Raw genomic sequence first — 57,013 nt, forward strand, 5'->3', positions numbered from 1 at the left:
CCGCTCATGATGGCCGAGGGTGTGCAGCCCGCCGTCCCGCGGTGAGTCCAGCTCGGCCAGCAGCCGTTCCAGGACTCCGGAGGCCTCGACGAGGGAACGGTAGGAGCGGACGGCGGGGCGCTGGCCTGCGGTGTGTTGTTCCTCGGTCTCGGCGAGCAGCCTGATCAGCGACTCCTCCGGCAGCTGGAGGATCTCCTCCAGCGCCCGCACCGCGCGCAGCGACTCGGGGCGCTGGGGGCGGCGCGCACCCTGCTGCCAGTAACTCAGGCTGGTGACACCGACTTTGACCCCGTAGCGGGAGAGATGGTGCTGCACCCGCTGGAGCGGCAGACCACGGGCGGCTATCGCGGCGCGCAGGGCCACATGGAAGGGGCCGCCTCGCAGGGCCGTGTCCAGTTCCGCGGAGGCGACGGCGGCGACGTCCGCGTGCTGTGTGGCGTGCGGCATGCAGGGGCCTTTCTGTGTGTTCGCGACGGCTGGTCAGACCGTTCGCGCGGATTCGCACCGGGGCCGGGGCATCTTCACATCCGTACGCCGTTCTTCACGGTCCCGAGTTCCCCCGCATTGAAGCGTGTTGACCAAGTCCCGACAACACCTCATGCCCAACAGCCGCGCACTCCCGGCCGGGAGTGTGGCCGGGAATGTCAAGTCGGCGCGACGGTACCGTCGTTGCCGAGTATGTTTCTGATCGCCCGGGCGGACAGCGCGGACTTGGGCAGGAATCCGCGGGCCGGGCTGGCGGCCACGAGTTCCTCGAAGTCGTCCAGGGAGTGCGTGGAGATCAGGATGATCACGGACGAGACGCTGCCGGCCAGTCGTACCGCCAGGTCGAAGCCGCTCTCCCCACCCAGATCGAGATCCACCAGGACGATGTCCGGGGCCAGTTCGGCGGCCCGCGCGAGAGCCTCCGGACCTGACATGGCGACGCCGACGACGGATATTCCGTCCCGCTCCAGAAGCGTGCGCGCGGCCTCCAGGAAACGGATGCTGTCATCGACGAGAAGACAGCGCATGGACATGTCCCACAGCGTCCCAACAGGCAGGTGATTGCGCTTTCCAGCTACCCGGAAAGAGTCGACGCGCGTTGCTTCCGGGCACCTGGAAAGTGCTGAAGTCCCTTGCCGAATCGGGCAGTTCCCGCTCACTCAGCGCAGCGGCGCATCACCGGGGGTAGCATGTGGACTGCCCTGAAAAGGCCGAGGTCGTCCGGTCGAGCGGGGGTGCGCGATGAAGGCGAGGCTGATCCCGGTCTGCGTTCTGCGCGCCGTGCTGCCCGTCGCCGGCTGCAGTGGGGGCGACGACGAGGGCGGCAAGGGGCGTGTGAAGGCCGCCTCCGACACCCCCTGTGACGGCAGGCGCGACGGCACCGGACAGCTCGTTGTACCGCCCCTGGTGACCGCCGCCGCGGCCGGAGGCGATCTGCCGGACCTGCCGGACCTGCCGGACCTGCTCGACTTCGACGGCCCCAACGGCATCGGCACCTTCGACTCGGGACTGGGCCTCTATGCGCGGCCCTCGGTCCTGAAGAAGGCCGGGATCCGTATCCCGACGGGCATCCACTGCACCTGGACCTCGGACGAGTTCACCGGCGTCTTGCACACCCTCCGCAAGGCGGGCAACCGGACGCCCGTCCACATCGGGCTCGTCTACGGCGTCACTTCGGGCGCGGCCGACGGCGACGCCGTACGGCGCTTCCTCGCCTGTCTGCTGGAGCCGGACCGGGTTCACCGGATGAGCGAGGCCGACAACGGCGGGATCCCCGCCACCGGCAGCGCGGTGAAGCGCTCCACCCCGTACGGCAGCGACGGCGCCGGGCATCCGTTCATCGAGCAGCTGACGGCCGGGGTCGCCCGGCCCAGGCCGCGGACGCCCGCCTATCCGGCGATCACCGACGTCTTCTCCCGGGCCTTCGCGAGGATCATGTCCGACCGGGCCCCCGTGAAGGCCGCCCTCGACGAGGCGGCCCGGGCCGTCGACAAGGACCTCGCGGACCATCGGTACCACCCGCCCACCGGCCGCTGAGGACCGACCGTGCGCCGCCGCTCCCCGCCGCCCCGGACCGGACCTGCCAGAGGTACTGGCCGGCCGGGGGAGTCCGGACGACCGTCCGCGCGGCAGGGCCGGCCATCGCTCCTGTCCCGTCTGCGCGTCGGCCGCAAGCTGATGCTGCTCGTCCTGCTGCCGGTGACCGGGCTGCTGGTCTTCACCGCCTTCAGCGCGGTGGCCCAGTGGCACGAGGCCCGCGAGCTGCGCACCTTCCACACCGCGACCGGGCTGTCGTTCTCGATCACCGAGCTCTCCGACTCCGTCGCACGGGAGCGCATCGCCGCCGTGGAGGCCAGGCTGCGCCCCACGCGGACCTCCCTGGCGGAACGGTCCGCCGCCGAGCGGGTCGCCGGCCGCGCGCTGGACCGGGCCACCGGCCGCGCCGCCTCCTGGTCCGAGTCCGATGTCGCCGCTGTCCTCGACGGCGTCAGCCGCGGGCTGCACGCGGTGCGCGTCCAGACCGGCACCGCCTCCCTCGACGCCCTCGCGATGGGCGAGGAGTACGCGGGGATCGAGGACATCCTTCTCGACAACGCCGCCCTCCTCGAATCCGAGCGGCCCACCCGGGAGTCGGGCCGCGCCGCCGACGCCCACATCGCGCTGATCCGCGCCATCGAGGCCGCCGAACGCGAGCGCGTGGAGCTGGCCGTCCTGCTCGACGCCCCCGCCGGCCGGCGCCCCACCGTCGCCGGACGCTGGCCCGCCCTCGAAGCCGCCGAGCTCGACAACTTCGAGCAGAACACCTCGGGCCAGCTGAAGGGGCAGCTGCACACCGTGCAGTTCCAGGCCCCGGGCCGGGCCGTGCACACGGTCCGCGAGACGCTCGGCGCGTCCGACCCCGACACCGCCCACTGGCCCTCGTACGACCGTTGGCTGGCCGACTCCAAGGCCCGCATCGACGGCCTGCGCGACATCCAGGACCGGGCCGCGCGCGATCTCGCCGTCATCGCCGCCCGCGACCGTCACACCGCGGAGAGCCGCGTCGAGCGCGAACTCGCTGTCTCACTGACCGTCCTCGTCGCCGTCACCGTCCTCGCCCTGACCCTGCGCCGGTCCATCACCCGCCCCCTCAGCGAGGTCTCGGAGGGCGCGCGGGCCCTGTCGTCCGGGGATCTCTCGTACGACATCCGGTACGTGGGCCGCGACGAACTCGGCGATGTCGCCGACACCTTCCGCGAACTGCGGGTCACCACCGAGCGGTTGGCCGGGGAGATCCGGACCATGAACTCGGCGATCGACGCCAACCGGCTCGAACACCGGGCCGACGTCGCCTCCTTCGGCGGCACGTGGGCCCAGCTGCTCCGCGGGATGAACGGCACCATGGCGTCCTTCGCGGCGGCCCACGGGCGGCGGGAGAAGGCCGAGCAGGAGGTGGAGAGCATCTTCAACCTCTCCCTCGACCTGCTCTGCATCAGCGGGGTCGACGGCTACTTCAAGCGGGTCAACCCGGCCTTCGAACGGACGCTCGGATACTCGGCCGAGGAACTGCTGTCCAGGCCGTACATCGAGTTCGTGCACGAGGACGACCGGGACGGCACACGCGCCTCCCTCGACCGGCTCGCGAACGGTGTCGCGGTGGCCGAGTTCGAGAACCGCTACCGGCGCGCCGACGGCACCGAGTGCCGGCTCCAGTGGAGCGCCCGGCCGGTCCCCGAGGAGGGGCTCGTCTACGCCACCGCCCGCGATGTCACCGAGAGCCGCCGGGCCGCCCTGGAGCAGGCGGCGCTGCGCCGGGTCGCCACCCTGGTGGCCCGCGGCGCTGCGCCCTCCAAGGTGTTCACGAGAGTGGCGGAGGAGGTCGGGGCCCTGCTGAACACGAGCGCGGCCGTGCTCCGGCAGGAACCCGACGGCAGCCAGACCGTCCTCGGCACCGTGCTCGGATTCCCCGAAAGACTGGAGCGGACCACCAGGGCGACGCGTCGGCAGGCGGGCCGCAAGGCGATACGCGAGATCTCCCGGACCCGGCGCGCGGCCCACGTCGGCCACGCCGTGGGCGCGCCCATCGTCGTCGAGGACCGGCTGTGGGGGTACGTCCTCGCGGCCTCCCCGCTGGACGTGCTGCCCGGCGGCACCGAGGCGCGGCTGGCCGACTTCACCGAACTCGTGGCAGCCGCCATCGCCAACGCCGACAGCCGCGCCCAGTTGACCGCGTCACGCGCGCGCGTGGTGGCCGCCGCGGACGCCTCCCGGCGCCGGATCGAGCGCGATCTGCACGACGGGGTCCAGCAGCGGCTCGTCGCCCTCCAGCTGGATCTGCGGCTGGCCGAGTCGCTGCTGACGGACCCCTCCTCGGAACTCGCCGAGCAGCTCGCCCATGTCGGCAAGGGCCTCGACGACGCCTTCCAGGACCTGCTCCAGGTGGCCCGCGGCATCCACCCGGCCATCCTCTCCAAAGGCGGCCTGGGCCCCGCCCTGCGCTCCCTGGCCCGCCGCTCGGCGGTCCCCGTGGTACTCGACCTGGAACTGCCGACGACAAGGCTGCCGGAACCACTGGAGGTGGCCGCGTACTACGTCACCTCGGAGTGCCTGACCAACGCCGCGAAACACGCGCACGCGCGCGTGGTGAGCGTCGAGGCCGGGATCCGGGACGAGTGGCTGGAGCTCGTCATCCGCGACGACGGTGTCGGAGGCGCCGACCCGGGCCGCGGTTCCGGCCTGATCGGGCTCATCGACCGGGTCGAGGCGATCGGCGGGAAACTCGATGTCAGCAGCCCGCCGGGGGAGGGCACCACCATGGGGGTGCGGCTCCCGCTGAACCCGCCCCCGACGGACATGTGACCGCCCGGCGCGCACGCGGGGGGAGTTGTCCGGGCGGGGGACCTCGGACTGGTGACGTCGCGTACGCACCGGGCGGTCGTCTCGGACGGAGAGGCTGCCGTCCGGTCCTAGAGGCGGTCGCCGCCGCCGTGCCGTGCCGGCCGCACGCGCTTGGCGCGCACTATGTCGGGGTCCCTGGGATCGAGGAGGTCATCGAGGCCGTACGTGTCCTCGGTGCCGGGACGGACACGGGTGGACCGCCGTGGCCTCTCGATCCGTGTCCGCCGCATGTTCCGCAACCCTTCGGTCCCGCGACCCGCCGCTCCTCGCCCGGAGCGGCCGGTCCCTCTGCATCGCACTGGTACGAGAATCGCTCGCCCACGTCCGCATGTCGTCACGGCAAGCCCCCAATTCCGCTTCCGGCTAGCCGTAACCCCATGGGTGGGGCAGGCTGTTGGGCGCGCACCGAACGGTCGGGGCAAGGGGAGCCGGGGCCATGGACGACGCAGCGCGGCGGCAGGTGCGGGGACGGGTCGTCCTCGCCGACGACGACATCCTGCTCAGGGAGGGCCTGGCGAGCCTGTGCGAGCGGGTCGGGTACGAGGTGCTCGGCCAGGCGGGGGACGCCGAGCGGCTCCTGGAACTGGTCGACGAGGAGCGGCCCGACATCGCGATCGTCGACATAAGGATGCCGCCCGACCACTCCACGGAGGGCCTCAAGGCGGCCCGCACCATCCGCGAACGCCACCCGCACACCGGCATCCTCGTCCTGTCCGCGTTCGTCGAGGTCGAGGACGCCCTGGAGCTGCTGGCGGGCGGACGCGGGGTCGGCTATCTGCTCAAGAGCCGGGTCACGGTCGTCGACGAGTTCATCGACGCCCTGGACCGCATCGCCAAGGGCGGCTCGGTGGTGGACCCCTCACTGGTCCACGAACTGTTCACCGCCCAGCGCCGCGACGACCCCCTCTCCCACCTCAGCTCCCGTGAACAGGAGGTCCTCGCCCTCATGGCGGAGGGCCGCTCGAACGCCGGCATCGGACGCCGGCTGTGGGTCACCGAGGGCACCGTCGAGAAACACGTCCGCAGCATCCTCGGCAAGCTCCGCCTCACCGAGGACACCGACGACCACCGCCGGGTGCTGGCCGTGCTCACGTTCCTGGAGTCCAGATAGGAGCCGTCCGTCCAGGCCGGAGCCGTCCGCTCCGGATGGGAGCCGCCCGGCCGTTGTCCACAGCCCCGCCGGACTGTCAGCCCCCGCCAGTAGGGTGGGAGACATGGCCGATCCCTCCAGCTACCGCCCCAGGCCGGGGCAGATCCCGGACTCTCCCGGGGTCTACCGATTCCGCGACGAGCACCGCCGGGTGATCTACGTCGGAAAGGCCAAGAGCCTGCGTCAGCGCCTGGCGAACTACTTCCAGGACCTGGCGGGCCTCCACCCGCGCACCCGCACCATGGTGACCACCGCCGCGTCCGTGGAGTGGACGGTGGTGTCCACCGAGGTCGAGGCCCTGCAGCTGGAGTACTCCTGGATCAAGGAGTACGACCCCCGGTTCAACGTCAAGTACCGCGACGACAAGAGCTATCCGTATCTCGCGGTGACGATGAACGAGGAGTTCCCGCGCGTGCAGGTGATGCGCGGTCACAAGAAGAAGGGCGTCCGCTACTTCGGGCCGTACGGGCACGCGTGGGCGATCCGCGACACCGTCGACCTGCTGCTGCGTGTCTTCCCCGTCCGCACCTGCTCCGCCGGTGTCTTCAAGAACGCCGCCCGCACCGGCCGCCCCTGCCTCCTCGGCTACATCGGCAAGTGCTCGGCCCCCTGCGTCGGCCGGGTCTCCGCCGAGGAACACCGCGAGCTCGCCGAGGAGTTCAGCGACTTCATGGCCGGCCGGACCGGGACGTATCTGCGCCGCCTGGAGAAGCAGATGACGGAGGCGGCCGAGGAGATGGAGTACGAGCGGGCCGCTCGCCTGCGCGACGACATCCAGGCCCTGAAGAAGGCCATGGAGAAGAACGCGGTCGTGCTCGCCGACGCGACCGACGCCGACCTCATCGCGGTCGCCGAGGACGAGCTCGAAGCCGCCGTGCAGATCTTCCACGTCCGCGGCGGACGCGTGCGCGGCCAGCGCGGCTGGGTCACCGACAAGGTCGAGGAGATCACCACCGGCGCCCTCGTCGAGCACGCCCTCCAGCAGCTCTACGGCGAGGAGACCGGGGACTCCGTCCCCAAGGAGGTCCTCGTCCCGGCCCTGCCCGAACCCGTCGAGCCGGTCCAGGAGTGGCTCACCGGGCGCCGCGGGTCGAACGTCTCGCTGCGCATCCCGCAGCGCGGCGACAAGAAGGCGCTCATGGAGACCGTGGAGCGCAACGCCCTCCAGGCCCTCGCCCTGCACAAGACCAAGCGCGCCTCCGACCTGACCACGCGCTCGCGTGCCCTGGAGGAGATCGCCGAGGCCCTCGACCTGGACAGCGCCCCGCTGCGCATCGAGTGCTTCGACATCTCCCACCTCCAGGGCGACGACGTCGTGGCGTCCATGGTCGTCTTCGAGGACGGGCTGCAGCGCAAGAGCGAGTACCGGCGGTTCCAGATCACGGGTCGTGTCGGAGACACGCAAATCTGGCACGGCGAGGGGCAGGACGACGTCCGCTCCATGCACGAGGTGATCACGCGCCGCTTCAAGCGGTACCTCGCCGAGAAGGAGAAGACCGGCGAGTGGGTGGACAACCTGCCCGACGGTGAGCTCGGGGACGGCGGCCTCAAGAACGAGGACGGCCGCCCCAAGAAGTTCGCCTACCCGCCCCAGCTCCTCGTCGTCGACGGCGGCCAGCCGCAGGTCGCGGCCGCCAAGAAGGCCCTCGACGAGCTCGGCATCGACGACATCGCCGTCTGCGGCCTCGCCAAGCGCCTCGAAGAGGTCTGGCTGCCCGACGAGGACGACCCGGTGGTCCTGCCCCGCACCAGCGAGGGCCTCTACCTCCTCCAGCGCGTCCGCGACGAGGCCCACCGCTTCGCGATCACCTACCAGCGCACCAAACGGGCCAAGCGCTTCCGGTCGAGCCCCCTGGACGACGTCCCCGGCCTCGGGGACACCCGTAAGCAGGCACTTCTGAAACATTTCGGCTCGTTGAAGAAACTTCGCTCTGCCACCATCGACCAGATCTGCGAGGTCCCCGGCATAGGCCGTAAAACGGCCGAGACCATTGCCGTGGCCCTCAGCGAGGCGGCACAGCCCGCTCCTGCGGTGAACACGGCCACCGGAGAGATCATGGAAGAGGAACCCGGCACCATGGGTTTTAGTGGGGAGCCCCTTCGGACGGGCGCCCCGGACGAACGACGGGGGCAGGAGACATGAATGTGAACGAGAACGAAGGCCGAGAGAGCCAAGGCGGAGACGGAGCACAGGTGAGTACGGGCACGAGCACGGGCACGACCGGCGAAGCCGCCGGGATCCCCGACGCGGCCATCCCCGAGCTGGTGATCATCTCCGGCATGTCCGGGGCCGGCCGGTCGACCGCCGCCAAGTGTCTGGAGGACCTCGGCTGGTTCGTCGTCGACAACCTGCCGCCCGCGCTGATCCCCACCATGGTGGAGCTCGGCGCCCGCTCCCAGGGCAATGTCGCCCGGATCGCGGTCGTCGTCGACGTCCGCGGCCGCCGCTTCTTCGACAACCTGCGCGAGTCCCTCGCCGACCTGGAGGCCAAGCACGTCACCCGGCGGATCGTCTTCCTGGAGTCCTCCGACGAGGCCCTGGTCCGCCGCTTCGAGTCGGTGCGCCGCCCGCACCCCCTCCAGGGCGACGGCCGCATCGTCGACGGCATCGACGCCGAGCGCGAGCTGCTGCGCGAGCTGCGCGGCGACGCCGACCTGGTCATCGACACCTCCAGCCTCAACGTGCACGAGCTGCGCGCCAAGATGGACGCCCAGTTCGCCGGCGAGGAGGAGCCCGAGCTGCGGGCCACCGTCATGTCCTTCGGCTTCAAGTACGGCCTCCCCGTCGACGCCGACCTCGTCGTGGACATGCGCTTCCTGCCCAACCCGCACTGGGTCCCGGAGCTGCGCCCCTTCACCGGCCTCAACGAGGAGGTGTCGGCGTACGTCTTCAACCAGCCCGGCGCCAAGGAGTTCATCGACCGCTACTCCGAGCTGCTCCAGCTGATCGCGGCCGGCTACCGCCGCGAGGGCAAGCGGTACGTGACCATCGCGGTCGGCTGCACCGGCGGCAAGCACCGCTCCGTCGCCACCTCCGAGAAGCTCGCCGCCCGACTCGCCTCCCAGGGCGTGGAGACGGTGGTCGTACACCGGGACATGGGACGGGAATGACAGAACGTTCTCCGCGGCTGAGCAGGCTGCGCCGGGTCGTGCCCGAGGGACGCGCGACCCGGCCCGTGGAGGCCCGCGGCGCCAGACCGCGCCGCCGGGGCGCCCAGCCCAAGGTCGTCGCCCTGGGCGGCGGCATGGGCCTGTCCGCCTCGCTCGCCGCACTGCGCCGGATCACCGGCGACCTCACCGCCGTCGTCACCGTGGCCGACGACGGCGGCTCCAGCGGGCGGCTCCGTGACGAGCTGGGCGTCCTGCCGCCCGGCGATCTGCGCAAGGCGCTGGCCGCGCTGTGCGGGGACGACGACTGGGGCCAGACCTGGGCCCGGGTCATCCAGCACCGCTTCCACTCCAAGGGCGACCTGCACGAGCACGCGGTCGGCAATCTGCTGATCGTCGCCCTGTGGGAGCAGCTCGGCGACCATGTCCAGGCTCTCGACCTGGTCGGCAAGCTGCTCGGCGCGCACGGGCGCGTGCTGCCCATGTCCGCCGTACCCCTGGAGCTGCAGGCCCTGGTCAAGGGGCACGACCCGGACCGGCCCGACGACGTGGACACCGTGCGCGGACAGGCGACCGTCGCCCTCACCCCGGGCGAGGTGCAGTCCGTGCACGTCGTGCCGCACGACCCGCCCGCCGTTCCCGAGGCGGTCGCCGCCGTCCTCGATGCGGACTGGGTGGTGCTCGGCCCCGGCTCCTGGTTCTCCTCGGTCATCCCGCATCTGCTGGTGCCCGAGCTCCTGGACGCCCTCATCCAGACGAAGGCGCGCCGGGTACTCTCCCTGAACCTCGCCCCGCAGCCCGGAGAAACCGAAGGCTTCTCCCCGCAGCGTCATTTGGAGGTTTTGGGACGACACGCCCCTAAACTCGCCCTGGACGTGGTGCTGGCCGACCAGGCCGCCGTGCCCGACCGCGACTCGCTGACCGACGCCGCCAAGAGGTTCGGCGCCGCGGTCGAGCTGGCGCCGGTGGCCCGGCCCGACGGAACACCGAGGCACGACCCGGAGCTGTTGGCCGCCGCGTACGACCGTATTTTTCGGATGCATGGAAGGATCGGCCCATGGCGATGACGGCAGCGGTGAAGGACGAGATCTCCCGGCTCCCCGTCACCCGGACCTGCTGCAGAAAGGCGGAGGTCTCCGCCATCCTGCGGTTCGCCGGCGGCCTTCACCTGGTGAGCGGGCGCATCGTGATCGAGGCGGAGCTGGACACCGCGATGGCGGCCCGGCGGCTCAAGCGGGACATCCTGGAGATCTTCGGCCACAGCTCGGAGCTGATCGTGATGGCACCGGGCGGACTGCGCCGCGGTTCGCGTTACGTGGTGCGCGTGGTCGCCGGCGGTGACCAGCTGGCCCGGCAGACCGGACTGGTGGACGGACGGGGCCGCCCGATCCGGGGGCTGCCCCCGCAGGTCGTCTCCGGGGCCACCTGTGACGCGGAGGCCGCCTGGCGCGGGGCCTTCCTGGCGCACGGCTCGCTGACCGAGCCCGGCCGTTCCTCCTCCCTGGAGGTGACCTGTCCGGGTCCGGAAGCCGCGCTCGCCCTGGTCGGCGCCGCCCGCCGGCTCTCCATCGCCGCGAAGGCCCGTGAGGTCCGCGGGGTGGACCGGGTGGTGGTCCGCGACGGCGACGCGATCGGCGCGCTGCTCACCCGGCTCGGCGCCCATGAGTCGGTGCTGGCCTGGGAGGAGCGCAGGATGCGCCGCGAGGTCCGCGCGACGGCGAACCGTCTCGCCAACTTCGACGACGCCAACCTGCGCCGCTCGGCTCGCGCGGCCGTCGCCGCCGGAGCCCGGGTGCAGCGCGCCCTGGAGATCCTCGCCGACGACGTGCCCGAGCACCTCGCCGCCGCCGGCCGGCTGCGCATGGATCACAAGCAGGCCTCCCTGGAGGAGCTGGGCGCGCTCGCCGACCCGCCGCTGACCAAGGACGCCGTGGCCGGCCGTATCCGTCGGCTGCTGGCGATGGCCGACAAGCGGGCCCAGGATCTCGGCATCCCGGGCACCGAGTCCAGCATCACCGAGGAGATGGCCGACAACCTCGTGGGCTGAAAAGCCTGGTTGACGAACCGTCACCACGCCGGTGCCGATGCTCCATCGGAGTGTCGGTACCGGCGTCGGTCTGTGTTTGGGGCCCCCTTGACTGGATCATGAACTGTCATGAGCCTGGCATGTGTTCGCTGCTGTGGCGGACAAACGCAAGGGGGGCACATGAGACGAAGAGCGAGACCGATCCTCGCCGTTGGTGCACTTCTCCTGGGCGGCGCGGGCCTCGCGCCCATCGCCCAGGCCGCGGAGAGCGCGGCCTCTCCCGAACCCGACGAGATCAAGGTCTTCCGCGCCGAGGTCACCAACAAGCAGGTACCCCTGCTGCTGGCGGCCGGCCAGGACGGCCATGAACTGAGCGAGCAGGTACCCGCCAAGGGCACCGCGACGGTCGAGGTCTACCTCACCGACAAACAGGCCGACAAGCTGGAGAAACAGGGCGTCGAGCTTACTGAGCACACCCTCTCCGCCAAGGCCGAGGCCCGGGTCGACGCCGCCGCCGACGGGGTGTTCCGCCCGTACAGCGGGGCCGGCAACATCAAGGAGGAGATCCTCCGCACCGGCCGGCAGAACCCGGGCCTCACCAAGGTCGTGTCCATCGGGAAGACGGTCAACGGCCAGGACATCCTCGCGCTCAAACTGACCAAGAACGCGAAGAAGACCAAGGACGGCGCCAAACCCTCGGTCCTCTATCTGTCCAACCAGCACGCGCGCGAGTGGATCACGCCGGAGATGACCAGGCGACTGCTCCACCACTACGTCGACAACTACAGGACCGACAAGCGCATCAAGAAGATCGTCGACTCCACCGAGCTGTGGTTCGTCATCTCGGCCAACCCCGACGGCTACGACCACACCTTCCGGAGCGACGACACCCGTCTGTGGCGCAAGAACCTGCGCGACAACAACGGCGACGGGAGCATCGCCGTCGGTGACGGTGTCGACCTCAACCGCAACTTCTCCTACAAGTGGGGCTACGACAACGAGGGTTCGTCGCCCAACCCCACCAGTGAGACCTACCGCGGCGCGGGCCCGGCCTCCGAGCCCGAGACCAAGGCCCTGGACGCCCTCCAGAAGCGGATCGGCTTCACGTACGGCATCAACTACCACTCCGCCGCCGAACTCCTCCTTTACGGGGTCGGCTGGCAGGTGGCCACCGACACCCCCGACGACGTCCTCTACAAGGCGCTCGCCGGCACCCCGGACAACTCCGCGGTCCCGGGCTACCGGCCGCAGGTCTCCTCGGAGCTGTACACCACCAACGGCGAGGCGGACGGCCACGCGTCGAACGTCAACGGCCTGGCGATGTTCACCCCCGAGATGTCGACCTGCCAGACCGTGTCGAACCTCTACCCGGACGACCAGTGGAACGCGGCCGACTGCCAGTCGGTCTTCAACTTCCCGGACGACGAGAAGCTGATCCAGGCGGAGTTCGAGAAGAACATCCCCTTCGCGCTCTCCGTCGCCGAGTCCGCCGGGCGGCCCGACCAGCCGAAGTCCGCGCTCGGTCTCAAGGCCGCCGACTTCACCCCGAAGACGTTCGCCACGTCGTACTCGCGCGGCGCGGACCAGGAAGTCTCCGTCGTCGTACGCAAGTCCGTGCGCGACAAGGAGCTCAAGTACCGCGTCAACGGCGGCCGGGTCGAGGACATGGCGCTGAGGGCCTGGAAGGGCGGCGAGACCTTCGGCGGTGAGGACAACCTCTACTTCGACGAGTACCGCGCCAAGGTCGCCGACGGTGATCCGGGCGACAAGGTCGAGGTGTGGTTCACCGGCGAGACGCGCGGCGGAAAGCCCACTTCCAGCGAGCACTTCACGTACACGGTCGCCGAACGGCCGCGCGCGGACACGCTCGTGGTCGCCGAGGAGGGCGCGACCGCCACACAGGCGCAGACCTACGTCGACGCGCTGAAGGCCAACGGCCGCAAGGCGGTCGTCTGGGACGTCGCCGCCCAGGGCGCGCCGGACGCGCTCGGTGTGCTGAAGCACTTCAAGACGGTCGTCCACTACACGGGCGCGAGCGTCCCGGGCAACGCCACCCAGCTCCAGCTGCGCGCGTTCCTCAACGAGGGCGGCAAGCTGATCGAGGCGGGCGAACGGGCCGGAGGCAGCGTCGACCTCGGCGGGGGCACCCTGTCGAACGACTTCAGCCAGTACTACCTCGGCGCCTTCACCCGCACGTCCCTGCCGGGCGTCACCGCCTTCCAGGGCTCGGGCAAGCTCGCCGGAGCCGGTGGACCGCTCGGGGCGGCCCCGGGCAACCCGCTCGACACGGCCGGGTCGTTCAGCGTCACCTCGGACACCCTGCCGGTCGCCGGCTTCCCGCAGTTCGCGAGCGCGGGCGCGGGCTTCTACCCGGGCACGGCCAACCCGTACGGCCCGTACGAGGGTTCCTCCATGGCCGCCGTCACGCACAGCGACTACGCCTGGAACCGCCTCACCCGCACCATCGACCTCACCTCGGTGACCGCCGCGCAGGCACCCACGCTCAGCACCCGCCTGCTGTGGAACACCGAGGAGGGATACGACCACGCGGTGCTGGAGGCGCACACGGCCGGGGCGGACGACTGGACCACGCTGCCGGAGAAGAACGGCAAGACCAGCACCGCCGTTCCAGTGGAGTGCGAGGCCGGGTACTTCATCGCGGCCCACCCCGCGCTCAAGCGGTATCTGACCCTCGGCGACGGCGACGGCGCCTGCACGGCCACCGGCACCAGCGGTCAGTGGAACAGCTTCACCGGGGCCTCGGCCGGCTGGCAGCCGGTCGAGTTCGACCTCTCCGCCTACGCGGGCAAGACGGTCGAGATCTCCCTCAGCTACATCACCGACCCCGGATCCGGCGGCCGCGGCGTCCTCGCCGACAACGCGTCCGTCGTCATCGGCGGCAACGCCACCGAGGCCGAGGGCTTCGAGACGTCGCTGGGCGCCTGGAGCGTCCCCGGACCGCCCGCCGGCAGCCCGGCGGTCGTACGGGACTGGGCGCGCACCGGAGAGCTGTTCAAGACCTACGGCGCGGTCACCACGGACGACACCGTGCTCCTCGGCTTCGGCCTGGAGCACGTCACCGCGGCGGCCGACCGCAAGGCACTGTTCGGAAAGGCGCTCGCCGCACTCGGCCGGTGAACACCGGTCAACGGTGACCGACTCTCCGTAACCGATTCGAGCGACAGGGTCTTTCGACCCGGGCGGTCCGTACCCCTACTGGCGGGTACGGACCGCCTGCCCGTGTATGCGGCATCTCGATGTCACTCAGGGAGCCTCAGGGAGGTAGGGTCGTAGGCGGTCGGGGACATCCCAAACAGAGCTCGCCGGCACCGCATAGCCGGCGTACCAACGAGGAGATCGGTTCGTGACGATCCGCGTAGGCATCAACGGCTTCGGTCGTATCGGTCGCAACTACTTCCGCGCACTGCTGGAGCAGGGTGCTGACATCGAGATCGTGGCTGTCAACGACCTGGGTGACACCGCGACCACCGCTCACCTGCTGAAGTACGACACCATCCTGGGCCGCCTCAAGGCCGAGGTCTCGCACACCGCCGACACCATCACGGTCGACGGCCACACCATCAAGGTGCTCTCCGAGCGCAACCCCGCCGACATCCCGTGGGGCGAGCTGGGCGTCGACATCGTCATCGAGTCGACCGGCATCTTCACCAAGAAGGCCGACGCCGAGAAGCACATCGCCGGCGGCGCCAAGAAGGTCCTCATCTCGGCTCCGGCCAAGGACGAGGACATCACCATCGTGATGGGCGTCAACCAGGACAAGTACGACGCGGCCAACCACCACGTCATCTCCAACGCCTCCTGCACCACCAACTGTGTGGCGCCGATGGCCAAGGTCCTCGACGAGAACTTCGGCATCGTCAAGGGTCTGATGACGACGGTCCACGCGTACACCAACGACCAGCGCATCCTGGACTTCCCGCACTCGGACCTGCGCCGTGCCCGCGCCGCCGCCGAGAACATCATCCCGACCACGACGGGTGCCGCGAAGGCCACCGCCCTGGTCCTCCCGCAGCTCAAGGGCAAGCTCGACGGCATCGCGATGCGCGTCCCGGTCCCGACCGGCTCGGCCACCGACCTGGTCGTGGAGCTCCAGCGCGAGGTCACCAAGGACGAGGTCAACGCCGCGTTCAAGAAGGCCGCCGACGACGGCGACCTCAAGGGCATCCTCTTCTACACCGAGGACCCGATCGTGTCCTCGGACATCGTGAGCGACCCGGCCTCCTGCACCTTCGACTCCTCCCTGACCATGGTCCAGGAGGGCAAGTCGGTGAAGATCCTCGGCTGGTACGACAACGAGTGGGGCTACTCCAACCGCCTCGTCGACCTCACGGTCTTCGTCGGCAACCAGCTCTGATCGCCGGAGCAGGAGCAGACAGCTCGATGTGAGTGAAGGGCCCGGTCGGCGCAGGGACGCGCCCGCCGGGCCCTACTCACGCAGCGAACGGCCCTCTTAGGATCACCAGCGATCCGAGTATCAAACCCTCCTCGGGAGTCCCCTTAATGAAGACGATCGACGAACTTCTCGCCGAAGGCGTCGCAGGCAAGCGGGTCTTCGTCCGCGCCGACCTCAACGTGCCGCTGGAAAACGGCACCGCCACTGTGAAAATCGCTGACGACGGCCGTATCCGCGCCGTGCTGCCCACCGTCAAGGCGCTGGCCGAGGCGGGCGCCCGCGTGGTCGTCGCCTCCCATCTGGGCCGCCCCAAGGGCGCCCCGGACCCGGCCTTCTCCCTCGCGCCCGCCGCCGCGCGCCTGGGCGAGCTGCTCGGCGCCGACGTCGCCTTCGCCACCGACACGGTCGGCGAGTCCGCCACCGCCACCGTCGCGGGACTCGCCGACGGTCAGGTCGCGGTCATCGAGAACCTGCGTTTCAACGCCGGCGAGACGTCCAAGGACGACGCCGAGCGGGGCGCCTTCGCCGACCAGCTGGCCGCCCTCGCCGACGTCTACGTCGGCGACGGCTTCGGCGCGGTGCACCGGGGGCACGCCTCGGTCCTCGACCTGCCGGCCAAGCTGCCGCACTACGCCGGCTACCTCATCGCGGGCGAGGTCGCCGTCCTCAAGAAGCTGACCGACGAGGTCCGGCGTCCGTACGTCGTCGCCCTCGGCGGCGCCAAGGTCTCCGACAAGCTCGCCGTCATCGACCAGCTGCTCGGCAAGGCCGACCGCCTGCTCATCGGCGGCGGCATGGCGTACACCTTCCTCAAGGCCAAGGGCCACGAGGTCGGCATCTCCCTCCTCCAGGAGGACCAGGTCCCGGCAGTCAAGGAGTACATCGAGCGCGCGGAGAAGAACGGCGTCGAGCTGGTCCTGCCCGTCGACGTCCTGGTCGCCGGGGAGTTCCCGGACCTGAAGACGAAGGCCCCGGCCAACCCCACCACCGTCGCCGCGGACGCCATCCCGGCCGACCAGGAGGGCCTGGACATCGGTCCGGAGACCCGCAAGCTGTACGCCTCGAAGCTCGCCGACGCCGCGACCGTCTTCTGGAACGGCCCCATGGGCGTCTTCGAGCACCCCGACTACGCCGAGGGCACCAAAGCCGTTGCCCAGGCCCTCCTCGACTCCCCGGGCTTCACCGTGGTCGGCGGTGGCGACTCCGCCGCGGCCGTCCGCATCCTGGGCTTCGACGAGAACGCGTTCGGCCACATCTCGACCGGCGGCGGCGCCTCCCTCGAATACCTCGAGGGCAAGACGCTCCCCGGCCTCGCCGCACTGGAGGACTGACCCCGCATGACCACTCGCACGCCGATCATGGCGGGTAACTGGAAGATGAACCTCAACCACCTCGAGGCCATCGCACACGTCCAGAAGCTCGCCTTCGCCCTCGCGGACAAGGACTACGAGGCCGTCGAGGTCGCCGTCCTGCCCCCCTTCACCGACCTGCGCTCCGTGCAGACCCTGGTCGACGGCGACAAGCTGAAGATCAAGTACGGCGCCCAGGACATCTCGGCCCAGGACTCCGGCGCCTACACCGGCGAGATCTCCGGCGCCATGCTGGCCAAGCTGAAGTGCACGTACGTGGCGATCGGCCACTCCGAGCGCCGCCAGTACCACGCCGAGACCGACGAGATCGTCAATGCCAAGGTCAAGGCCGCCTACAAGCACGGCCTCACCCCGATCCTGTGCGTCGGCGAGGAACTGGACGTCCGCGAGGCGGGCAACCACGTCTCCCACACCCTCGCCCAGGTCGAGGGCGGTCTGAAGGACCTCCCGGCCGAGCAGGCCGAGTCGATCGTGATCGCCTACGAGCCCGTGTGGGCCATCGGCACCGGCAAGGTCTGCGGCGCCGAGGACGCCCAGGAGGTCTGCGCCGCGATCCGTGGCAAGATCGCCGAGCTGTACACCCAGGAGCTGGCCGACCAGGTCCGCATCCAGTACGGCGGCTCCGTGAAGTCCGGCAACGTCGCCGAGATCATGGCGCAGGCCGACATCGACGGGGCGCTCGTGGGCGGTGCGTCGCTCGATGCCGACGAGTTCGTCAAGATCGTGCGCTTCCGCGACCAGTAAGTATGCGGTAGCGGCGATCCGTCGTACCCTTGCGGGGGCACAGCCCAGTGGCTGTGCCCCTGTCGTCCATCCAGATCCGAGGAAGTTGGTCCAGCCGTGGTTATGGGGTTCTCGATCGCCCTGATCGTCTTCAGCGGGCTGCTGATGCTGCTGGTGCTGATGCACAAGGGCAAGGGCGGCGGCCTGTCCGACATGTTCGGTGGCGGTATGCAGTCCTCCGTCGGCGGCTCCTCGGTCGCCGAGCGCAACCTCGACCGGATCACCGTCGTGGTCGGTCTGCTGTGGTTCGCGTGCATCATCGTGCTCGGCCTTCTCATGAAGGTGAACAACTGACCGGCACGCACAATCCGTACGTAAGGCCCCATGTTCGGTACGCGCACCTGAGCGCGGCCTATCATGGGGCTTGCGTCTAGGTGTGGGGGCTGTAACTCCAATCACTGGACGCGCGTTGGGCCTTACGTAGACTGAGGCGCTCGCAACGAAGCGACAACGCCGACTCGCTTCGCGGCACCATCACGCAGGGAGTTACGACCGTGGCAAGTGGCAACGCGATCCGAGGAAGCCGGGTCGGGGCGGGGCCGATGGGCGAGGCCGAGCGGGGCGAGTCCGCGCCCCGGCTGCGCATCTCCTTCTGGTGCTCCAACGGGCACGAGACGCAGCCCAGCTTCGCCAGCGACGCGCAGGTTCCCGAGACCTGGGACTGTCCGCGCTGCGGCTTCCCCGCCGGACAGGACCGGGACAACCCGCCGGACCCGCCGCGCACCGAGCCGTACAAGACGCACCTCGCGTATGTACGGGAGCGGCGCAGCGATGCGGACGGCGAGGCGATCCTCGCCGAGGCGCTCGCCAAACTGCGGGGCGAGATCTAGGAATCGACAGCCGGCCGGGCACCGACAGGTGCCTGGCCGGAGCTGTATTCGCCTGTCCACAGCCCCGCATCGCAGGTTGTCCACAGGCCCACCGCATTGTCAGTGGTGGCCTTTACGGTTTGTGCATCGCTGCAGAGCGAGCGAATCGTGAGGGGGAGCTGTGGCTGTGGTCGAGGCTGCGGGCGTGCGTGCGCCCGCGTGGCGCGGGGGGTTCGGGCGGCTGTGGAGCGCCGCCGTGCTCTCGAGTTTCGGTGATGCGCTGCGGACGGCGGCGCTGCCCCTGCTGGCCGTCACCCTGACCGACGAGCCCCTGGCCATAGCGGCCGTCACCGCCTGCGGCTATCTGCCCTGGCTCGTCTTCGGACTGCTCGGCGGAGCCGTCGCCGACCGTGTGGACCAGCGGCGCGCGATGTGGACCGTGGACGCGGTACGAGGCCTGCTCGTCGTCTGCTTCGCCGTCGCCGTGGCGCTCGGGCACGCCTCCATCGGACTGCTGATCGCGCTGGCCTTCGCGCTGACCACCCTGCAGACCCTCTTCGACAACGCGTCCACCGCCCTGCTGCCCGCCCTGGTCGACGGCGAGGCCCTCGGCAGCGCCAACGCCCGCCTGATGACCGGGCAGAAGATCGCGGGCGGACTCCTGGGCGCCCCCGTCGTGCCCCTGCTGCTGGCGGCGGGCGCGGCCGTGCCCTTCGTGGCCGACGCGGCGACCTTCCTGGTGGCGGCCGCGCTGGTGGCCTCGCTGCGCACCGCAGTGCCCGCACGGAAGCCGAGACCGGCGGGCAGCACCCTGCGCCGGGAGATCGCCGAGGGGCTGCGCACCCTCGGCCGCGACCGGGCCCTGCGCGGCCTGTGCGCGGCGACCGCCCTGTGCAACGTCGGCGTGGGCGCCCTCATCGCCACCATGGTGCTGCTGGTGACCGGCTGGACGGGCGCGAGCAGCGCCGGGTACGCGGCGGCGACGACCGGCTACACCGTCGGCTCGCTGGCCGGCGGAGTACTCAACCTGCTGCTCGTCTCCCGCATAGGGCGAGTGCGGTCGGTGCTGCTCGCCGGGAGCGTGCAGATCGGGGCGCTCGTGGTGATGGGGTCGGTGCGCAGCCTGCCCGTGCTGGTGGCCGCGATGGCCGTCTTCGGGCTCATGGGCATGGTGTGGAACGTCAACACCACGACCCTGATGCAGGAGCGCAGCCCCGCCGAGATGCTGGGCCGGGTCAGCTCGGCCTTCCGGACGCTGGCCGTGGCCGGGGCACCCCTCGGTGCACTGCTCGGCGGCGCGGTCGCCACGGCCTGGGGCCTCAACACCCCGGCACTGCTCGCGGCCGGTTTCTTCGTCCTGTCCGTCGCCTCGTTGACACCTGCGCTCAAGCGGGACGTATCTGTTGACGCACCCGAGGACAGCGCCACGGCAGCTCATGTCACGCGCTGATCAACTAGGTTGGACCAGCTGGGACAGGTACGGAAGAAGGCTGAAGTCGGACATGAACGCAGACGCTCGTACGAGGCTCAACCAGACGCCCGAGTGGACCGCTCTGACCAAGCACAGCGAGGAACTCGGCGAAGTGCGGCTGCGCGAGCTGTTCGTCGCCGACCCGGACCGCGGCACCGGGTACACGCTCCAGGTCGGGGACCTGCACATCGACTACTCCAAGCACCTCGTCACCGACGAGACACTGCGGCTGTTGCGCGAACTGGCGGCGGCGACGGACGTGTTCGGGCTGCGGGACGCCATGTTCCGCGGCGAGAAGATCAACACCACCGAGGACCGGGCCGTACTGCACACCGCGCTGCGGGCGGCGCGGGACACGGTGGTCGAGGTCGACGGGGAGAACGTCGTGCCGGCGGTGCACACGGTCCTCGACAAGATGGCCGGCTTCGCCGAGCGCGTCCGCTCGGGGGAGTGGAAGGGCCACACGGGCAAGCGCATCAGGAACGTCGTCAACGTCGGCATCGGCGGCTCCGACCTCGGCCCCGCGATGGCGTACGAGGTGCTGCGCGCCTACACCGACCGCGACCTCACACTGCGGTTCGTGTCCAACGTGGACGGCGCCGACCTGCACGAGGCGACACGCGACCTGGACCCGGCCGAGACGCTGTTCATCATCGCGTCCAAGACGTTCACCACCATCGAGACGATCACCAACGCCACCTCGGCCCGGCAGTGGGTGCTGGACGCGCTCGGTGACGAGGCCGCCGTCGCCAAGCACTTCGTGGCACTGTCGACCAACGCCGGGAAGGTGTCGGACTTCGGCATCGACACGGCCAACATGTTCGAGTTCTGGGACTGGGTCGGCGGCCGCTACTCCTACGACTCGGCGATCGGCCTCTCCCTGATGATCGCCATCGGCCCGGACCGCTTCCGGGAGATGCTCGACGGCTTCCGCATCGTCGACGAGCACTTCAGGACCGCACCCGCCGAGTCCAACGTGCCTTTGCTGCTGGGCCTGTTGGGCATCTGGTACGGCAACTTCCTGGGTGCCCAGTCGCACGCGGTGCTGCCCTACAGCCACTACCTGTCCAAGTTCACCGCCTATCTCCAGCAGCTGGACATGGAGTCCAACGGCAAGTACGTCGGACGCGACGGCATTCCGGTGGAGTGGCAGACGGGTCCGGTGGTGTGGGGCACGCCCGGCACCAACGGGCAGCACGCGTACTACCAGTTGATCCACCAGGGCACCAAGCTGATCCCGGCGGACTTCATCGGCTTCGCCGAGCCGGTCGCCGAGCTCAGCGACGAACTCAAGGCGCAGCACGACCTGTTGATGGCCAACTTCTTCGCGCAGACGCAGGCGTTGGCCTTCGGCAAGACGCCGGAGGAGGTGCGAGCCGAGGGGGTGCCGGAGGAGCTGGTGAGCCACAAGACGTTCCGGGGCAACCACCCGACGACGACGATCCTAGCGAAGGAGCTGACCCCGTCGGTCCTCGGTCAGCTGGTCGCGCTGTACGAGCACAAGGTGTTCGTCCAGGGTGCGGTGTGGAACATCGACTCCTTCGACCAGTGGGGTGTGGAGCTCGGCAAGGTGCTGGCCAAGCGGGTCGAGCCGGCGCTCACCGAGGGCGCCGACGTCCCGGGGCTCGATCGGTCCACCCAGGCGCTGGTCGCCAAGTACCGGGAGCTGCGCGGTCGTTCGTGACCGCTGATGTCCCCGAGGGCTGATGTCCCCGATGCGGGAAAGCGGGCGGCGCATGGCCGTCCGCTTCCCGTAGACTCCCCGGCGATCATGGAGGCCATGGCTCGGGGGAGTGCGAAGTGGCTGGTTCGCAAGGCAGTTGGACGGGCGGCGCGCTGTCGGCGGGGTCGCTGTGGCGGCCGAAGTACGCGGCGCGCGCCATGTTCCATCCGGCGTGGATCCCGGAGTCGGTGGACCCGGCGGTGGAGCAGCTCAAGAAGGCGCGGCTCATCGCCGGGACGGTCGCCGCGGTCGGCGTCTACACCTTCGTCGAGGGCGGCTTCGCCTTCGACGAGATGCTGGAGAACATGCTGACGGCGTCCGTCGTCCTGCTGTTCATCACACCGCTGACGGTCGGCATCATGCTCGGCGTGTGGGGGCGGAGCGGCTCGGTCAGCGCGCTGAAGCCGTCGCTGTTCAACTCGCTGAAGCTGCTGCTGCTCTTCGTGGGGACGATCGTGCTCACGGTCGTGCTCCTGCAGTCGGCCGGTGGCGCGGGGTTCTTCATCCTGGTCCTCGGGCCGATCGTGCTCTGGCTGATCGGCTTCGTGGCCCGCGGCGCCTGGCACGTGGGCGCGAACTTCTTCGGCACCGCGGGCGTCCACCGCTGTCTGCCGCCGCTGCTCGCCACCGTGACGACCTGGCTGATGGCCCTCCCCGACCTCTTCACGGGCGATCTGCACGGGCTCGGCCTGGGGCTGGGCATCCTCTTCATCCTGGGCGCCCCGATCACGGTCACCGGGATCGCCTGGCTGGAGCTGCGGCGCCTGGAGCAGCGCTACGGCCTTCGCCTCGCCGCCCACCCGGCGACCCAGCCGCGGTTCGCTCCAGCGCCCCCGCCGATGCCCCCGAACGCCCCGCCGATGCCGCCGGGCGCGCCCCCGTACCTCCCGCCGCAGGGGAATCCGTACGGCAACCCGTACGGGCCCGGCCCGGGGCAGCCCTACAACCCCGGCAGTCCGTACGGCCCGTCGGCGGGGAACCCCTACAACCAGGGCAATCCCTACGGCTCGGGCCCGTACGCCGGATGAAATTCCGGCAGGGGGATGGAAAGTGCCGCGCCTTTGTGACGGAGTCCGAGAAAGCCTCTGGGGCAGGCCGGCAAGGATCCCGGCCTGCCCCAGAGGATGGGCTTCTGAGCGACGCTCAGGGCGACGCCGGCGGATACAGCGACCGCGGCAGCTGTGAGGCCGCCGCCGAGTCCAGCAGCCACAGGGTGCGCTGCCGGCCGTGCGCGCCCGCCGCCGGGGCCTGGATCTCACCGGCACCCGACAGGGCGATCGCCGCGGCCTGTGCCTTGTCCTCGCCGGCCGCCAGGAGCCAGACCTCGCGGGCGGCCCGGATGGCGGGGAGCGTGAGGGTCACGCGGGTCGGCGGGGGCTTCGGGGCGCCGCGGACGCCGACCACCGTGCGCTCGGTCTCGCGGACCGCCGGGAGCTCCGGGAACAGCGAGGCCACGTGGGTGTCCGGGCCGACGCCCAGCATCAGGACGTCGAAGGTCGGCACCGAGCCATGGTTCTCCGGGCCCGCCGCAAGGGCGAGTTCCTCGGCGTAGGAAGCCGCCGCCGCGTCCACGTCCTCCCCATGCGGACCGTCCGAGGCGGGCATGGCGTGCACCCGCTTCGGGTCGAGCGGCACCGCGTCGAGCAGGGCCTCACGGGCCTGGGTGACATTGCGGTCCGCGTCGCCCTCGGGCAGGAAGCGCTCGTCGCCCCACCACAGGTCGAGCCGGCCCCAGTCGATCGCGTCCCGCGCGGGTGCGGCGGCCAGCGCGGCCAGCAGGCCGTTGCCGTTGCGGCCACCGGTGAGGACCACGGAGGCGTAGCCCCGGGAGGCCTGCGCGTCCACGATCTTCGTGATGAGGCGGGCCGCGGCGGCCTGCGCCATCAGCTCCTTGTCGTGGTGCACGACCAGCTGCGGAGTGCTCACTTCGCCGCCGCCTTCTTCACCGGGCCGGGCTTGGCCGTCACTTTGTTCACGGGAGCCTTCGCGGCCTCCTCGACCGGCACGGGCGTCTCGGCGACGGCCGGCGCCGGATTCAGCCGCTCCACCCCGAACCGCAGCGCGGACGCGTATGTGTCGTCCGGGTCGAGCCGCCGCAGCTCCTCCGCGATCAGCTCGGCCGTGTCGCGCCGCTTGAGCGCCACCGCACGGTCCGGCTGGCCCTGGATGGACAGCGTCGCGAGGGAGCCGTCGGCGCGGTCCAGGACGATCGGGCCGTGGTTGGTGTCCATGCGGACGGCGGTCAGGCCGGGGCCGCTGGACAGGGACCGCTTGACCGGGACGTCCAGCCGGTCCGCGAGCCACATCGCGAGGAGCTCGCAGCTCGGGTTGAACTCCTCGCCCTCCACCTCGACGGCGTTGACGTCGACGGTGACCTGGTCGAGGGCCGCGGCCAGCATCGAGCGCCACGGCGTGATGCGGGTCCAGGACAGGTCGGTGTCGCCGGGCGTGTAGGTGTCGGCGCGGGCACCGAGGTCCCGTACCGGCTGCTCGGAGGCGTAGGTGTCGGTGACCCGGCGCTGGGCCAGGGCGCCCAGCGGGTCGCTCGCCGGGTCGAGCGGCGCGTCCACCGGCCACCAGACGACCACGGGGGCGTCGGGCAGCAGCAGCGGGAGCACGACCGACTGGGCGTGGTTGACGACTTCGCCGTACAGCCGCAGGACGACCGTCTCGCCGGTGCCCGCGTCCGCGCCCACGCGCACCTCGGCGTCGAGGCGGGACTGGGTGCGGTCGCGGGGGGTGCGGGAGACGCGCTTGACGACCACGAGCGTGCGCGAGGGGTGCTCGCGCGAGGCGTCGTTGGCGGCCTTCAGGGCGTCGTAGGCGTTCTCCTCGTCCGTGACGATGACCAGGGTGAGCACCATGCCGACGGCCGGTGTGCCGATGGCCCGGCGGCCCTTGACCAGCGCCTTGTTGATCTTGCTGGCGGTGGTGTCCGTGAGGTCTATCTTCATGGCCGGCGCCAGCTCCGTCCCTCTCGTGCGAGCATTTCGTCCGCCTCGACCGGGCCCCAGGTGCCGGACGGGTACTGGGCGGGCTTGCCGTGCTTGTCCCAGTACTGCTCGATCGGGTCGAGGATCTTCCAGGACAGCTCGACCTCCTCGGTGCGCGGGAAGAGGTTCGAGTCGCCGAGCAGCACGTCGAGGATCAGCCGCTCGTACGCCTCGGGCGAGGACTCCGTGAAGGACTCGCCGTAGGCGAAGTCCATCGACACGTCCCGGATCTCCATCGAGGTGCCCGGCACCTTGGAGCCGAAGCGGACCGTGACGCCCTCGTCCGGCTGGACGCGGATGACGATGGCGTTCTGCCCGAGCTCCTCGGTGGCCGTCGTGTCGAAGGGGGAGTGCGGCGCCCGCTGGAACACCACCGCGATCTCGGTGACCCGGCGGCCGAGCCGCTTGCCGGTGCGCAGATAGAAGGGCACGCCCGCCCAGCGGCGGTTGTCGACCTCCAGCTTGATGGCCGCGTACGTGTCCGTCTTGGACTTGGGGTCGATGCCCTCCTCCTGGAGGTAACCGACCGCCTTCTCGCCGCCCTGCCAGCCCGCCGCGTACTGCCCGCGCACGGTGTCCCGGCCCAGGTCCTTCGGCAGCTTCACCGCGCCGAGCACCTTGGTCTTCTCGGCGGCCAGCGCGTCCGCGTCGAAGGAGGACGGCTCCTCCATGGCGGTCAGCGCCATGAGCTGGAGCAGGTGGTTCTGGATGACGTCACGGGCGGCGCCGATGCCGTCGTAGTACCCGGCACGGCCGCCGACGCCGATGTCCTCCGCCATGGTGATCTGCACATGGTCCACGAAGGACCGGTTCCAGATCGGCTCGAACATCTGGTTGGCGAAGCGGAGCGCCAGGATGTTCTGGACGGTCTCCTTGCCCAGGTAGTGGTCGATACGGAAGACCTGGTCGGGGGCGAAGACCTCGTGGACGACCTTGTTGAGCTCCTCGGCCGACTTCAGGTCGTGGCCGAAGGGCTTCTCGATGACCGCGCGGCGCCAGGAGCCCGAGCTCTGGTCGGTCAGCCCGTGCTTCTTCAGCTGCTGGATGACCACGGGGAAGGAGCGCGGCGGCACCGACAGGTAGAAGGCGAAGTTGCCGCCCGTGCCCTGCGCCTTGTCGAGCTCCTCGATGGTGCCGCGCAGCCGCTCGAACGCGTCGTCGTCGTCGAAGGTGCCCTGGACGAAGCGCATCCCCTGGATGAGCTGCTGCCAGACCTCCTCGCGGAACGGCGTGCGTGCGTGCTCCTTGACGGCGTCGTGGACCTCCTGCGCGAAGTCCTCGTTCTGCCATTCGCGGCGGGCGAAGCCGACCAGCGAGAAGCCCGGCGGCAGCAGACCCCGGTTCGCGAGGTCGTACACGGCGGGCATCAGCTTCTTGCGGGAGAGATCGCCGGTGACGCCGAAGATGACCAGGCCCGACGGCCCCGCGATACGCGGGAGCCGTCGGTCGGCGGGGTCACGAAGCGGGTTCGCTCCGGTACCGGAAAAGGCTGGCAAGGTTTAGCCCTCCGAGGGTGCGAGGCGCTCCAGCTCCGCCTCGGTCGACTTGAGCAGGTCGTTCCAGGACGCCTCGAACTTCTCGACGCCCTCGTCCTCCAGCAGCTGCACGACGTCGTCGTACGAGATCCCGAGCTTCTCGACGGCGTCGAGCTCCGCGCGGGACTGCTCGTACGTGCCCGCGATGGCGTTGCCGCGGATCTCGCCGCTGTCCTCGGTGGCCTGGAGCGTCGCCTCCGGCATGGTGTTCACCGTGTTCGGCGCCACCAGCTCGTCGACGTAGAGGGTCGCCTTGTAGGCGGGGTCCTTCACTCCGGTCGAGGCCCACAGCGGGCGCTGCTTGTTGGCCTGCGCCTTGTCGAGGGCCGCCCAGCGGTCGGAGGAGAAGACCTCCTCGTACGCCTCGTAGGCGAGCCGCGCGTTGGCGACGCCGGCCTTGCCGCGGGCGGCCTTGGCCTCGTCGGTGCCGAGCGCGTCGAGCCGCTTGTCGATCTCGGTGTCCACGCGGGACACGAAGAAGGAGGCCACGGAGTGGATCAGGGAGAGGTCGAGGCCCTTGGCCTTGGCCTTCTCCAGACCCGCGAGGTAGGCGTCCATGACCTCGCGGTAGCGCTCCAGGGAGAAGATCAGCGTGACGTTGACGCTGATGCCGTTGCCGATCACCTCGGTGATGGCCGGCAGGCCCGCCTTGGTGGCCGGGATCTTGATGAGGGTGTTCGGACGGTCCACCAGCCAGGCCAGCTGCTTGGCCTCGGCGACGGTCGCCGCCGTGTTGTGCGCCAGCCGCGGGTCGACCTCGATCGACACCCGGCCGTCCTGACCGCCGGTGGCGTCGAAGACCGGGCGCAGGATGTCGGCGGCGTCACGGACGTCCGCCGTCGTGATCATGCGGATCGCCTCTTCGACGGTGACCTTGCGGGCGGCGAGGTCGGCGACCTGCTGCTCGTAGCCGTCGCCGCTGCTGATCGCCTTCTGGAAGATCGACGGGTTGGTCGTGACGCCCACGACGTGCTGCTGGTCGATCAGCTCGGCGAGGTTGCCGGACGTGATCCGCTTGCGCGACAGGTCGTCCAGCCAGATCGCGACGCCTTCTTCGGAGAGGCGCTTGAGTGCGTCTGTCATGGAATTACATCTCCTACGTGTCGTATGTGAGCGTCAGCGTCGGGCGTCGGCGAGAGATTCCTTCGCCTTCGCGGCCACGTTCTCGGCAGTGAAGCCGAACTCCCGGAAGAGGACCTTGCCGTCGGCCGAAGCACCGAAGTGCTCCAGGGAAACGATGCGGCCGGCGTCCCCGACGTACTTGTGCCACGTGAGACCGATGCCCGCCTCGACCGCGACACGAGCCTTGACGGAGGGCGGCAGAACGCTGTCCCGGTACCCCTGGTCCTGCTCCTCGAACCACTCCACGGACGGCATGGACACGACGCGCGTCGGCACACCGTCGGCCTCCAGCGCCTCGCGCGCCTCGACGGCGACGTGCACCTCGGAACCGGTGGCGATGAGGACGACCTCGGGGGCGCCGTTCGACGCCTCGAAGAGGACGTAACCACCCTTGGCGGCATCCTCGTCGGGCTCGTACGTCGGCACGCCCTGACGGGTCAGCGCGAGGCCGTGCGGGGCACCCTTGCCGAAGACCTTGGTGTAGCGCTTGAGGATCTCGCGCCACGCGATCGCGGTCTCGTTGGCGTCGGCCGGGCGGACCACGTTCAGGCCCGGGATCGCGCGCAGGGACGCGAGGTGCTCGACCGGCTGGTGGGTCGGGCCGTCCTCGCCGAGGCCGATGGAGTCGTGCGTCCACACATACGTCACCGGCAGGTGCATCAGCGCCGACAGACGCACGGCGTTGCGCATGTAGTCGGAGAACACGAGGAACGTGCCGCCGTAGATACGGGTGTTGCCGTGCAGCGCGATGCCGTTCATCTCCGCGGCCATGGAGTGCTCGCGGATACCGAAGTGGATCGTGCGGCCGTACGGCTGGGCCTCGGGCAGCGGGTTGTCGGCCGGCAGGAACGAGCTGTTCTTGTCGATCGTCGTGTTGTTCGAGCCGGCGAGGTCGGCGGAACCGCCCCACAGCTCGGGGATGACCGCGCCGAGCGCCTGGAGCACCTTGCCGGACGCGGCACGCGTGGCGACACCCTTGCCGGGCTCGAAGACGGGGAGCTTGTCCTCCCAGCCCTTGGGCAGCTCGCCCGCGACGATGCGGTCGAACTCGGCGGCGCGCTCGGTGTTGTTGTCGCGCCACTCCTGGAGCTGCTTCTCCCACTCGGCCTTGGCCTCACGGCCGCGGTCGAGGGCCTGCCGGGTGTGGGCGATGACCTCGCCTGCGACCTCGAAGGTCTGCTCCGGGTCGAAGCCGAGGACGCGCTTGGTGGCCGCCACCTCGTCGTCGCCGAGCGCCGAGCCGTGGGCGGCCTCGGTGTTCTGGGCGTTCGGGGCGGGCCATGCGATGATCGAGCGCATCGCGATGAAGGACGGCTTGTCCGTCACCTGCTTCGCGGCCTCGATGGCGTTGTAGAGGGCGTGCGGGTCGAGGTCGCCGTCCGGCTTCGGGGCGACGCGCTGGACGTGCCAGCCGTACGCCTCGTACCGCTTGACGGTGTCCTCGGAGACGGCCGTCTCGGTGTCGCCCTCGATCGAGATGTGGTTGTCGTCCCACAGCAGGACCAGGTTGCCGAGCTTCTGGTGGCCGGCCAGCGAGGACGCCTCGGCGGAGATGCCCTCCTGGAGGCAGCCGTCACCGGCGATGACGTACACGAAGTGGTCGAACGGCGACTCGCCCTGGGCGGCCTCCGGGTCGAACAGACCGCGCTCGTAGCGGGCGGCCATGGCCATGCCGACGGCGTTGGCGACACCCTGGCCCAGCGGGCCGGTCGTCGTCTCGACGCCCTTGGTGTGGCCGTACTCCGGGTGGCCCGGGGTCTTCGAGCCCCAGGTCCTGAATGCCTTGAGGTCGTCCAGCTCCAGGCCGAAGCCGGCCAGGTACAGCTGGGTGTAGAGGGTCAGGGACGAATGGCCCGCGGACAGCACGAAGCGGTCACGGCCCACCCACTCGGGGTCGGCGGGGTCGTGCCGCATCACCTTCTGGAAGAGGGTGTAGGCGGCGGGCGCGAGGCTCATCGCCGTACCCGGATGGCCGTTGCCGACCTTCTGTACGGCGTCGGCGGCCAGGACGCGGGCGGTGTCGACGGCCCGCTGGTCCAACTCGGTCCAGTCGAGGTCTGTGGTGGTCGGCTTGGTGCTCACCCTGGGTCAGGGCTCCTCTCCACATGTCAGGCATGTCGAAAATGCCGGTGCACGGGGCGCCCCGGCCGTTGTCGAGCCTACCCCCGTAAGTACGTGCGTTTTTTCGCGTCATTCCAGACTGCCGGGAGTGATGACGATCCGCCTCCTGACTGGGCGGATTCGCCATTCGGCAACTGAATACGGACGCGCTCGTTCGAGTGCTCAACCGAGTGTCGGGCGGCTCGTCCGGGGGGTGCCCCGGGGGGTGCCGATCAGCCCTTCCGGGGGTGCTCTCCAACACGACCCCACCCCCGCGAATGTCGGGGTATGGGCAACGTCTACAGTGGCGTGGTACGCGCGGGCCTTTACCGGGACTTCACACGGGGAGGCTTGCTGGGATGTCTCTGTAGGGGTGTGCGTGACGGCCGTCGAATCCCGTCCAGCCGGGGTGCTGGGGGAGAGCAAGAGCTCGAGTCACCGGCCGTTCGGGGCCCGTGTCAAGGCATTCGTGGCGCTGACGAAGCCCCGGATCATCGAGCTGCTGCTGATCACCACCGTGCCGGTGATGTTCCTCGCCGAGCAGGGTGTTCCGGATCTGACGCTGGTGCTGCTCACCTGCGTCGGCGGCTACCTCTCCGCGGGCGGCGCCAACGCGCTGAACATGTACATCGACCGCGACATCGACGCGCTGATGGACCGCACCTCGCAGAGACCGCTGGTCACCGGCATGGTCTCGCCGCGCGAGTGCCTGGCCTTCGGCATCACCCTCGCCGTCGTCTCCACGCTCCTGTTCGGCCTCGCCGTCAACTGGCTGTCCGCGTGGCTGTCCCTCGGGGCGCTCCTCTTCTACGTCGTCGTCTACACGATGATCCTCAAGCGCCGCACCTCCCAGAACATCGTGTGGGGCGGCATCGCCGGCTGTCTGCCGGTGCTGATCGGCTGGTCGGCCGTCACCAACTCGATGTCGTGGGCGCCGGTCATCCTCTTCCTCGTCATGTTCTTCTGGACGCCGCCGCACTACTGGCCGCTGTCCATGAAGGTGAAAGAGGACTACGCGCGCGTGGGCGTCCCGATGCTGCCGGTCGTCGCCTCCAACAAGGTGGTCGCCAAGCAGATCGTGATCTACAGCTGGGTCATGGTCGCCGTCTCCCTGCTCCTGACCCCCCTCGGCTACACGGGCTGGTTCTACACGCTCGTGGCGCTGCTGGCCGGCGGCTTCTGGCTCTGGGAGGCCCACGGCCTGCAGAACCGGGCCAAGGCCGAGGTGACGGGCGCGAAGCTCAAGGAGATGCGCCTGTTCCACTGGTCGATCACCTATGTGTCGATCCTCTTCCTGGCGATCGCGGTGGACCCCTTCCTCCGTTAGTCCTCCGCCAGCCCTTCTCCGGTTGTCGGGCATGCGGCCGGGGTGCGTGGCCAAGGCCACGCACCCCGGCCGTCGCCGTTTGATCTACCCGTCGGTAGCATCCTGGCCATGGCAGACACGCAGCAGGTTGACGCGAAGGCCGCGGAGAAGGCGGACCGCAAGGCGGCCAAGCTCGCCAAGCAGATCGGCGCCTTCTCCAAGGCACACGGCGGCGCCGAGGGCCAGGTGGCCTACCTCGGTCAGCGCGGCGCCCGGATCGCCCTCGTCGGCGAGGACGGCGAATGGGGCAACCTTGTGGCCCCCACCTACGACATCGCCCAGAAGGCGGTCGAGAAGTCGGGCATCACGGTCCACGAGGACTTCGACGGCGAGTTCGCGGCGAAGGTGAGGACGGGCCGGTACGAGTGGACCCGGATGGCGGGCATCCAGGTCGGCGGCCCGAGCAACACGTGAGTTTTTTCGGCTTTTCGCACGGGGTGTGTGCGAGCAACACCTGATACCCCGTTCACCCGTTAGGCCCCGTGGAAGAAGACACGGTCCAGCCACGGGAGTCCGGATGATCGAAACGCCGTCCCTCGTGGACCAGTACTGCCACGGCGTACTGAGAACAGAGCTGGGCCTCGGCACCTTCGAGGCCCAGCTGGCCCGCACCGAGGGGCCGCCCGCCGCCGGTACGACCCTCTTCGACACCCAGACGGGCTTCGCCGTACGACGATGGTGTCCCCCTCTCCTCGGCCTGGAACCGCACTGCGCGCCCGCCCGCTATCTCGCCCGGCGCCGCGAGCTCGGCGTACTGGAGGCGGGCCGCCGGCTGCTGCGGGGCAGCGGCATCACGACGTACCTCGTCGACACGGGCCTGCCCGGCGATCTGACCGGCCCCGGCGAGATGGCCGCCGCCTCGGACGCCCAGGCCCGCGAGATCGTCCGCCTCGAACTCCTCGCCGAACAGGTCGCCGACACCTCCGGCACGGTGGAGTCCTTCCTCGCCAATCTCGCCGAGTCCGTGCACGGGGCGGCGGTGAGCTCCGTCGCCTTCACCTCGGTGGCGGGCGTACGGCACGGCCTGGCGCTGGCGCCCGAGCCGCCGGGGCCGGGAGAGGTACGGGGCGCGGCGGGGCGCTGGCTGGCGGGGCGCAGGGTGGGAGGGGAGCTGTCGGACCCCGTCCTCCTGCGGCATCTGCTGTGGATCGCGGTCGCGTCCGGACTGCCGCTTCAGCTGCACGCGGGGCTCGGTGAACCGGGGCTGCGGATCGACCGTACGGACCCGGTCCTGCTCACCGACTTCGTCCGCGCGACCGCGGGCCTCGGCACCGACCTGGTCCTCCTGCACGGCTACCCGTACCACCGCCACGCCGCCCACCTCGCCGGCGTCTTCCCGCACGTCTACACCGACTCCGGTGCCGCTCTCGTCCGTACGGGCGCTCGCGCGGCGACCGTCCTGGCGGAGATCCTGGAACTCGCCCCCTTCGGCAAGATCCTCTTCTCCAGCGGCGCCCAGGGCCTTCCCGAACTGCACGTGGTCGGCGCGCGGCTGTTCCGGGAGGCGCTGGCGCGGGTGCTGGGCAACTGGGTCGCGGAGGGGGCGTGGTCGCTGGCGGACGCACAGCGGGTGGCCGGGCTGATCGCGGCGGGGAACGCCCGCAGGGTGTACGGGCTGGAGTGAACCCGGTGGACAGCGCGTGTGCTGCACGTGAGCGGGGTGTACGGCGCGCGCGTGCTGTACAGGATGGGGACATGCAGACGGACGCCTTACTCGACCGCTTCCTGTCCGGCCTCGCCCCGCTCGATCCCCTCGCCGTCTGGGCGCACGGGTCGCTCGCCGGCGGGGACTACCAGGAGGGCCGTAGCGACCTCGACCTGATCGCCGTACTGGATGCCCCGATCACATCTCGAACGGTCTGGCGATTGGCCAAGTCGCACGCACGGTTGCGGAACGAGCCGCTCGCCGGGAAGCTGCACTGCACCTATCTGACGCCGGACGCTGTCGAAGACTCCCGGCGCTCCCATCTGACCTGGGCGCACGAACAGCTGTTCAAGCGGCCGGTCACCCCCGTGACGCGGCGGGAACTGCACACCTTCGGGCGGGTGCTGCACGGGAAGGCCCCGGCCGGGCTGTTGCCGCCGGTACCGGACCTTGAGCTGGACGAGTTCGTCGTACGGGACCAGCGTGACTTCTGGCGGCCCAAGCTCGCGAAGCCGGAGCGGTGGCGGCAGGACCCTTGGGTCGACGTGGGCCTGACGACCTTCGCCCGCGCGACCGCCACCCTGCGCGACGGACGGCTCATCACCAAACGGGAGGCGCTGGAGCTGCTGCCGGAACTCGGGGCGCCCGTCGAGGTGGTCGACGACATCCGCAGACGGCGGTACGACGAACGGCCGGCGCCGTCCACCGGGGAGTGGACGGCGCGCAGGGGCGAGCTGACCCGGGGTTACCTGGGTCCGGCGATCGACGAGCTCGTGGCGGCGTACGCCTGATCCGGGAGCTGCACCTCGGCCTCGGGGCGCTCGCGCAGGGCCAGCAGGACGCGCAGGACCGCGATCCAGACCAGGCAGGAGCCGAACATGTGCAGGCCGACCAGGACCTCGGGGAGGTCGGTGAAGTACTGCACGTAGCCGATGACGCCCTGGGCGAGGAGGACCAGGAAGAGGTCGCGGGTGCGGTCCAGCGGGCCCTTGGGGGCGTCGACCGCCTTGAGGACGAACCACAGGGCGAAGGTCAGCGTCACCACGATCCAGGCCAGTACGGCGTGCAGCTTGCTGACCGTCTCCCAGTCCAGCGGCATCCGCTCGACCTCGCTGGAGTCACCCGCGTGCGGGCCGGACCCGGTCACCACGGTGCCCACCGCGATCAGCAGCACGGACGCGGCGACCATGCACCACACCAGCTGCTGCACCGACCTGCCGACCAGCGGACGCGGCTCGGCGTCGCCCTCGCGGGTGCGCTGCCACATGACGGTGGCCACCGCGATCAGCGCCGTCGACAGCAGGAAGTGCGCGGCGACCGTGTACGGGTTGAGGCCGACCAGCACGACGATGCCGCCGAGGATCGCGTTGCCCATCACGACCCAGAACTGCGCCCAGCCCAGCCGGGTCAGGCTGCGCCGGTACGGCTTCTGCGAGCGCGCGGCGATGATCGCCCAGCCGACGGCGGCACACAGCACGTATGTCAGCATGCGGTTGCCGAACTCGATCACGCCGTGCACGCCCATGGCGCTCGTGGTGGTGAGCGAGTCGTCGGTGCACTTGGGCCAGGTCGGGCAGCCGAGCCCCGACCCGGTGAGCCGCACCGCGCCTCCGGTGACCACGATGACCACCGACATGACGAGCGCGGCGAGTGCCGCCCGCTGCACCGTCCGGGGGTCCGGGGTCCAGCGCGCGGCGATGAAGGCGAGGGGGTTGCGCACGGCGGCGGTGGCGTCGGCGCGGGTCATCTTTGGCACGGGGTCCATCGTAGGGGGCCGCTTGTGCATGAATTCACGTGGGTGTGTGTCGGGCTCGCCACGTGTGACTCACGTCCGGTCCCGCCTGGTCCCGGTGTCAGAGGGAACGCCGGATGCCGTCCGCGAGGGCCCTGCGGCGTACGGCTTCCTCGTGGTCGCCCCGGTCCGCGGCGCAGTCGGCGAGGTGTTCGTGGACGGCGATGAGGGCCGGGTGGGATTCTCCGAGCGCCTCGTGGAAGATCCGCTCGGCCTTGCGCAGCACTTCCTCCGCGCCCGGACCGTCGCCCTCGGCGCGCAGTACCGGGCCGAGCCGGGTGAGGGACTTGGCCCGGTAGTAGTGCTCCGGGCCGTAGCGGCGCTGGTAGATCCCGTCCGCCTGTTCCAGCACCTGGCGCGCCTCGGCGGTCCGGCCCTGCGCGAGCCGCAGCGACCCCAGTTTGTTGAGACAGGCGGCGTATTTGTGCTCTTCGGCCGCGCTGCGCTTGCTGTGCAGCTCCACCACCGGAACCAGGATCCGGTCGGCGCGCATCAGTTCCGCACGGGCCTTGCGCCACAGGTCGACCCGGTGCAGCAACCGCAGGGTGCGGCGGGCCCGCGCCCGGTGCAGCTCGCTGCGGCGCCGCAGTACGTCGGCCAGGAACTTGCAGATCTGGGCCGTCTCGAAGTCCTCCGGTCCGCGGTGCGTCCGGAACACCGACAGGGCCAGCGACAGTTCGCGTTCGGCGCGCTCCAGATCGCCGCGGTCCTGGGCGACGATGCCCAGGTCGCGCTGGAGCATGGCGCGGAAGAGCGTGTACTCGGGCGGTTCCTGGCTGCCGCGGCTGGGGATGCGCTTCTCGGCCCGCTCGTAGTGCAGCACGGCCTGGGTGAGCTGGCCGGCGTTGCGGTGGATGAGGCCGATCTCCTGCTCGGCGACGGCCCAGTCGAGGCTGTCCTCCCGCCAGACCTGGGCCTCGTAGATCCCGACCGCCGTCCGCACGGCCCGCAGCGCCTCGGGGAAGTCGTTGCGCTCGCGCATGATGCCGCCCAGCTGCCGCTGGCACTGTGCGCGCAGCCGCAGGAATGCCTCCTCCCCGCGGTCCGCGCACAGCTCCAGGGCGCGCCTGCACTCCTCCTCGGCGGCGTCCAGCGTCGCCAGCTCGTAGTACTGGCGGGCCACCGCGGTACGGGCGGTGGCGCGGGCGAGTTCGTCGTTGTCCCCGATCTCGCGGAGGGCGGCCTCCTGCTCGAAGAAGTCCAGCGCCCGCACCCAGTCGCAGCGGGTTTCCTGGTAGGTGCCCACGCGGTGCAGCAGCCGGGCCAGCGCCGCGAAGTCCTGTGAGGCGCCGAGCCCGCCGCCGATGTCGTCCCCCCAGGCTCGTTCGTCGATCACGGCCTCGACATGGGGCATCAGCCGCTCGCACAGCGGCCGTGACGCCAGCAGGTCCGGGGTCGTGGGGAAGCAGGCCTCCATCAGCCGAACCGCCGCCTGGGACCACTCCAGGCGCTGCTCCACACGCAACTCCTCGTGGATCAGTATCCGGACCCTGGGGTGCATGCCGTACACGGCGGAGCCGTCGCGCCAGTCGCCGTTGCGGGTCAGCAGGGAGTGGTCCACCAGGAGCAGCACCTCGCGATTGAAGGTGATCGGGTTGGTCATGACCGTGCGCAGACGGGCCGGCAGCACCGACCGGTGCAGGGTCAGCGTCGTCTTCTGCACGTCCTCCGACGCCAGGAAGGCGAGCAGCCGCAGCAGGTCCACGGCGGCGGGCGAGGCCTCCGAGACCCTCGTGATCGACCGCCTGAAGACCTCCTCGACGGAAGCGCCGCTGGGCAGGTCGCGCAGGTACTCGGCCACAGTGATCTCGGCCTGCACGATGTAGGCGGCGGCTTGTTCGAGGGCCAGCGGCAGCCAGCCGAGCTGGCGGCCCAGCGCGGTCATGGCGCGCCTGATGCCGTCGGTGAGGCGCTCGGGGGCGATGTCGAGGCGGCGGCCCAGAAATTCGATCCCCTCCTGCTCGGGAAAGGCTCGCAGCTCGATCGGGGTCGCGGACAGGCCGGTCCAGCCGTGATGCTGCTGCGTGGTGATCAGCACCTCGCCATCACCCTCGGAGGGCAGCAGGCCGCGAAGCGAGTCGTCGTACGCCGGGCAGCCGTCGTATACCAACAGCCAGCCGCGCTGCTCGCGCAGACGGCTCCACAGGTTCATCAGGACGACGTTCTTGCTCTTCTGCTCGGGGATGCCGACGTACTTCGCGAACTCCAGCAGCTGGGCGCGCAATGCGTCGGGGCGGGAGGCGTCGAGCCACCAGGTCAGAGAGTGCCGGGGCAGCTGCCGGTACGCGTAGTCCACGGCGAGCTGCGACTTGCCTGCGCCGGTCGCCCCGTACAGGACGCAGACCCGGGGGGCGGGGCGCTCGCCCCTGCGACGGCGGCGCGTGGGACCGCGCAGTGCGCGCACGATGCGCTCCCTCTCCGCCGTGCGCCCCGTGAAGTACATACTGAGCACCGGGAGGTTGTGCGGGGGGCCCGATAAGGGTCCCGTGGTCGCCTCGGGCTGGGGCGGCTTACGGGCGACGTGCGTGGCGATCGCGGCGGTCAGCGCGGCCACCGTCGCTGCGCCGAGGGCGAGCCACCACAGGAACGTGCCGGTGGATTCGGCGGCCTTCACCGCCAACGGGGCCCCGGCGGCCACGCCGGCCCCCACGCCGGCCGAGACGGTGATCACCCAAGCACGCATGCGATTCCCCCGAAGTCGCGCCGCTGTCGCGCGGGGGTTCCCGTCCCTCGCGTTCAGGGCGAATATTGTGCTCTTCCTTTTTCCCTTCTTCTCTGTTGTGCAACCAATCGGAAACCGTTTCGTTGGAATCCATGAGTGGAGGGCGGGAGACCGGATCATCGATTACCATCCCGGCAATGAGTCAGGAGTCCCGGCGAAAGACCCGGAAAACGCGCGACATCGCACTGGTCCACTGGGCCTACCCGCCCACGGTCGGCGGCGTGGAGTCGTATCTGTGGAACTGCTCCCGGCTGCTGGCCCGGGCCGGGCACCGGGTGACGGTGTTCACCGGGACGCGCGAGGCTCGGAAGCCTCCGGAGGGCGGGGTCGAGGTGCTGTGGCATCCGGGACTGGACCTGTCCCGGGTGACGGGGGAGGAGGCCGAGCGGGACGCCCTGCGGGAGTGGTTCGGTGACGAACTGGAGCGGCGGCGCATCCACTTGGTGCACGGCCACAACCTCCACCACTTCTCCCCGGCGCCGGCCGAGGCGCTGCTCGCGCTCCGTGACCGCCTGGGACTGGTGCTGCTGCACACGTACCACAGCATCTGGAGCGAGCCCGAGAGCGTCGCCATCGCGGAGTCCTGTCGGCGGTTCGACGCGCACTTCGCCGTCTCCGAATTCCTCCGCGGCGCCTGCGCGGACGTGCTGCGGTTGACAGATGTGCAACCCATGTATCTGGGTATCGACACGGAGAGCTTTCTGGCCGTTCCCGAACTCGCGGATCCGCAGCCGAAAGAGGAAGCGATCGTTCTTCTGCCGGCCCGCCTCATTCCAGACAAAGGGGCCAAGACGGCTATCGAGGCCATGGCCAAGGTCATTTCCGAAGATCCCCCGGTGCGGCCGCGTCTGATTCTCATGAACACGCCCAATTCGGTCGACTTCCATGGCGAAAAGGTCGGATTCCGAGGCGATATGAATCTCCTCGCGAAGAACCAGCATATGGACGACTGCGTGGACTTCCTGCAGGCCGGTGTGGACGCGATGCCCGACTTCTACCGCCGGGCCCGCGTGGTCATCTGCCCGTCCAGATTCGCTGAGCCGATGGGACTCGCCGCGCTGGAGGCGATGTGCTCGGCGCGGCCCGTGATCGCCAGCGATGTCGGGGGGCTCGCCGAAGGGGTCGGACGGGACGGTTCGGCCGGCTTCCTCGTGCCCGCCGACGACAGCGACGCCCTCGCGGCACAGATCGTCAGACTGCTCAGCGACCCGGCACTGGCCCGGTCGGTCGGCAACGCGGCGCGGAAGCGCGTCGTCGCCGAGTTCGACCTGGCGGGCCATTGTCTGCCGCTGACCCTCAAGGCTTACGAGCGCTGTCTGCGCACCGCCTTCCTCCGCGTCCTGCGCGCCCGCCTGACCCGGCGGCTCACCCGGTGGAACAGCGCCATCCGGCAGGCAGTGACTCGACGCTGACCCCCGTTGCTGGGTCCACGCGGATCGACAGGGGACGGCCCGCGAGCCGCATCCCCTCGACCTCGACGATCATCGGGCCCGCGTCCTTCGCCCGCACCGGCATCGGAGCGACCCGGAGGGTCCGGGTGGGCACGTGGGGGCGCAGGCCCAGAAGGGCGCCGAGTACGGCGACGCCGGATGCCGCGGACCAGCCCTGGGGGCGGCAGGCGGCGGGATAGGCGAGGGGGGCCGGTGAGTCGGGGGTGCGGGCGTCGCCGCCGTACAACTCCGGCATCCGGTACTCGAAGTGGCTCGCCGCGTCCAGCAGGCCGTTCGCCAGATGGTGGGCCGCCTCGTGGCAGCCCGCGGCGCACAGGCCCTGGACGGCTATCGCCGTGTCGTGCGTCCACACCGAACCGCCGTGGTAGCTCAGCGGGTTGAAGCCGGGCAGGTCGGCGGAGCGGCTGCGCAGGCCCCAGCCGGAGTTGAGTTCGGGGGAGGCCAGCCAGGCTGCGACGGTGCGGCAGCCGTCCGGGTCCAGGATGCCCGTGGACAGGAGTTGGCCCATGTTGGAGGCCGGTCCGCTGACCGCCTTCAGGTCCCGGCCGACGGCGATGGCCACGTAGCGGTCGGCGGGGCCGTGTGGTGAGGACAGCCAGAAGGCGTCTGAGAAGCGTTTGCGCAGCGCCTCGGCCCAGGTCTGCAGTCGTTCCGCGCGGTCGTGGCGGCCGCGGGTCCGCAGCAGTTCGGCCAGGCCGGTCGCGGCCTCGTAGGCGTAGCCCTGCACCTCGCAGAGGGCCAGCGGCGGTTCGATGCGGCGCCCGGCGGCGTCGCGTACCGCGTCCTCGCTGTCCTTCCAGGACTGATGGCGCAGGCCGCCCTGGCGCGGGTAGTAGCGCAGCAAACCGTCCTCATCGGCGGCGCTGGTCCCCACCACCCAGTCCATCGCGCGTTCCGCGTACGGCAGCAGCGCGTCCACCTCGGTGTCCGGCAGGCCCCAGTGCCAGGCCTCCACCAGCAGGGTCACGAACAGCGGGGTGGCATCGACCGAACCGTAGTAACGCGAGGGCAGGAAGAGGCCGTTGCCGTGGTCGACGTCCGCGGGGCGCAGTTCGTGCAGGATGCGGCCGGGCGCCTCCTCACGGAACACGTCGTGGGCGGTGCCCTGCCGGCGGGCCAGCGCCCACAGGGTGCCGCGGGCCAGGTCGGTGCCGAGCGGCAGCAGCATCCGGGCCGACCAGATGGAGTCCCGGCCGAAGAGGGTCAGGTACCAGGGGCAGCCCGCCGCGATGAACTGGTCCTCGGGGCCTTCGGGGTCGGTGCGTTCCGGATCCGCCAGGCGGAGCGAGCGCAGGTCGCCCAGGCCCTGGCGTACCAACGCGACCAGTCGCCGGTCGCCCCGCACGACGGGCTCGGACCAGACGGCCGGGGCGGTCGGGGCGCGGGGGTGGCCGGGCGGATCGGGGACCGCGCTGCCCGACACCGTCAGCCGGATCTGCCGGCTCTCGCCGGGCAACAGCCGCATCCACGGCCAGGTCAGGGTGCCGCCCTCGGGGCCGTCGGTGATCTCGGGGACGGGGGCCGGGCCCGTCACCCGGACGTGTGCGCGGCCAGTGCGGGAGCGCCAGTCCAGTCCCGGGGGATCGGGTACGGCGGTGCAGTGGACCGTCGTGCCGGTCAGCCCCTGTTTGACGTCCGCGATGTCCGCGAGGTCGGTCGCGAGGGCCAGCTCCACATGTAATCGACGGGTGACCGTGCCGACGTTGCGCAGGAGGATGCTCTCGCCCTCGCCCGCGCTGCGTACTCGTTCGATGATCACCGTTGGGTCGTTCGTGCGGTCGCCGGGATACCGGTGCACGGAGGTGAACCGGACATGGTCGGGCCCGAGCGGCTGCACGCCGATCGGTTCGGGTTCACGTCCGTCGATCAGCAGGCACGCCGTGTGCAGCAGTCTGCGGTCGTGGCCGTAGAAACCCGCCGCGCTCAGACCCCGCAGCTGCCCGTCCCTGGGGGAAGCGGCGAACGACGGGGCCGCGACGCACATCACCACGTCGTGGAGCAGTGGTTGCAGAGCACGCACACTCGGCGAATCCGCGGACTCGTACACGGGACGTTTCTTCCCGCTCCGTACGAACGTCACTCACGCGGCGTACGCCGGTGTGTCACGCCGTGCTCACTCCCAGCGGAAGAACTTCCCGGCGGCCGCCAGCCCCACGACCCCCCACACCGCCAGAATCCCCAGGTCGCCCCACGGCATCCCGGCCCCGTGCTGCAGCACGTCCCGAAGGCCGTCCGACAACGCCGAGATGGGCAGCAGTCCGAGCACGTCCTGGGCGCCGGAGGGGAACTTGTCCAGCGGGACGATGACCCCGCCGCCGACGAGGAGGAGCAGGAAGACGAGGTTGGCGGCGGCGAGTGTCGCCTCGGCCTTGAGGGTGCCCGCCATCAGGAGGCCGAGGCCCGAGAACGCGGCCGTGCCGAGGATCAGCAGGAGCAGGACGGCGAAGGGGTTGCCCTGCGGATCCCAGCCCAGGGCGAAGGCGATCACCGTCAGGAGGGCGATCTGGAGGATCTCCGTGACCAGGACCGAGGCCGTCTTGGCCGTCATCAGGCCCCAGCGGGGGAGCGGGGAGGCGGCGAGGCGCTTCAGGACGCCGTAGCGGCGCTCGAAGCCCGTCGCGATGGCCTGGCCGGTGAAGGCCGTCGACATGACCGCGAGCGCGAGGATGCCGGGGGTCAGGAAGTCCACCGCCTTGCCCGCGCCCGTGTCGACGATGTCGACCGAGCTGAAGAGGACGAGGAGGAGGGTCGGGATCACGACGGTCAGCAGGAGCTGTTCGCCGTTGCGGAGCAGCATCTTCGTCTCGAGTGCCGCCTGGGCCGCGATCATGCGCCCCAGGGGGGCCGCGCCCGGCTTCGGGGCGTACACACCAGTGCCCGCGGTCGTCATGAGCGCAACTCCTTGCCCGTGAGCTCCAGGAACACGTCTTCGAGCGTGTGCCGTTCGACGGAGATCTTCTCCGGCATCACGCCGTGCTGCGCACACCAGGAGGTGACGGTGGCGAGCAGCTGCGGGTCGACCTTGCCGCCGATCCGGTACGAGCCTGGCGTCAGCTCCGCGGCCGTGCAGTCCGCCGGGAGCGCCTTCAGCAGGGAGCCCACGTCCAGGCCCGGGCGGCCGGTGAAACGCAGCGTGTTCTCGGCGCCGCCTCGGCACAGCTCCTCGGGGGAGCCCTGGGCGATGACCTTGCCCGCGTCGATGATCGCGACGTCGTCGGCGAGCTGTTCGGCCTCGTCCATGTAGTGGGTGGTGAGGATCACGGAGGCGCCGTCGGCGCGCAGGTCGCGGACCAGGTCCCAGGTCGCGTGGCGGGCCTGCGGGTCGAGACCGGCGGTCGGTTCGTCGAGGAAGACGAGCTCCGGACGGCCCACGACGGCCATGGCGAGCGCGAGACGCTGCTGCTGGCCGCCGGAGAGACGGCGGTACGTCGTCCGGCCGCAACTGCCGAGACCCAGGCGCTCTATGAGCGCGTCCACGTCCAGCGGGTGCGCGTGCAGCCTGGCGACATGGCGCAGCATCTCGTCCGCGCGGGCGCCCGAGTAGACGCCGCCGGACTGGAGCATCACGCCGATCCGGGTGTGCAGTTCGCGGGACTGCCGGACCGGGTCGAGGCCCAGGACGCGCACCGTGCCGGAGTCCGGCTTCCGGTACCCCTCGCAGGTCTCGACCGTGGTCGTCTTGCCCGCCCCGTTGGGACCGAGTACGGCGGTCACCCCCGCCGTGGCCACCAGGTCGAGGCCGTTCACCGCGGTCTTCGTGCCGTACCGCTTCACCAGGGCCTGGACCTGGACCACGGGCTCACTTCGCATGGCTCAAGAGTCTAGGTACGCGCTCGGCTTCTCAGGCGGGCGGGTGCAGGATCTCCTCCTCACGGGGACGGTGCAGCGCCAGCCACCGCTCCGCGTACGCCACCGCGTCGGCCACCGGGAACAGCCGTGCGTCGGCCGCGCCCACCTTCCCCCGGACGACCGGACGGTCCCGCTCGAAGTCGTGCCCCAGCTCGTCGAAGCGGTCCGAGGTGATCGACACCTCGGTCACCGTCTCCCAGCCGAACGGGCCCGGGCGGCCGACCTTCACCAGGGGCGACGGGATGCGGTACTCGGCGAGATGGAAGGCCGTGCAGGAGTCGTAGCCGGCGCCGAGGAGCAGCACGCGCGCGTGGAGCGCTTCGAGGCGGGCCAGGGGGCTCTGCTCGCCGAGGCGGCAGTCGGTGGCGTGGCCGTCGACGACCTCACGTGCGCGTGCCCCGATCGCCGCGAACGACGTCTGGGGATGCGCGCTGCGCAGGGCGCCGGGCCAGGTGCGTACGGTCTCCGGGATCGCGCCGACCCCTCGGGAAGGGGTGGTCTGAGGGTCGTACGCGGGCATGGAGAGCCGGATCGGGGCCCACCACTCCTCGGGCACCGGCGGGTGGGCCCACAGGGCGGGGTCCGAGAGGTCGCCGCTCTGGGTGGGGACCACGAGGGTGCCGTCCGGGCCGAGGGCGTCGAGAAATCCCTGGACGACGGCCACAGGACCGCCACAGACCCAGCCGAGCGACTTCAGTGAGGAGTGGACGAGGAGGGTCTCGCCGTCCTGGACACCCAGTTCGCGCAGCTGTGCGGCGACTGTCCCGCGGGTGACAAGAGGGCCGGTCGGAGGGGGTAAGGGCATGGTTTTGGAGTGTCCCGGAAGGGTGCTCGGAATGCCACCGAATTGATCGATCAAAGATCGTTTCCGCAGGTCAGGTTAGCTTTACCTAAGTGACGCACTGCACCGTTGATCGGTCCGGGCGCGGCTTGCCCGGCTCTGAGGAATTACGCAACAATGGCGTTGTGAAAAACGTCGACGAGGCTCGGGAGACCCCCACGGGGACCCCTCAGGAGGAGCTCGCGACCGGGGAGCGGTCCACCCGCAACCGCGTCGCGCGATCCATCCTGGACCACGGGCCGTCGACCGTCGCCGAGCTGGCCGGCCGCCTCGGCCTGACCCAGGCCGCCGTACGCCGTCATCTCGACGCACTGGTCGCCGACGACGTCGTGGAGGCTCGCGAGCAGAAGGTCTACGGGGCGCGCACACGCGGTCGTCCCGCGAAGGTCTTCGCGCTCACCGACTGCGGCCGGGACGCCTTCGACCAGTCCTACGACAAGCTCGCCGCGGACGCCCTCAACTTCATCCGGGAGCGGTTCGGCGGGGACGAGGCCGTCGTCGCCTTCGCGCGCGCCAGGATCGCCGAGCAGGCGACCGCGTACCGTCGGGCCATCGAGTCGGCCGCCCCCGAGGAGCGCACCGAAGCCCTGGCCAAGGCCTTGAGCGCGGACGGGTACGCTGCTACGGCGCGCAGCGCACCGGTCGGCGAGCAGCTGTGCCAGCACCACTGCCCCGTCGCCCATGTCGCGGAAAAGTTCCCCCAGCTCTGCGAGGCGGAGACCGAGATCTTCTCCCAGCTGCTCGGAACGCACGTCCAGCGACTGGCGACCATCGCGCACGGTGACGGCGTCTGCACGACGTTCATCCCAAAGATTTCCCACACCACACATAACGCATCTGCAAGCACGGCCGGGAGGAACCCCGCATGACTCTCCCCATCGAGGAGACTGCCCACCCCGAGCTCGAGGGCCTGGGTAAGTACGAATACGGCTGGGCGGACTCCGACGAGGCCGGCGCCTCTGCCAAGCGTGGTCTGAGCGAAGAGGTCGTCCGCGACATCTCCGCGAAGAAGTCCGAGCCGGAGTGGATGACCAAGCTCCGTCTCAAGGGCCTTCGCCTGTTCGACAAGAAGCCCATGCCGAACTGGGGCTCGGACCTGTCGGGCATCGACTTCGACAACATCAAGTACTTCGTGCGCTCCACGGAGAAGCAGGCGGAGTCCTGGGAGGACCTGCCCGAGGACATCAAGAACACGTACGACAAGCTCGGCATCCCGGAGGCGGAGAAGCAGCGCCTCGTCGCCGGTGTCGCGGCCCAGTACGAGTCCGAGGTCGTCTACCACCAGATCCGCGAGGACCTGGAGGAGCAGGGCGTCATCTTCCTCGACACCGACACCGCTCTGAAGGAGCACCCGGAGCTCTTCAAGGAGTACTTCGGCACCGTCATCCCGGTTGGCGACAACAAGTTCGCGTCGCTGAACACCGCGGTGTGGTCCGGCGGCTCCTTCATCTACGTGCCGCCGGGCGTCCACGTGGAGATCCCGCTCCAGGCCTACTTCCGTATCAACACGGAGAACATGGGCCAGTTCGAGCGGACCCTGATCATCGTCGACGAGGGTGCCTACGTGCACTACGTCGAGGGTTGTACGGCCCCGATCTACAAGTCGGACTCGCTGCACTCCGCGGTCGTCGAGATCATCGTCAAGAAGAACGCCCGCTGCCGCTACACGACCATCCAGAACTGGTCGAACAACGTCTACAACCTGGTCACCAAGCGCGCCGTGGCGTACGAGGGCGCGACCATGGAGTGGATCGACGGCAACATCGGCTCCAAGGTGACGATGAAGTACCCGGCCGTCTACCTGATGGGCGAGCACGCCAAGGGCGAGACCCTCTCCATCGCCTTCGCGGGCGAGGGCCAGCACCAGGACGCCGGCTCCAAGATGGTCCACATGGCGCCGAACACCTCCTCCAACATCGTCTCCAAGTCGGTGGCGCGCGGCGGTGGCCGTACCTCCTACCGCGGTCTCGTCGAGATCGGCGAGGGTGCCCACGGCTCCAAGTCCAACGTGCTGTGCGACGCGCTGCTCGTCGACACCATCTCCCGCTCCGACACGTACCCCTATGTGGACGTCCGCGAGGACGACGTGTCCATGGGCCATGAGGCGACCGTCTCCAAGGTCTCCGAGGACCAGCTCTTCTACCTGATGAGCCGTGGTCTGAGCGAGTTCGAGGCGATGGCCATGATCGTGCGCGGCTTCGTCGAGCCCATCGCCAAGGAGCTGCCCATGGAGTACGCGCTGGAACTCAACCGGCTGATCGAGCTCCAGATGGAGGGTGCGGTCGGTTAACACCGGCCCACGCCCCCGTCGTAAGTCTTACAAGTCAGGAAGAGAGCAGACCGACAGCCATGGCTGAGGCTCAGAACATCCCGGTGGGGTCCACCACCGCCGGCGCGGTGGCCGTTGCCGCCGAGTCGACCGTCGCGACGCGCATGAGCGCGCCCCCGTCCTTCGACGTGGCGGACTTCCCGGTCCCGCACGGCCGCGAGGAGGAGTGGCGGTTCACCCCGCTGGAGCGCCTGCGCGGGCTGCACGACGGCACCGCCGTCGCCACCGACGAGGGCCTGAAGGTCGAGGTGCAGGTCCCCGAGGGCGTCACCGTCGAGACCGTCGGCCGCGACGACGCGCGGCTCGGCAAGGCCGGCACCCCGGTGGACCGCATCGCCGCCCAGGCCTACTCGGCGTTCGAGAAGGCCGGTGTGATCACCGTCCCCAAGGAGACGGTCCTCACCGAGCCCATCCGGATCGCCGTGCACGGCGAGGGCGGCACCGCCTTCGCCCACCAGGTCGTCGAACTGGGTGCCTTCGCCGAGGCCGTCGTCGTCATCGACCACACCGGTGACGCGGTCCTCGCCGCCAACGTCGACTACGTGCTCGGCGACGGCGCCAAGCTGACCGTCGTCTCCGTGCAGGACTGGGACGACAAGGCCGTGCACGTGGCGCAGCACAACGCGCTCATCGGCCGGGACGCCTCGTTCAAGTCCGTGGTCGTCACCTTCGGCGGCGACGTCGTACGCCTCCACCCGCGCGTGACCTACGCCGGTACCGGTGGTGAGGCCGAGCTGTTCGGGCTGTACTTCACGGACGCCGGCCAGCACCAGGAGCACCGCCTCCTGGTCGACCACAACGTCCCGCACTGCAAGTCCAACGTCGTGTACAAGGGCGCGCTCCAGGGCGACAGCGCCCACGCGGTGTGGATCGGCGACGTGCTCATCGAGGCCAAGGCCGAGGGCACGGACACCTACGAGATGAACCGCAACCTGGTGCTGACCGACGGCGCCCGCGTCGACTCCGTGCCGAACCTGGAGATCGAGACCGGCGAGATCGTCGGCGCCGGGCACGCCTCGGCGACCGGTCGCTTCGACGACGAGCAGCTCTTCTACCTGATGGCCCGCGGCATCCCGGCCGACGAGGCCCGTCGTCTGGTGGTCCGCGGCTTCTTCGCCGAGCTGGTCCAGCAGATCGGCGTCGAGGACATCGAGGCGCGGCTGCTCGAGAAGATCGAGGCCGAGCTGGAGGCCACCGTCTAATGGCTTTCGTACGCGCCTGTGGGCTGAGCGAGCTGGAGGAGGACACCCCGAAGCGGGTGGAACTCGACGGCACGCCGGTCTCGGTCGTGCAGACCGAGGGCGAGGTGTTCGCGATCCACGACATCTGCTCCCACGCGAACGTCTCCCTCTCCGAGGGCGAGGTGGAGGACTGTCAGATCGAGTGCTGGCTGCACGGCTCCGCGTTCGACCTCCGCACCGGCAAGCCGTCCGGCCTTCCCGCGACGCGCCCCGTCCCCGTATACCCCGTAAAGATCGAAGGGGACGACGTGCTCGTCTCCCTCACCCAGGAGTCCTGAGGCACCCATGGCAACGCTTGAAATCCGAGACCTGCACGTCACCGTCGAGGCCGACAACGCCACGAAGGAGATCCTCAAGGGCGTCGACCTGACCGTGAAGCAGGGCGAGACGCACGCCATCATGGGCCCCAACGGCTCCGGCAAGTCGACCCTCGCCTACTCGCTCGCGGGTCACCCGAAGTACACGATCACCGGCGGCACCGTCACCCTCGACGGCGAGGACGTCCTGGAGATGGAGGTCGACGAGCGCGCCCGCGCCGGCGTCTTCCTCGCCATGCAGTACCCGGTCGAGGTCCCCGGCGTCTCGGTCTCCAACTTCCTGCGCACCTCCGCCACCGCGATCCGCGGCGAGGCCCCCAAGCTGCGCACCTGGGTCAAGGAGGTCAAGGAGGCCATGGAGCGCCTCAACATGGACCCCTCCTTCGCCGAGCGCAACGTCAACGAGGGCTTCTCCGGCGGTGAGAAGAAGCGCCACGAGATCCTCCAGCTGGAGCTCCTCAAGCCGAAGATCGCGATCCTCGACGAGACGGACTCCGGTCTGGACGTCGACGCGCTCCGCATCGTCTCCGAGGGCGTCAACCGCGTCCGCGAGACCGGCGAGGTCGGCACCCTGCTGATCACGCACTACACGCGCATCCTGCGCTACATCAAGCCCGACCACGTGCACGTGTTCGCCAACGGCAAGATCGTCGAGTCGGGTGGCCCCGAGCTCGCCGACAAGCTGGAGGCCGAGGGCTACGAGGCTTACACGAAGGGTGGCGCATCCGCGTGACACAGCTGCCGGGCCTCCTCACTGAGTCCAATCTTCTTGGCGAGGCGATCCGCAAGGACTTCCCCATCCTGGACCGCCAGGTCCACGACGGTAAGAAGCTCGTGTACCTGGACAACGCGGCGACCTCGCAGAAGCCGCGCCAGGTGCTGGACGCCCTGAGTGAGTACTACGAGCGCTACAACGCCAACGTCCACCGCGGTGTGCATGTGCTCGCCGAGGAGGCCACGGCGCTGTACGAGGGCGCGCGCGACAAGGTCGCGGCGTTCATCAACGCGCCCTCACGCGACGAGGTGATCTTCACCAAGAACGCCTCCGAGTCGCTCAACCTCGTGGCGAACATGCTGGGCTGGGCCGACGAGCCCTACCGCGTGGACCACGAGACCGAGATCGTCATCACGGAGATGGAGCACCACTCCAACATCGTGCCGTGGCAGCTGCTCGCGCAGCGCACGGGCGCGAAGCTGAAGTGGTTCGGTCTGACCGACGACGGCCGTCTCGACCTGTCGAACATCGACGAGATCATCACCGAGAAGACGAAGATCGTCTCCTTCGTGCTGGTGTCGAACATCCTCGGCACGATCAACCCGGTCGAGGCGATAGTGCGCCGGGCGCAGGAGGTCGGCGCCCTGGTCTGCATCGACGCCTCGCAGGCCGCGCCGCACATGCCGCTGGACGTGCAGTCGCTCCAGGCCGACTTCGTGGCCTTCACCGGCCACAAGATGTGCGGTCCGACGGGCATCGGCGTGCTCTGGGGCCGCCAGGAGCTCCTGGAGGACCTGCCCCCGTTCCTGGGCGGCGGCGAGATGATCGAGACGGTGTCGATGCACTCCTCGACCTACGCGCCGGCTCCGCACAAGTTCGAGGCGGGCACCCCGCCGATCGCGCAGGCGGTCGGTCTGGGCGCGGCGATCGACTACCTGACCTCGATCGGCATGGACAAGATCCTCGCCCATGAGCACGCGATCACCGAGTACGCGGTCAAGCGTCTCAGCGAGGTCCCTGACCTGAAGATCATCGGCCCGACGACGGCCGAGGACCGCGGTGCGGCGATCTCCTTCACGCTCGGCGACATCCACCCGCACGACGTGGGCCAGGTACTGGACGAGCAGGGCATCGCGGTCCGCGTGGGTCACCACTGCGCCCGCCCGGTCTGCCTCCGGTACGGAATTCCTGCGACCACGAGAGCGTCGTTCTATCTGTACTCCACGCCGGCCGAGATCGACGCTCTGGTCGACGGTCTGGAGCACGTACGGAACTTCTTCGGCTGAGGGGCGTGCTGAAACCGTGAAGCTGGACTCCATGTACCAGGAAGTCATCCTGGACCACTACAAGCACCCGCACGGGCGTGGTCTTCGGGATGGCGACGCCGAGGTGCACCACGTCAACCCGACGTGCGGCGACGAGATCACGCTGCGCGTGAAGTACGACGGCGAGCAGATCGCGGACATCTCGTACGAGGGTCAGGGCTGCTCGATCAGCCAGGCCAGCGCGTCCGTGCTGAACGACCTCCTCGTCGGCAAGGAGCTCACCGAGGCGCAGAGGATCCAGGAGACCTTCCTGGAGCTGATGCAGTCCAAGGGGAAGATCGAGCCCGACGACGCCATGGAGGAGGTGCTGGAGGACGCGGTCGCGTTCGCCGGTGTCTCCAAGTACCCGGCCCGGGTCAAGTGCGCCCTCCTCAGCTGGATGGCGTGGAAGGACGCGACGGCCCAGGCCCTGGGCGGGGCCGACGCCGAAAGGAAGACGGCATGAGCGAGACGCTTGAGATGAAGCCGGCCTCGGAGGAGGAGATCCGCGAGGCGCTGTACGACGTCGTCGACCCGGAACTGGGCATCGACGTCGTCAACCTCGGTCTGATCTACGGCATCCACATCGACGACGCGAACATCGCGACGATCGACATGACCCTGACGTCGGCGGCCTGTCCGCTGACCGATGTCATCGAGGACCAGGCCAAGTCCGCCACGGACGGCCTCGTCAACGAGCTGCGCATCAACTGGGTCTGGATGCCGCCGTGGGGCCCGGACAAGATCACGGACGACGGGCGCGAGCAGCTTCGGGCGCTCGGGTTCAACGTCTGACAGCGACACTGTCTGCCAGCGACACCGTCTGACAGAGATACGACGAACGGCGGTGCCCCTTGCGAGGGGGCGCCGCCGTTTTTTCCTGCCCGGAGTTCCTCAGGCCAGCCCGTCCACCAACCAGAACGCCGAGTCCCGGCGGTACAGGTCGCTCTGCTGGTACGGCTCCAGTTTCAGCTGGAAGTTCTGGTGGCGCAGGAAGCGGCCGGGGTAGTTGACCGACTCCAGCATGGTCGCGCCGTAGACGGAGGACGTGCGGGGGCAGAACGTGGCGTCCTGCTTGAAGAGGGACGAGCCGTCGCCGGTGTCGGCGATGAGGACGAAGCTGCGGTGGCGGAGGTACTTGCCGTCATGGGTGGCGAACGAGTAACAGGCGCTGTTCGCAAGGCCCTTGACGAGTTTGAAGGTGGAGTCCTCGCGGGATTCCGAGCCACCGACCCGGTCCAGCTTCACGTAGCCGCCGTTGACGTGCCAGTAGCGGTCGGGGTAGTTCGCCGAGCGGATCGAGCGCCATTTGACCGGCGGCTTCGGGGGCGACGAACTCGGTTTGGACGAAGGGGACTTGGAGGTCGCAGCGGGGACCGGGGCGGGGGAGTTGCCCTGTTGGGCCGGGGCGGCGGAAGCGGATTCCTCCGAAGTGGCCAGGCCGCTCTTGCCCTTGGGCGGGAGCGTCGTGGTGTCGGAGGGGCTGGCGTAGCCGGCCAGACCCGGCAGCGTCCCGGCGTCCGTGGGCGGTGCCGACTTCGACACGGCGTCAGGAGTGCCGTCCGTCATGGATATTGCCGTCACACAGGCGACGACGGTGGCCACGGCGAGGGCGCCCGCGAGATACAGGCGGCGGGTTCCCGGTGCCCGGGATGTGTCGGGTGCCCAGCCGGTCTCCCACGGGCGGTCCTGCGGGGGCTGGGACTTGTCTTGTGGCATGCGCGGTTCCTCTGGCGGAGCCCATGGGGGAGGCCGCAGCCGTGACGGCGCGGTAGATGAACGGTGAAGCAGGTTGGCACAGTAGTGGACTCGGCCCTCATCAAGCAGCCGTTTGGGAGAGCGGTTTCCACATCGATCTCGCAGCGACACCCAAAGAAGATCGTGCGCCCCCGATCGCGGCCTCGGCCGCTGTCGTGGCCGCTGTTGCGGCGCTGTTGTGTACGGCCGTACGCATGGTGTGTACACTCGTACATATGGGATACCTACTGCTCGCCGGCGCCATCGCCGCCGAGGTGGCCGCGACGACCGCGATGAAGTACAGCGACGGCTTCAGCAGACTGCTGCCGTCGCTGCTGACCCTGCTCGGGTACGCGCTGGCGTTCGTGCTGCTCGCACAGACGCTGAAGACCGTGTCGGTCGGCACGGCCTATGCGATCTGGGCGGGCGTCGGCACCGCGGTGATCGCCACGATCGGGGTCACGTTCCTGGGCGAGGGGATGAACCTCGCCAAAGCCACCGGGATCGTGCTGATCATCGCCGGGGTGGTCGTGCTGAACCTGGGCGGTGCGCACTGATGGCCCGGAGGTACGACCCCGAGCGACGGCAGCGGATCATCGACGCGGCGATCCGGGTCGTGGGACGCCAGGGGCTCGCTGGGCTGAGCCACCGGTCCGTCGCCGCCGAGGCCGATGTGCCGCTCGGCTCGACGACGTACCACTTCACGACCCTCGACGAGCTGATCGTCGCGGCGCTGCGGCAGGCGAACGAGGGGTTCGCCAAGGTGATCGCCGCGCATGGCGCCCTTGAGGATCCCGAGGGGGACGTGGCCGCCGATCTCGCCCGGATCCTGGGGGAGTGGCTGAGCGGCGACGCCACGGGGGTCGAGCTGGAGTACGAGCTCTATCTCGCCGCCCTGCGCCGGCCCGCGCTCCGGCCGGTCGCCGCCGAGTGGTGCGAGGAGCTGGCCGCACCCCTGATCCGGCGCACCGATCCGGAGACGGCTCGGGGGCTCGTCGCGATGATGGACGGGATCTGTCTGCAGGTGCTGCTGACGGGGAGGCCGTACGACGAGGTGTATGCGCGGGAGATGCTGGGGCGGGTGATCGGCTGACGCGCGCCCGGTCCTTCCCGTCGGGCCGTGAACCCTTTCCCGCCCATCGGGGAACAGGGGGTGACAGCACACGGACCGAGGGACCCAGGGGGACTTGTGAGCGGACCACCGCCGTCCATGGCGCGGGCGGGGGACGACGGGGACGTCGTCGCGCAGTCGTTGGAGCAACCGGAGCTGTTCGCCCGGCTCTACGACCGGTACGCGCCCGACATCCACCGGTACGCGGCCAGGCGTCTCGGTGACAGCGCGGCCGACGACTCCCCCACGCTCGAATGCGCTCGCGCGGGGGGACCCCCATCCGCGGACACCTTCCTGGTCGCCTTCCGCACCCGCTCCCGCTACGACGTGACGCGTTCCAACGCCCGCCCCTGGCTGTACGGCATCGCGGGCAACCTCATCGGCAAACAGCGCCGCGCGGAGATACGGGCGTTACGGGCGCTGGCCCGCAGTGGGCACGACCCGGTGGCCGAGTCCTGGTCGGAGCGGGCCGACGCCCGGGTCACCGCACAGGCGGCGCACGCCCCGCTCGCCGGTGCGCTGGCCGGACTGTCCGCGGGGGACCGGCATGTGCTGCTGCTCGTGGCCTGGGCGGAGCTGACGTACCCCGAGGTCGCGGAGGCGCTCGGGATTCCGGTGGGTACCGTCCGCTCCCGGCTCAACCGGGCCCGCCGCAAGGTCCGTTCGGCGCTCGGCGCCGACCCCGCATTCACGCTGGACGCCACGGAGGTGGTCTGACCATGGACGAGATGACGGTGCTCCGTGAACTGCGGGCCGAGGCCCCCGACGCGTCGCGCGCACAGCTGGCGGCCGGGCGGCAGCGGCTGTTGGGCGAGGCGGCGGCCCGGGGCGGCCGCCGGTACGGGGTGCGGGTCAGCCGGCGGTTCGTGGTGGCCGGGGCCGCCGCCGCGATCACCGGGGTCGCGGTGCTCGGCACCCAGGTCCTGGGCGGTGCCGAACGCGTCCAGCCGGGCGCCGGGCAGGCCCGCACCTATGAGCTGGGCAGCGCGAAGGATCTCCTGAACGAGGCCGCGGACGCGATCGAGGCCGGTCCCGCGGTCACGGCCCGCAACGGGCAGTGGATCTACATGAGGACCGTCGAGACGAACATGACGGACGACGAGCGGCCCGGACCGCGGACCAGCGAGGAGTGGGAGCGGTACGCCGATCCGGCCATGGAGGGCGGACGGGCCGGCGACGACCGTTCGCCGCGGGAGCAGTACGAGTTCCTGCGGAGCCTCCCGGACGACCTGGCGAAGGTACGGGCGAAGGCACGCGCCTTCTACTACGCCACCGACCCCTCCGAGACCCGTACGGAACACGAGTACCGGGCGCTCACCGTGGTCCTCAGCCGTGCCTACGTCTACGACCCCGAGGGGCTCGCTAAGATCTACCGGGCCCTGGCCACGATTCCCGGCGTACGGGCCGCGCAGGTCGAGGACGCGGCAGGGCGGGACGCCATCGCGCTGTATCTGAAGGGCGACGACTCGGCCCGGTTCCGGAACGAGACCCTGCTCGACCCGGGCACCTACCTTTGCACCGGGTTCCGGGACGTGGCCCTGAGCGGCCCCACGGACTCGGGGACGGAGTGGAAGAAGGGCGACGCGATCATCAGCGGCGCCCGGGTCGCCCTCGCCGTGGTGGACGACAAGGGCGAACGGCCCTGAGCCGTCCCGTGCGCCCGGTACCTGAGACGCCGGGCGCACCGGTTCGCCCGCGCGGGCCCCGCCAAGTTAGGTTTCCCCTATGACCGACACGACTGCACCCCGCACCACCGGCGCCGTTGCCGCCGGGCTCGCCACCGTCACCGCCGACGGCACCGTTCTCGACACCTGGTTCCCCGCGCCCGAGCTCGTCGCCGAGGCGGGTCCGTCCGGCACCGAGCGGCTGTCCGCCGAGAAGGCCGTGGAGCTCCTCGGCGAGGGTGCCGCGAAGGCGATCGGTCCGGACGCCCGGCGTGGCGTCGAGGTGGTCGCGGTCCGTACGGTCATCTCCTCGCTCGACGAGAAGCCGCTGGACACGCACGACGCCTATCTCCGCCTCCACCTGCTCTCCCACCGCCTGGTCAAGCCGCACGGCCAGAGCCTGGACGGCATCTTCGGCCTCCTCGCCAACGTGGCCTGGACCTCGCTCGGCCCGGTGGCGGTCGACGACATCGAGAAGGTACGGCTGAACGCCCGTGCCGAGGGTCTGCACCTCTCGGTGACCTCGATCGACAAGTTCCCGCGCATGACGGACTACGTCGCGCCGAAGGGTGTCCGGATCGCCGACGCCGACCGTGTCCGCCTCGGCGCGCACCTCGCCGAGGGCACCACCGTCATGCACGAGGGCTTCGTCAACTTCAACGCCGGCACCCTCGGCACCTCCATGGTCGAGGGCCGCATCTCCGCCGGCGTCATCGTCGGCGACGGCTCCGACATCGGCGGCGGCGCGTCGACGATGGGCACGCTCTCCGGCGGCGGCAACGTCATCATCTCCATCGGCGAGCGGTGCCTGATCGGCGCCGAGGCGGGCGTGGGGATCGCGCTGGGCGACGAGTGCGTGGTCGAGGCGGGCCTGTACGTCACCGCCGGCACCCGCGTCACCATGCCCGACGGCCAGATCGTCAAGGCCCGCGAACTCTCCGGCGCCTCCAACATCCTCTTCCGCCGCAACTCGGTCACCGGCACGGTGGAGGCCCGCCCGAACAACGCGGTCTGGGGCGGCCTGAACGAGATTCTGCACAGCCACAACTGACCGCGAGGCCGCGCGTTGCGGCCGCCGACCGGACCGCCGGCGCCCGTCGGCATCGAGCGCCCTCCCACTGCCTGAGAACGGCCCGGGAGGGCGCTCACGCGTGGACCGGCCCCGGCGTCCCGCCATCCTCCCTCCGGCTCTTTCATGGCCGCGTCATGGAAGAGGGCCGCGAGCCGGCGACGATGCTCCGGGGCGAGGCGGTCGAAGAGGTGTGCCAGGTATTCGAACCAGGTCGAGGACGCGTCCGGCGAGGCTTGCCCGTCCGTGCTGGTGTCGATCGCGACCGGACGTGACCGGGCAGGTCGGCGATGGTTCGGGAGTCGTACCAGCGTCTTGCCGTTGCGGTCTTCCACATGGACGACCAGGGTCGAGAGGTACGAGTCCCGGCGATCTTTATTGGGTTGCCGTTCGTCCTGGCGTTCGGATAGGAAGCCTGCATGCTGAAGGGTGTGAAGGTCGGGCTCAGGGCTCGGCATGAAGAGGACATTCCGATCCTGCAGGCCGGGCTGTACGACGACGTGGTCAACGGGTCGCGTGCCGAGGCCCGGCCGTGGCGGCCGCTCACGCCCGGTTCGAAGGCCCTGCCGCTGTGGACGGACGACGAGGAGGACGGGCATGTCCCGTTCTCGGTGGTGGAGTTGGACGGGGGCGCGCTGGTCGGGACCGCGACGCTCTGGGGGATCGATCTGCACCACCGGGCCGCGCACATCGGGCTCGGGCTGCTGCCCTCCGCCCGCGGCAAGGGGTACGGCACGGACGTCGTCGGGGTCCTGTGCCACTACGCGTTCGTCGTACGCGGCCTGCAGCGGCTGCAGATCGAGACGCTGGCGGACAACGCCGCGATGCTGGGCTCCGCCGAACGCAACGGCTTCGTCCGCGAGGGTGTGCTGCGTTCCGCGGCCTGGGTGATGGGCGAGTTCCTGGACGAGGTGGTCCTCGGACTGCTCGCGCAGGACTGGAAGCCGGCTTCGCGGGCCCGGTGAAACGGGAGGTCACGGCCGCCGAATGATCAGAGTGATCAGAGCTGCGCCGCGAACCCCGCCAGCGCCTTGAAGTCCGCCTCCCGCAGACCGACCCGCGGATCGACGTGGTGCAGGAGCGCTGCGCCCGGGTGACGGGCCGTCACATACGTCTCGTCCGCCGGGCTCTGTTCGTCGTCCACCCACGCGAAGGAACGGCCCTCGGCGTACGCCACGATCGCCTCCGTCTTCCAGTGGACCCCGTCGGGGCGGTGGGCGAACAGGGAGTCGCCGAAGTCGACGTACGGGAGCGGGGGCAGGCCGACGACCGGGCCGATCCAGCGGTTGGCGGCGTCCATCCAGGTGGTCGCCCAGCACAGGTCGTAGGGGAGGGCGAGCAGCGCCGGGCCGTGCGACGGGTTGAGCCATACCCGCAGCGGAGTGCCCGGGCGCAGGGCCACGCGGATGGTCGTGTAACCCTCGGGCCGGCGCTGCGGCTTGGCCGCGTACGGGTTGAGCGGGCCGTCGACGTCGAGGAAGAGGAGGGGGCGGCTCATCGGGTCACCGTACGACAGCGGCCCCGAGCGGTTCCGTCGATTTTCTTCGCGCACACAGGCATAGCGGCTCATGGCCGTGCACGTCACAAGGGGCACAGGGGGCGGACACCGGGTCCGCCCCGGGGGAAGAGAAGGTGACGATGGATGCCGAAGCGCAGGACAGCTTCCGGGAATTCGTGGAGCACCGGTCGTCCGCGCTGCTGAAGACGGCCGTGCTGCTCAGCGGCGGCGACCGGCACACCGCCGAGGACCTGCTGCAGAACGCGCTGATCAAGGCGGCCGGCCGCTGGCACCGCATCGACGAACCCGAGGCGTACGTACGGCAGATCCTCTACCGGCAGCAGATCAGCCGCTGGCGGCTGAAGTGGCCCCGACGCGAGCTGAGTGTCGCCGAGCCACCCGAGGGCCGGGCCGACGCGGACGCCTCGTCCGCCGCCGAGCTGCGGCTCGTGATGCGCGGCGCGCTCGCCCGGCTCACCCCGCGCCAGCGCACCGTGCTGGTGCTGCGCTACTTCGAGGACCTGCCCGAGGCCGACGTGGCCCGCATCCTGGGCTGCTCCGTCGGCACCGTACGGTCCACCGCCCACCGCTCGCTCGCCCGGCTGCGCACGCTCGCGCCCGAACTGGCCGCGCTGAGCGGCGGCGAGGACGACCGGACGGCGTCGGCCCCTGACTACACACCCGTGGAGGTACGTCCGTGAACGTCGAGGAACTCGTGCGCGACTCCCTGCGGGCGCTGGCCGACGAGGACGTGTCAGCGGGCCCGGGGCTCGCCGACCGGGTGCTGGCCGTGCGCCGGCGCCGCCGTAACCGTCGGCTCGTGTCCGTCGCCGTCAGCACCGCGGCCGTGGTCGCCGTCGGCGTGGCGGTGCCGATGCTGAACCAGGGGCGGGAC

Annotated in this window: 53 protein-coding genes (2 of these 53 cut by a window edge); 37 read left to right on the top strand and 16 right to left on the bottom strand. The window is 70.2% G+C overall.

Annotated features, from left to right (window positions below):
• Together PH203_RS03875 and PH203_RS03880 are read right to left on the bottom strand one after the other, a co-directional pair.
• Positions 1 to 447: the 5' end (the start) of a hypothetical protein gene (locus PH203_RS03875; protein WP_289916034.1), read on the bottom strand. The gene continues 513 nt to the left of window position 1, outside the view; only the first 447 of its 960 coding nucleotides appear in the window; the start codon lies at positions 445 to 447; the stop codon falls past the left edge of the window.
• A 197-nt stretch (positions 448 to 644) separates the two neighbouring features.
• Positions 645 to 1,019, bottom strand: a complete 375-nt coding sequence (locus PH203_RS03880) for a response regulator (RefSeq protein WP_289916035.1) — start codon at positions 1,017 to 1,019, stop codon at positions 645 to 647.
• Between the two features lie 208 nt (positions 1,020 to 1,227).
• Here PH203_RS03880 and PH203_RS03885 point away from each other — a divergent pair, with 208 nt between their 5' ends.
• Both PH203_RS03885 and PH203_RS03890 read left to right on the top strand, forming a co-directional pair.
• Positions 1,228 to 2,022 carry a hypothetical protein gene (locus PH203_RS03885; RefSeq protein WP_354671231.1) on the top strand — a complete coding sequence of 265 codons (795 nt, stop codon included), beginning with the start codon at positions 1,228 to 1,230 and terminating at the stop codon, positions 2,020 to 2,022.
• A gap of 141 nt (positions 2,023 to 2,163) precedes the next feature.
• A complete protein-coding gene (locus PH203_RS03890) occupies positions 2,164 to 4,824 on the top strand; it encodes a PAS domain S-box protein (protein ID WP_289916037.1) in 2,661 nt (886 codons plus the stop codon).
• Between the two features lie 107 nt (positions 4,825 to 4,931).
• Here the strand turns inward: PH203_RS03890 and PH203_RS03895 are convergent, their stop codons facing one another.
• Entirely contained in the window at positions 4,932 to 5,093 is a 162-nt protein-coding gene (locus PH203_RS03895; RefSeq protein WP_289916039.1) for a hypothetical protein, read from the bottom strand.
• Between the two features lie 206 nt (positions 5,094 to 5,299).
• On the opposite strand from PH203_RS03895, the gene PH203_RS03900 reads away from it, so the two are divergent.
• The 14 genes from PH203_RS03900 to PH203_RS03965 all read left to right on the top strand — a co-directional run bounded on the left by PH203_RS03900 (position 5,300) and on the right by PH203_RS03965 (position 22,745).
• The gene (locus PH203_RS03900; protein WP_289916040.1) at positions 5,300 to 5,974 is read left to right on the top strand and encodes a response regulator transcription factor; all 675 of its coding nucleotides are present in this window, start codon (positions 5,300 to 5,302) and stop codon (positions 5,972 to 5,974) included.
• Between the two features lie 103 nt (positions 5,975 to 6,077).
• Complete coding sequence (uvrC, locus tag PH203_RS03905; RefSeq protein ID WP_289916042.1) at positions 6,078 to 8,156, top strand: excinuclease ABC subunit UvrC; 2,079 nt, start codon at positions 6,078 to 6,080, stop codon at positions 8,154 to 8,156.
• Positions 8,153 to 9,124 carry an RNase adapter RapZ gene (gene rapZ, locus PH203_RS03910; RefSeq protein ID WP_289916043.1) on the top strand — a complete coding sequence of 324 codons (972 nt, stop codon included), beginning with the start codon at positions 8,153 to 8,155 and terminating at the stop codon, positions 9,122 to 9,124. The genes uvrC and rapZ overlap by 4 nt, the downstream gene beginning before the upstream one ends.
• A complete protein-coding gene (gene yvcK, locus PH203_RS03915; protein WP_289916045.1) occupies positions 9,121 to 10,188 on the top strand; it encodes a uridine diphosphate-N-acetylglucosamine-binding protein YvcK in 1,068 nt (355 codons plus the stop codon). The genes rapZ and yvcK overlap by 4 nt, the downstream gene beginning before the upstream one ends.
• Entirely contained in the window at positions 10,179 to 11,168 is a 990-nt protein-coding gene (whiA, locus tag PH203_RS03920; RefSeq protein WP_030039584.1) for a DNA-binding protein WhiA, read from the top strand. Before yvcK ends, whiA begins: the two co-directional genes overlap by 10 nt.
• A 159-nt stretch (positions 11,169 to 11,327) precedes the next feature.
• Positions 11,328 to 14,285 carry a M14 family metallopeptidase gene (locus PH203_RS03925; protein WP_289916053.1) on the top strand — a complete coding sequence of 986 codons (2,958 nt, stop codon included), beginning with the start codon at positions 11,328 to 11,330 and terminating at the stop codon, positions 14,283 to 14,285.
• 226 nt (positions 14,286 to 14,511) lie between these two features.
• Entirely contained in the window at positions 14,512 to 15,522 is a 1,011-nt protein-coding gene (gene gap, locus PH203_RS03930; RefSeq protein WP_059197353.1) for a type I glyceraldehyde-3-phosphate dehydrogenase, read from the top strand.
• Between the two features lie 146 nt (positions 15,523 to 15,668).
• Positions 15,669 to 16,892 (top strand): phosphoglycerate kinase, encoded by a 1,224-nt coding sequence (locus PH203_RS03935; RefSeq protein ID WP_289916056.1) that lies wholly within the window; start codon positions 15,669 to 15,671, stop codon positions 16,890 to 16,892.
• Positions 16,893 to 16,898: 6 nt separating this feature from the next.
• Complete coding sequence (tpiA, locus tag PH203_RS03940) at positions 16,899 to 17,675, top strand: triose-phosphate isomerase (RefSeq protein WP_289916058.1); 777 nt, start codon at positions 16,899 to 16,901, stop codon at positions 17,673 to 17,675.
• A 102-nt stretch (positions 17,676 to 17,777) separates the two neighbouring features.
• On the top strand, positions 17,778 to 18,008 hold the full coding sequence (secG, locus tag PH203_RS03945) for a preprotein translocase subunit SecG (protein WP_289916637.1): 231 nt from the start codon (positions 17,778 to 17,780) through the stop codon (positions 18,006 to 18,008).
• Positions 18,009 to 18,208: 200 nt separating this feature from the next.
• Positions 18,209 to 18,544 (top strand): RNA polymerase-binding protein RbpA, encoded by a 336-nt coding sequence (locus PH203_RS03950; RefSeq protein WP_003976875.1) that lies wholly within the window; start codon positions 18,209 to 18,211, stop codon positions 18,542 to 18,544.
• Between the two features lie 160 nt (positions 18,545 to 18,704).
• Complete coding sequence (locus PH203_RS03955) at positions 18,705 to 19,973, top strand: MFS transporter (RefSeq protein WP_289916134.1); 1,269 nt, start codon at positions 18,705 to 18,707, stop codon at positions 19,971 to 19,973.
• A 52-nt stretch (positions 19,974 to 20,025) separates the two neighbouring features.
• Entirely contained in the window at positions 20,026 to 21,678 is a 1,653-nt protein-coding gene (gene pgi, locus PH203_RS03960) for a glucose-6-phosphate isomerase (protein WP_289916136.1), read from the top strand.
• Between the two features lie 116 nt (positions 21,679 to 21,794).
• A complete protein-coding gene (locus tag PH203_RS03965) occupies positions 21,795 to 22,745 on the top strand; it encodes a hypothetical protein (protein WP_289916138.1) in 951 nt (316 codons plus the stop codon).
• Positions 22,746 to 22,860: 115 nt separating this feature from the next.
• Here PH203_RS03965 and pgl read toward each other — a convergent pair whose 3' ends face one another.
• Genes pgl through tkt form a run of 5 tightly spaced genes read right to left on the bottom strand, consistent with a single transcriptional unit; the run spans position 22,861 to position 29,449 of the window.
• Positions 22,861 to 23,643: a 6-phosphogluconolactonase gene (gene pgl, locus PH203_RS03970; protein ID WP_289916141.1), complete on the bottom strand. Its 783-nt coding sequence runs from the start codon at positions 23,641 to 23,643 to the stop codon at positions 22,861 to 22,863.
• A complete protein-coding gene (opcA, locus tag PH203_RS03975; protein WP_289916143.1) occupies positions 23,640 to 24,671 on the bottom strand; it encodes a glucose-6-phosphate dehydrogenase assembly protein OpcA in 1,032 nt (343 codons plus the stop codon). The genes pgl and opcA overlap by 4 nt, the downstream gene beginning before the upstream one ends.
• Positions 24,668 to 26,206 carry a glucose-6-phosphate dehydrogenase gene (gene zwf / locus PH203_RS03980; RefSeq protein ID WP_289916144.1) on the bottom strand — a complete coding sequence of 513 codons (1,539 nt, stop codon included), beginning with the start codon at positions 26,204 to 26,206 and terminating at the stop codon, positions 24,668 to 24,670. The genes opcA and zwf overlap by 4 nt, the downstream gene beginning before the upstream one ends.
• A gap of 3 nt (positions 26,207 to 26,209) precedes the next feature.
• A complete protein-coding gene (gene tal / locus PH203_RS03985) occupies positions 26,210 to 27,328 on the bottom strand; it encodes a transaldolase (protein WP_289916145.1) in 1,119 nt (372 codons plus the stop codon).
• 33 nt (positions 27,329 to 27,361) lie between these two features.
• On the bottom strand, positions 27,362 to 29,449 hold the full coding sequence (gene tkt, locus PH203_RS03990; RefSeq protein WP_289916146.1) for a transketolase: 2,088 nt from the start codon (positions 29,447 to 29,449) through the stop codon (positions 27,362 to 27,364).
• A 391-nt stretch (positions 29,450 to 29,840) separates the two neighbouring features.
• Between tkt and PH203_RS03995 the strand changes: the two genes are divergently transcribed.
• The 4 genes from PH203_RS03995 to PH203_RS04010 all read left to right on the top strand — a co-directional run bounded on the left by PH203_RS03995 (position 29,841) and on the right by PH203_RS04010 (position 33,269).
• Complete coding sequence (locus tag PH203_RS03995) at positions 29,841 to 30,794, top strand: heme o synthase (RefSeq protein WP_289916148.1); 954 nt, start codon at positions 29,841 to 29,843, stop codon at positions 30,792 to 30,794.
• A 108-nt stretch (positions 30,795 to 30,902) separates the two neighbouring features.
• A complete protein-coding gene (locus PH203_RS04000) occupies positions 30,903 to 31,247 on the top strand; it encodes a hypothetical protein (protein WP_289916149.1) in 345 nt (114 codons plus the stop codon).
• A 103-nt stretch (positions 31,248 to 31,350) separates the two neighbouring features.
• The gene (locus PH203_RS04005; RefSeq protein ID WP_289916152.1) at positions 31,351 to 32,457 is read left to right on the top strand and encodes an amidohydrolase family protein; all 1,107 of its coding nucleotides are present in this window, start codon (positions 31,351 to 31,353) and stop codon (positions 32,455 to 32,457) included.
• Between the two features lie 71 nt (positions 32,458 to 32,528).
• Positions 32,529 to 33,269 carry a nucleotidyltransferase domain-containing protein gene (locus tag PH203_RS04010; RefSeq protein WP_289916153.1) on the top strand — a complete coding sequence of 247 codons (741 nt, stop codon included), beginning with the start codon at positions 32,529 to 32,531 and terminating at the stop codon, positions 33,267 to 33,269.
• On the opposite strand, the gene PH203_RS04015 is transcribed toward PH203_RS04010, so the two are convergent.
• Both PH203_RS04015 and PH203_RS04020 read right to left on the bottom strand, forming a co-directional pair.
• Positions 33,224 to 34,264: a COX15/CtaA family protein gene (locus PH203_RS04015; protein ID WP_289916165.1), complete on the bottom strand. Its 1,041-nt coding sequence runs from the start codon at positions 34,262 to 34,264 to the stop codon at positions 33,224 to 33,226. The two genes, PH203_RS04010 and PH203_RS04015, sit on opposite strands and share 46 nt — an antisense overlap.
• 67 nt (positions 34,265 to 34,331) lie before the next feature.
• Positions 34,332 to 36,953 carry a tetratricopeptide repeat protein gene (locus PH203_RS04020; RefSeq protein WP_289916167.1) on the bottom strand — a complete coding sequence of 874 codons (2,622 nt, stop codon included), beginning with the start codon at positions 36,951 to 36,953 and terminating at the stop codon, positions 34,332 to 34,334.
• 176 nt (positions 36,954 to 37,129) lie between these two features.
• On the opposite strand from PH203_RS04020, the gene PH203_RS04025 reads away from it, so the two are divergent.
• Positions 37,130 to 38,404: a glycosyltransferase family 4 protein gene (locus PH203_RS04025; RefSeq protein ID WP_289916169.1), complete on the top strand. Its 1,275-nt coding sequence runs from the start codon at positions 37,130 to 37,132 to the stop codon at positions 38,402 to 38,404.
• On the opposite strand, the gene PH203_RS04030 is transcribed toward PH203_RS04025, so the two are convergent.
• From PH203_RS04030 to PH203_RS04045, 4 genes are all read right to left on the bottom strand, one after another.
• Positions 38,358 to 40,490 carry a glycogen debranching N-terminal domain-containing protein gene (locus tag PH203_RS04030; RefSeq protein ID WP_289916172.1) on the bottom strand — a complete coding sequence of 711 codons (2,133 nt, stop codon included), beginning with the start codon at positions 40,488 to 40,490 and terminating at the stop codon, positions 38,358 to 38,360. The two genes, PH203_RS04025 and PH203_RS04030, sit on opposite strands and share 47 nt — an antisense overlap.
• A gap of 66 nt (positions 40,491 to 40,556) precedes the next feature.
• Complete coding sequence (locus tag PH203_RS04035) at positions 40,557 to 41,333, bottom strand: ABC transporter permease (RefSeq protein ID WP_289916174.1); 777 nt, start codon at positions 41,331 to 41,333, stop codon at positions 40,557 to 40,559.
• On the bottom strand, positions 41,330 to 42,253 hold the full coding sequence (locus PH203_RS04040) for an ABC transporter ATP-binding protein (protein WP_289916176.1): 924 nt from the start codon (positions 42,251 to 42,253) through the stop codon (positions 41,330 to 41,332). Before PH203_RS04040 ends, PH203_RS04035 begins: the two co-directional genes overlap by 4 nt.
• 31 nt (positions 42,254 to 42,284) lie before the next feature.
• On the bottom strand, positions 42,285 to 43,097 hold the full coding sequence (locus tag PH203_RS04045; protein WP_289916177.1) for an AAC(3) family N-acetyltransferase: 813 nt from the start codon (positions 43,095 to 43,097) through the stop codon (positions 42,285 to 42,287).
• 161 nt (positions 43,098 to 43,258) lie between these two features.
• On the opposite strand from PH203_RS04045, the gene PH203_RS04050 reads away from it, so the two are divergent.
• From PH203_RS04050 to PH203_RS04085, 8 genes are read left to right on the top strand one after another with little or no spacing between them, the layout of a single operon-like run.
• The gene (locus PH203_RS04050; protein WP_289916179.1) at positions 43,259 to 44,002 is read left to right on the top strand and encodes a metalloregulator ArsR/SmtB family transcription factor; all 744 of its coding nucleotides are present in this window, start codon (positions 43,259 to 43,261) and stop codon (positions 44,000 to 44,002) included.
• Positions 43,999 to 45,423, top strand: coding sequence for a Fe-S cluster assembly protein SufB (sufB, locus tag PH203_RS04055; RefSeq protein ID WP_289916183.1), 1,425 nt, complete (start codon positions 43,999 to 44,001; stop codon positions 45,421 to 45,423). The genes PH203_RS04050 and sufB overlap by 4 nt, the downstream gene beginning before the upstream one ends.
• 59 nt (positions 45,424 to 45,482) lie before the next feature.
• The gene (gene sufD, locus PH203_RS04060; RefSeq protein ID WP_289916185.1) at positions 45,483 to 46,664 is read left to right on the top strand and encodes a Fe-S cluster assembly protein SufD; all 1,182 of its coding nucleotides are present in this window, start codon (positions 45,483 to 45,485) and stop codon (positions 46,662 to 46,664) included.
• Positions 46,664 to 46,981, top strand: coding sequence for a non-heme iron oxygenase ferredoxin subunit (locus PH203_RS04065; protein WP_030948995.1), 318 nt, complete (start codon positions 46,664 to 46,666; stop codon positions 46,979 to 46,981). The genes sufD and PH203_RS04065 overlap by 1 nt, the downstream gene beginning before the upstream one ends.
• Before the next feature lie 7 nt (positions 46,982 to 46,988).
• A complete protein-coding gene (sufC, locus tag PH203_RS04070; protein ID WP_289916189.1) occupies positions 46,989 to 47,753 on the top strand; it encodes a Fe-S cluster assembly ATPase SufC in 765 nt (254 codons plus the stop codon).
• Positions 47,750 to 49,021 carry a cysteine desulfurase gene (locus tag PH203_RS04075; protein ID WP_289916191.1) on the top strand — a complete coding sequence of 424 codons (1,272 nt, stop codon included), beginning with the start codon at positions 47,750 to 47,752 and terminating at the stop codon, positions 49,019 to 49,021. Before sufC ends, PH203_RS04075 begins: the two co-directional genes overlap by 4 nt.
• A 16-nt stretch (positions 49,022 to 49,037) precedes the next feature.
• Positions 49,038 to 49,505: a Fe-S cluster assembly sulfur transfer protein SufU gene (sufU, locus tag PH203_RS04080; RefSeq protein WP_289916192.1), complete on the top strand. Its 468-nt coding sequence runs from the start codon at positions 49,038 to 49,040 to the stop codon at positions 49,503 to 49,505.
• A complete protein-coding gene (locus tag PH203_RS04085) occupies positions 49,502 to 49,834 on the top strand; it encodes a metal-sulfur cluster assembly factor (RefSeq protein WP_079308860.1) in 333 nt (110 codons plus the stop codon). Before sufU ends, PH203_RS04085 begins: the two co-directional genes overlap by 4 nt.
• A gap of 99 nt (positions 49,835 to 49,933) precedes the next feature.
• On the opposite strand, the gene PH203_RS04090 is transcribed toward PH203_RS04085, so the two are convergent.
• Positions 49,934 to 50,758 (bottom strand): AbfB domain-containing protein, encoded by an 825-nt coding sequence (locus PH203_RS04090; RefSeq protein ID WP_289916196.1) that lies wholly within the window; start codon positions 50,756 to 50,758, stop codon positions 49,934 to 49,936.
• Between the two features lie 254 nt (positions 50,759 to 51,012).
• Between PH203_RS04090 and PH203_RS04095 the strand changes: the two genes are divergently transcribed.
• The 6 genes from PH203_RS04095 (at position 51,013) to PH203_RS04120 (ending at position 55,585) form a co-directional block, all read left to right on the top strand.
• Complete coding sequence (locus PH203_RS04095) at positions 51,013 to 51,333, top strand: multidrug efflux SMR transporter (RefSeq protein WP_289916198.1); 321 nt, start codon at positions 51,013 to 51,015, stop codon at positions 51,331 to 51,333.
• Positions 51,333 to 51,869: a TetR family transcriptional regulator gene (locus PH203_RS04100; RefSeq protein ID WP_289916199.1), complete on the top strand. Its 537-nt coding sequence runs from the start codon at positions 51,333 to 51,335 to the stop codon at positions 51,867 to 51,869. Before PH203_RS04095 ends, PH203_RS04100 begins: the two co-directional genes overlap by 1 nt.
• Before the next feature lie 96 nt (positions 51,870 to 51,965).
• On the top strand, positions 51,966 to 52,604 hold the full coding sequence (locus tag PH203_RS04105; protein WP_289916201.1) for a sigma-70 family RNA polymerase sigma factor: 639 nt from the start codon (positions 51,966 to 51,968) through the stop codon (positions 52,602 to 52,604).
• A 2-nt stretch (positions 52,605 to 52,606) separates the two neighbouring features.
• Entirely contained in the window at positions 52,607 to 53,533 is a 927-nt protein-coding gene (locus PH203_RS04110; RefSeq protein WP_289916202.1) for a CU044_5270 family protein, read from the top strand.
• A 79-nt stretch (positions 53,534 to 53,612) separates the two neighbouring features.
• A complete protein-coding gene (gene dapD / locus PH203_RS04115; RefSeq protein ID WP_289916203.1) occupies positions 53,613 to 54,602 on the top strand; it encodes a 2,3,4,5-tetrahydropyridine-2,6-dicarboxylate N-succinyltransferase in 990 nt (329 codons plus the stop codon).
• Positions 54,603 to 55,039: 437 nt separating this feature from the next.
• Entirely contained in the window at positions 55,040 to 55,585 is a 546-nt protein-coding gene (locus tag PH203_RS04120; RefSeq protein WP_289916205.1) for a GNAT family protein, read from the top strand.
• Positions 55,586 to 55,620: 35 nt separating this feature from the next.
• Here PH203_RS04120 and PH203_RS04125 read toward each other — a convergent pair whose 3' ends face one another.
• On the bottom strand, positions 55,621 to 56,118 hold the full coding sequence (locus tag PH203_RS04125) for a hypothetical protein (RefSeq protein ID WP_289916208.1): 498 nt from the start codon (positions 56,116 to 56,118) through the stop codon (positions 55,621 to 55,623).
• A 140-nt stretch (positions 56,119 to 56,258) separates the two neighbouring features.
• On the opposite strand from PH203_RS04125, the gene PH203_RS04130 reads away from it, so the two are divergent.
• Both PH203_RS04130 and PH203_RS04135 read left to right on the top strand, forming a co-directional pair.
• A complete protein-coding gene (locus PH203_RS04130; protein WP_289916210.1) occupies positions 56,259 to 56,819 on the top strand; it encodes a SigE family RNA polymerase sigma factor in 561 nt (186 codons plus the stop codon).
• Positions 56,816 to 57,013, top strand: the beginning of a protein-coding gene (locus PH203_RS04135; protein WP_289916212.1) for a WD40 repeat domain-containing protein. It continues 1,053 nt past the right edge of the window; the window shows 198 of its 1,251 coding nt (coding positions 1-198); the start codon lies at positions 56,816 to 56,818; the stop codon falls past the right edge of the window. Before PH203_RS04130 ends, PH203_RS04135 begins: the two co-directional genes overlap by 4 nt.

The sequence above is a fragment of the Streptomyces sp. S.PB5 genome (assembly GCF_030403745.1).
In the GTDB taxonomy this organism is placed as follows: domain Bacteria; phylum Actinomycetota; class Actinomycetes; order Streptomycetales; family Streptomycetaceae; genus Streptomyces.

Coding starts and splice junctions, on each gene's coding strand:
- PH203_RS03880 (WP_289916035.1), bottom strand. CDS start 1,019: ATGTCCATGCGCTGTCTTCTCGTCGATGACAGCATCCGTTTCCTGGAG.
- PH203_RS03885 (WP_354671231.1), top strand. CDS start 1,228: ATGAAGGCGAGGCTGATCCCGGTCTGCGTTCTGCGCGCCGTGCTGCCC.
- PH203_RS03890 (WP_289916037.1), top strand. CDS start 2,164: ATGCTGCTCGTCCTGCTGCCGGTGACCGGGCTGCTGGTCTTCACCGCC.
- PH203_RS03895 (WP_289916039.1), bottom strand. CDS start 5,093: ATGCGGCGGACACGGATCGAGAGGCCACGGCGGTCCACCCGTGTCCGT.
- PH203_RS03900 (WP_289916040.1), top strand. CDS start 5,300: ATGGACGACGCAGCGCGGCGGCAGGTGCGGGGACGGGTCGTCCTCGCC.
- uvrC (WP_289916042.1), top strand. CDS start 6,078: ATGGCCGATCCCTCCAGCTACCGCCCCAGGCCGGGGCAGATCCCGGAC.
- rapZ (WP_289916043.1), top strand. CDS start 8,153: ATGAATGTGAACGAGAACGAAGGCCGAGAGAGCCAAGGCGGAGACGGA.
- yvcK (WP_289916045.1), top strand. CDS start 9,121: ATGACAGAACGTTCTCCGCGGCTGAGCAGGCTGCGCCGGGTCGTGCCC.
- whiA (WP_030039584.1), top strand. CDS start 10,179: ATGGCGATGACGGCAGCGGTGAAGGACGAGATCTCCCGGCTCCCCGTC.
- PH203_RS03925 (WP_289916053.1), top strand. CDS start 11,328: ATGAGACGAAGAGCGAGACCGATCCTCGCCGTTGGTGCACTTCTCCTG.
- PH203_RS03935 (WP_289916056.1), top strand. CDS start 15,669: ATGAAGACGATCGACGAACTTCTCGCCGAAGGCGTCGCAGGCAAGCGG.
- tpiA (WP_289916058.1), top strand. CDS start 16,899: ATGACCACTCGCACGCCGATCATGGCGGGTAACTGGAAGATGAACCTC.
- secG (WP_289916637.1), top strand. CDS start 17,778: ATGGGGTTCTCGATCGCCCTGATCGTCTTCAGCGGGCTGCTGATGCTG.
- pgi (WP_289916136.1), top strand. CDS start 20,026: ATGAACGCAGACGCTCGTACGAGGCTCAACCAGACGCCCGAGTGGACC.
- opcA (WP_289916143.1), bottom strand. CDS start 24,671: ATGAAGATAGACCTCACGGACACCACCGCCAGCAAGATCAACAAGGCG.
- tal (WP_289916145.1), bottom strand. CDS start 27,328: ATGACAGACGCACTCAAGCGCCTCTCCGAAGAAGGCGTCGCGATCTGG.
- PH203_RS04000 (WP_289916149.1), top strand. CDS start 30,903: ATGGCAGACACGCAGCAGGTTGACGCGAAGGCCGCGGAGAAGGCGGAC.
- PH203_RS04005 (WP_289916152.1), top strand. CDS start 31,351: ATGATCGAAACGCCGTCCCTCGTGGACCAGTACTGCCACGGCGTACTG.
- PH203_RS04010 (WP_289916153.1), top strand. CDS start 32,529: ATGCAGACGGACGCCTTACTCGACCGCTTCCTGTCCGGCCTCGCCCCG.
- PH203_RS04015 (WP_289916165.1), bottom strand. CDS start 34,264: ATGCACAAGCGGCCCCCTACGATGGACCCCGTGCCAAAGATGACCCGC.
- PH203_RS04020 (WP_289916167.1), bottom strand. CDS start 36,953: ATGCGTGCTTGGGTGATCACCGTCTCGGCCGGCGTGGGGGCCGGCGTG.
- PH203_RS04025 (WP_289916169.1), top strand. CDS start 37,130: ATGAGTCAGGAGTCCCGGCGAAAGACCCGGAAAACGCGCGACATCGCA.
- PH203_RS04035 (WP_289916174.1), bottom strand. CDS start 41,333: ATGACGACCGCGGGCACTGGTGTGTACGCCCCGAAGCCGGGCGCGGCC.
- PH203_RS04040 (WP_289916176.1), bottom strand. CDS start 42,253: ATGCGAAGTGAGCCCGTGGTCCAGGTCCAGGCCCTGGTGAAGCGGTAC.
- PH203_RS04045 (WP_289916177.1), bottom strand. CDS start 43,097: ATGCCCTTACCCCCTCCGACCGGCCCTCTTGTCACCCGCGGGACAGTC.
- sufB (WP_289916183.1), top strand. CDS start 43,999: ATGACTCTCCCCATCGAGGAGACTGCCCACCCCGAGCTCGAGGGCCTG.
- sufD (WP_289916185.1), top strand. CDS start 45,483: ATGGCTGAGGCTCAGAACATCCCGGTGGGGTCCACCACCGCCGGCGCG.
- PH203_RS04065 (WP_030948995.1), top strand. CDS start 46,664: ATGGCTTTCGTACGCGCCTGTGGGCTGAGCGAGCTGGAGGAGGACACC.
- sufC (WP_289916189.1), top strand. CDS start 46,989: ATGGCAACGCTTGAAATCCGAGACCTGCACGTCACCGTCGAGGCCGAC.
- PH203_RS04085 (WP_079308860.1), top strand. CDS start 49,502: ATGAGCGAGACGCTTGAGATGAAGCCGGCCTCGGAGGAGGAGATCCGC.
- PH203_RS04090 (WP_289916196.1), bottom strand. CDS start 50,758: ATGCCACAAGACAAGTCCCAGCCCCCGCAGGACCGCCCGTGGGAGACC.
- PH203_RS04095 (WP_289916198.1), top strand. CDS start 51,013: ATGGGATACCTACTGCTCGCCGGCGCCATCGCCGCCGAGGTGGCCGCG.
- PH203_RS04100 (WP_289916199.1), top strand. CDS start 51,333: ATGGCCCGGAGGTACGACCCCGAGCGACGGCAGCGGATCATCGACGCG.
- PH203_RS04110 (WP_289916202.1), top strand. CDS start 52,607: ATGGACGAGATGACGGTGCTCCGTGAACTGCGGGCCGAGGCCCCCGAC.
- dapD (WP_289916203.1), top strand. CDS start 53,613: ATGACCGACACGACTGCACCCCGCACCACCGGCGCCGTTGCCGCCGGG.
- PH203_RS04120 (WP_289916205.1), top strand. CDS start 55,040: ATGCTGAAGGGTGTGAAGGTCGGGCTCAGGGCTCGGCATGAAGAGGAC.
- PH203_RS04125 (WP_289916208.1), bottom strand. CDS start 56,118: ATGAGCCGCCCCCTCCTCTTCCTCGACGTCGACGGCCCGCTCAACCCG.
- PH203_RS04130 (WP_289916210.1), top strand. CDS start 56,259: ATGGATGCCGAAGCGCAGGACAGCTTCCGGGAATTCGTGGAGCACCGG.